Raw genomic sequence first — 54192 nt, 5'->3', positions numbered from 1 at the left:
GACGGGCCGTTCCGCTGGCATTTCATCGAGCACCATCTCGCGCACGAGGCCAGCGCGTTTCTCGCGGCGCCCTACGAGCACTGCGCGGTGATGACGATGGACGGCCGCGGCGAACGCGCGACGACGAGCTACGGCGTGTTCGACGGCCAGTCGTACCGGCGGCTCGGCCAGGTCAACCTGCCGCATTCGCTCGGCCTGCTGTACGAGCGCGTGACGCGCTACCTCGGGTTCCTGCATTCGTCCGACGAGTACAAGGTGATGGCGCTCGCGTCGTACGGCAAGCCGGTGTTCGCCGACGACATGCGCAAGCTGGTGCGCTACCACGGCGAAGGCCGCTACGAGACCGTCGACGGCGACCTCGCCGCGCTGTTCGGCCCGCCGCGTGAACGCGGCGGCCCGATCGAGCCGCATCACTGCGACATCGCGCACGCGCTGCAGTGCGTGCTGGAGGAGACGGCGCTGCAGGCGGTCGACTGGCTCGCGGCCGAGACCGGCGAGCAGCAGCTCGCGATGGCGGGCGGCGTCGCGCTGAACTGCGTGATGAACGCGAAGATCCGCGATCGCGGCCCGTTCGACGACGTGTGGGTGCAGCCCGCCGCCGGCGATGCGGGCACCGCGCTCGGCGCCGCGCTATGGACCGACTTCCGGATGCGCGGCATGCGCGGCGACTGGCGGATGGACCACGCGTATCTCGGGCCGTCGTATGACGACGACGCGATCGAGGCGTTCCTGAAGGAGGCGCAGCTGCCGTACCGGCGGCTCGCGGACGTCGCCGCGCAGACGGCCGCGCTGCTCGCGGCGAACCGCGTGATCGGCTGGTTCCAGGGCCGCATGGAGTTCGGGCCGCGCGCGCTCGGCGCCCGTTCGATCCTCGCGTCGCCGATCGATCCGGACATGCAGCGCAAGCTGAACCGCATCAAGGATCGCGAGGACTTCCGGCCGGTCGCGCCGGTCGTGCTCGAAAGCCGTGCGCATCACTGGTTCAACGGCGGCAAGCGCACGCCGCTGCGCGCGCCGTTCATGCTGTTCGTGTACGACGTCGCGCCCGGCGGCGAAGCGACGATTCCCGCGGTGCGCCACATCGACGGCACCGCGCGCGTGCAGACCGTCAACGAAAGCCAGCATCCGCTGCTGCATGCGCTGCTGTCCGAGTTCGACGCGCTGACCGGCGTGCCGGTGCTCGTCAACACGTCGTTCAACACGCGCGGCGAGCCGATCGTCTGTACGCCGCGCGACGCGCTCGAATGCTTCTGGACGTCGCCGCTCGACGCGCTCGTGATCGGCTCGTTCCTGCTGGAGAAACCACGATGAACATGCGCGACACGCAATTGCCGCCCGTGGTGTCGGTCGTCGTGCCGACCTACCGGCGGCCCGATCTGCTCGAACGCTGCCTCGACGCGCTGTGCGCGCAGGTATTCGATCCGACGACGTACGAGATCGTGATCGTCGACGACGATCCGGCCGGCAGCGCGCGCCCCGTCATCGACGCGTGCCGTTTGCGCATGGCCGACGTGCCCGCGATCCGCTACATGACCGCGCCGGACACGCAGGGGCCGGCCGGCGCGCGCAACATCGGCTGGCGCAGCGCGCGCGGCGCGCTGATCGCGTTCACCGACGACGACACCATTCCCGATCCGACCTGGCTGCGCCACGGCGCGGCCGCGCTGCTCGCCGAGCCGTCGGCGGTCGCGGCGGCGGGGCGCATCGACGTGCCGCTGCGGCCGCGTCCGACCGACTACGAGCGTGACGCGGCCGGTCTCGCGGATGCGGAGTTCGCGACCGCGAACTGCTTCGTGCGGCGCACGGCGCTCGAGCGTATCGGCGGCTTCGACGAGCGCTTCACGCGCGCGTGGCGCGAGGATGCCGACCTGATGTTCGCGCTGCGCGAGCATGCGGGGCCGATCGTCGGCGTCGATGCCGCGCGGATCGTGCATCCGGTGCGCCCCGCGCACTGGGGTGCGAGCATCGGGCAGCAGTCGAAGGTGTATTTCGACGCGCTGCTGTACAAGAAGCACCGCGCGACCTATCGGCGCCATATCCGCTCGATGCCGCCGTGGAACTACTACGCCGCGGTGCTGTTCGCGATCGGCGCGATCGGTTGTTTCGCCGCCGGCTGGCACGCGCCGGGCATCGCGTGCGCGGCCGCATGGGCCGTGATCACCGCCGCTTTCTGCGCGAAGCGGCTGCGCGGCACGCGGCTCACGCCGTCGCATGTCGCCGAGATGATCGTCACGTCGATCGTGATTCCGCCCGTGTCGTTGTACTGGCGCATGCGCGGTGCGCTTCACTTCCGGGTGCTGTTCCTATGATGCTCGATTCCGCTTCGTCGTCCGGTCCGATGCGCATTGCGGTGTTCCGCGCGCTGCAACTCGGCGACATGCTGTGCGCGGTACCGGCGCTGCGCGCGCTGCGCCACGGCGAACCGCATGCGCGCATCACGCTGATCGGGTTGCCGTGGGCGCGCGAGTTCGCGTCGCGCTTTTCCGACTACATCGACAACTTCATCGCGTTTCCCGGCGCGCCGGGCCTCGGCGAACAGCCGGACGCCGATCCGGCCGCGCGCGAGGCGTTCATCGCCGAATGCCGGGCGCGCGACTTCGATCTCGCGATCCAGCTGCACGGCAGCGGCGTGCGGAGCAACGCCATCGTCGCGTCGCTCGGCGCGACGCGCACGGCCGGCTTCGTGCCGCCCGACGGCGGCACGGCCACGCTCGACTGCTCGGTCGTGTGGCGCGACGGCGAGCCGGAAGTCACGCGCTACCTGGCGCTGACACGCCAGCTCGGCTATTCGGACTGGGGCGACTACCTGGAATTTCCGCTCGGCGGCCTCGACTACGCGCTGTGGCATGTGCTGTGCGACGAGCACGCGCTCGATGCGGGGCGCTACGTGATCGTCCACCCCGGCGCGCGGATGGCGTCGCGGCGCTGGCCGGTCGAGCGCTTCGCGAGCGTCGCGCGGTGGCTCGCCGACGACGGCTGGCAGATCGTGCTGACCGGCACGCGCGCGGAACTCGCGCTGGCCAACGCGTTCGCCGCGCATCTCGGGCGGCCGTGCGTGAACCTGTGCGGGCGCACGCCGCTCGGCGCGCTGGCCGCGCTGATCGGCCGCGCGCGGCTTCTGTTGTGCAACGACACGGGCGTGTCGCATGTCGCGGCGGCGTTCGGCACGCCGAGCGTCGTCGTCGCATGCGGCAGCGACACGGCCCGCTGGGCGCCGCTCGACGCCGAACGTCATCGCGTGCTCGCGAACTACCCGGCCTGCCGGCCGTGCATGTTCGACACCTGCCCATACGGACACGAGTGCGCGACCGCGATCGATGTCGACGACGTGATCGATCGGGCGAGCGCGTTGCTCGCGGAGGAGAGACGTCATGTCACGTAAGCGGTTGCGCGTGCTGACCTGGCACGTGCATGGCAACTATTTGTACTACCTGTCGCAGGCGCCGCACGATTTCTACATCGTGACGAAGCCGAGGCATCCGCCCGGCTATGCGGGGCGGGTCGGACACCTGCCGTGGGGTGAAAACGTTCTTGAGGTGCCGGCCGAATGCGTGCGCGACACCGAATTCGATTGCGTGCTGTACCAGCATCACAGCCATTACGAGCACGACCGGTTGCAGCTGCTCAGCGAAGCGCAGCGTGCGCTGCCGGCGCTGTTCGTCGAACACGATCCGCCGCGCGAGCATCCGACCGACATGCTGCATCCGGTGCAGGATCCGAACGTGTTGCTGGTGCACGTGACGCCGTTCAATGCACTGATGTGGGACAGCGGCGTCACGCCGACGCGCGTGATCGAGCACGGCGTGCTGATGCCCGACGGCGTCGAGTATCGCGGCACGCTGCCGAAGGGCGTGACGGTCGTGAATAACCTCGCGCGGCGCGGGCGGCGGCTCGGCGCGGACCTGTTCGAGGTGGTGCGTCTGAGCGTGCCGCTCGATCTCGTGGGGATGGGGTCGGCCGCGCTCGGCGGCATCGGCGAAGTGCCGAACCCGGCGCTGCCGCAGTTCCTGTCGCACTACCGGTTCTTCTTCAACCCGATCCGCTACACGAGCCTCGGGCTTGCGGTGATCGAGGCGATGATGATCGGGCTGCCGATCGTCGCGCTGGCGACGACCGAGATGGGGCAGCTCGTGCGCAGCGGCTACAACGGCGTGGCCGATACGCGGCCGCGCGTGCTGATCGACGCGATGCGCATGCTGATCCGCGATCCGGAACTCGCGCGCGAGTGGGGCGCGGCGGCGAAGCGCGATGCATGCGAGCGATTCGGGATCGAGCGGTTCGTGCGCGAGTGGGACAGCGTGTTGCGCGAGGTCGCGTCATAGGCGACGCGAGCGCCGAAGCGCGACGCTTACTGATTCGATGTGCTCGGCGGCGTGGCCGCGCTCGCGGTGCCGGCGGAACCGGCAGTGCCGCCGACGCTGCCTGCACCGCCGGCACCCGGAGTCGGCGCCGCCGTGCCGGCCGTCGCGTTGCGCTCGTGTTCGGGCAGCAGCGCGAGGCGGTTGTACAGCGTCTTCAGGCTGATGCCGAGCGCCTTCGCGGTGCGCGGCTTGTCGCCGTTGAAATGGCGCAGCGACGCGACGATGAACCGCTGCTGCGTATGCGCGAGCGTCGTGCCGATATGCAGTGTCATCGCGTTGTGACGCACTTCCTCGCGCGGCGGCTGCCGGCGCGGCAGCTGCAGCTCGATCTGTTCGTCCGCAAGGATGAACGCGCGTTCGAGCGCGTTGCGCAACTCGCGCACGTTGCCGGGCCACGTGTACGCGCGCAGCGCCTTCATCGCCTGCATCGACAAACGTTTGCGGGTGCGGTGCCGGGCGTTCAGCCGCTCGACGATCTGCAGCGCGATGTCGCCGACGTCGTCCTCGCGCTGACGCAGCGCGGGCACATGCAGCGCGATCGTCGCGATCCGGTAGAACAGGTCTTCGCGCAGCCGGCCGCTGCGCACGGCTTCGACCGGATCGTGATGGGTGGCCGCGACGATCCGCACGTCGAGCGGGATCGGTTCGTGGCCGCCGACGCGCACGATCGTGTTCGACTCGAGCGTGCGCAGCAGTTTCACCTGAAGTTCCGCCGGCATTTCCGCGATTTCGTCGAGAAACAGCGTGCCGCCGCGTGCGGCTTCGAACATGCCCACATGTTGTGCCACGGCCCCGGTGAAACTGCCTTTTTCGTGACCGAACAAGTGTGACTCCGCGATGTCTTTCGGGATCGCACCACAATTGACGGGCACGAACGGCGCACGCCGGCGCGGGCTCATGTCGTGAATGAGCCGCGCGACGATGTCCTTGCCGGCGCCGCTTTCGCCAACCACCAGCACACTGACGCGCGTCGCGGCGACGCGCGATATTTTCAGCAGCAAATCCTGGATCGTTCGCGAACGGCCGAACAGTCGCGTGCCGTCATCGTCGGATTTCGACATGAGTGTGATCGCATTGGGAAATTTTGACCGAAATCGCTACGGCAAGATGAAAAAATGACGGGGCACACGTCGCTTTTCACCCGGAAAGCATACCGTCTGTAGCGAGGCGCCAGATTGAATCTCGCAATGCGTTCGCCGCGTGCGGATAGATTTATTCGATGAACGGCGCATGCGTAACATGCTTCTTCTATACTGCTAAACACCCGTCAAACACAGGTTTGTCAGGGCAGGGCAGCGTGTCTGCCCGTTCGTGTGCCGTGTGAAATGCGTCGCCAGTGCCCGGTGTCGCACCCTCGCACCGCATGCCCGCCGCGGTTTCGGCCGATATGTGCGCCGGGCCGCATCACCAGGAGCTTCGATGCCTCATGTGCTGATCGTCGAAGACGATGCCGATACGCGAACGATGCTCGCGACGATGGCGCAAGCGCAGCAGCTTGTGTGCGACACGGCCGCGACGCTCGAGGAAGCGCGCACGCTCGTCTCGACGAATACCCCCGATCTCGTGCTGTGCGATCTCGTGCTGCCGGACGGCAACGGAATGGATCTGTTCGACGCATTGCCCAAGCGCGGGCATTGCGAAATGGTGCTGACCACCGGTCACGCGAGCCTCGAAACCGCGATCGATGCATTGCGGCGCGGCGCGACCGACTACCTGGTGAAGCCGCTCAACATGCAGCGGCTGAACAGCATCTTCGCGCGCGTGCCGCGCACCACGGCATTGCATGAGGAAATCGCCGAGCTGCGCTCCGAACTGCAGCGCCTCGGCCGCTTCGGCCGGATGCTCGGCAGCTCGCCCGCGATGCAGGCCGTCTACGATGCGATCGGCCGCGTCGCGCGCACCGAGGCATCGGTGCTGCTCACCGGCGAATCCGGCACCGGCAAGGAGCTCGCCGCGCAGACGGTCCACGACCTGAGCCTGCGCCGCCGCGGCCCGTTCCTCGCGGTGAACTGCGGCGCGATCGCGGCGAACCTCGTCGAAAGCGAGATGTTCGGCCACGACCGCGGCAGCTTCACCGGTGCGGAGCGGCAACACAAGGGCTTCTTCGAACGTGCGGACGGCGGCACGCTGTTCCTCGACGAAATCACCGAGATGCCGGTCGAATCGCAGGTCAAGCTGTTGCGCGTGCTCGAAACCGGGCGGCTGACGCGGCTCGGCTCGACCCGCGAGATCGACGTCGACGTGCGCATCGTCGCGGCGACCAACCGCGATCCGGAAGGCGCGATGGCGGACGGCAAACTGCGGCCCGACCTCTATCACCGGATCAACGTGTTCCCGATTCCGCTGCCGTCGCTGCGCGAGCGCGGCGACGACATCCCGATGCTCGCCGACGCATTCCTGCAGCGCTACAACGAGGAAAGCGGCCGCAGCCTGCGCTTCGCGCCGGCCGCGCGCGACGCGCTGAAGGCGTACGCATGGCCCGGCAACGTGCGCGAGCTGCGCAACTTCGTGCAGCGCGCGAGCATCTTCAGCGACACCGACGTGATCGACTCGCTGCCGCCGCCGATCATGGAGGAGCTGTCGAATATGGTCGACTCGCATGAAGATCGTGTGACGGTGCCGTTCGGCACGCCGCTCGAGGAAGTCGACCGCAAGTTGATCCTCGGCACGATCGCGCAATGCGGCGGCGTGAAGGCGCAGGCGGCCGAGGTGCTCGACGTCAGCCTGAAAACGATTTACAACCGGCTTGCCCAACTCGAAGACGAAGCGGAAAAACCGGACTCCTGATGCCGCGCGCGTGGGTTACGCGCTCATGCGTGCGGGTCCGCGGCGTGCCGCGTATCGCCGTCAAGCTGGCGGCGCATGCGCTCGACGTGCGGCGGCAGCGTCCGTCGCTCGCGCGGGATCCACGACAGGCCCGCGAACGTGCGGATGACCGAGCGTTCGTCACGCAGGCGCGGCAGCATCCGCACGGTGTGCGCGAGCGCGGCGCCGGCCGGCCATCGAAGCCACGCGGTCCACACCGCATTGCGGTGGGACGCACTCACGCGCGTCTGCGCGTCGCGCTGCATCGAAGGGTAATGATGAACCGTCAGGTGCGGTGCATAGACCAGCCATGCGCCCGCGCGATACAGGTCGAGCGCGAGCAGCGCTTCCTCGCCACCGAGAAAATAGCGCGGGTGATAGCCGCTCGCATGCAGGAACGCGTCGCGCCGGAACGCGCTCGCGCCGGCCAGCAGCCCGAGGATCGGGCGGCCCGGCAACGCGACGCTCGCCGCGAGCGGGCTGTCGGCCATCCGCCTGCAGGTCGGATCCTCGTGCTCGTCCGGACCGACCAGCACGCGTGCGGTGACGGCCGCGACGTGCGGATACGCATCGAGCAGGTTCGCGGCTGCCGCGAGCGAGCCGGGCGCCCACCACGTGTCGTCGTCGCAGAACGCGACGTGGCGCGTGCGCGCGACGGCCACGCCGAGATTGCGGCCGGCCGCGCCCAGGTTGCCCGGCGCATGCACCAGTGTCGCGTGCGCAAAGCGGTCGCGCACGAGCGCGGCGGTGGCATCGTCCGCGCCGTTGTCGACGACGACGATCGCCGGCCGGTCGGGCAGGCCCGAGAGCCGCGCGAGCGTGCGGGCGAGTTCGTCCGCGCGCCGGTACGTGAGCACCACGGCGGTCACGCGGGTCTCGCGCGGCGGCAGCGCAACCCGCGCGGGCGTTACGCGGACGTGTCGCATTCGAGCCGCCAGTACGTTTCGGGTTCACGGAGAGCGGCGCGCATATGAGGCTCGAACAGCGCAATCTGGCTCGGATACGCGGTCCACGGCCTCGGCCTTTGCCACCGAGCCGTCCGCGTCGTTCGCGCCGTCCATGCGATCCGTGCCATCCCTGCGATCACCGGCCGGCGTGCCGACCGGATGACCGATCCAGCCGCGCTCGCGCCACGCGATCACGCGCCGGACCATCAGCCCGTCGATCCGCCGATACGGCACATCCTCGTAGAAGCGCCACACGCGCGAGGTGCCGCCCGCCCGGTCGTTGTCGCGCAGCAGCGCCAGCGCGGCTTGCTGCACCTGCAGGTGATCGCGATGGAACAGGCCGGCCGGCGCGAGCACGCCGCAGCCCGGGTGCGCGTCGATCGTGTCGGCCAGCCGCGCGGCGATCGCCGTCGATGCGGCCGGCGTGCCGTACTGATCGTCGAGGAAATCGAGCCAGACGGGCCGCGCGTCGAGCCGCGCGAGTGCACGCCGGTCTTCGTCGCGGCGCGTGCGCACCGCCTCGTCGGCGGTGCGAAAGCCCGCGCGGCGATCCCACGGCGGCGCGGCGGACCCGTGCGCGGGAATCCCGGCGAACACCGTGACGACGACCGAGCCGGGCGCCTGCGCGAGCAAGCGCCCGCAACTAAGACGGCATCGTCGAGATGCGGAGAGATGACGAGCCAGCGGGTCGGGGCGGTCATGGCGTGGCAGTCTCCGTGGTTGGCGTGACGTGCGTGACGTGCGTAATGGACCAGGCCGGCAGTGCCGGTCGGCAATCGAGCGGACGAGCATGCGGCATGCCCGTTCGTGCATCCCTGGCGGGCGGTTGCCCGCGCTGCGGCAGGAGCGTGTTCGATGAGTGAAATGGCACGGCCGAAAGCCGGAAATTACGCAACCGCCGCGATGCTGGTCGCGATCGCGACCGTGCTGCATGCGCTCGCGATCCGCTTCGGCGGCGTGAATTTGCCGCTGGTCCTGTACTACCCGGTGCTCGCGCTCGCCGCGTGGGCGACGTCGTTCCTGTTCGGGATCGCGTCGACCGTGGTCAGCGGCTTGCTGGTCTGGACGCTGTTTCTGTCCGACCCGGACGCCTATACCGGCCCGCTGTCCGAGCGGCTCGTGCGGCTCGGCGCCTTCGTGCTGATCGGCGCGCTCGTCTGTGCGGTCGCGACGATGCTGCGCCACGCACGGGTCACGAACGCGGCGTCGCGCCGGCGCGACGCCGTCGCGCGGCGGCAGCTCGACGCCGTGTTGCAGGCGCTGCCGTACGGCGTGATCGCGACCGATACCCAGGGGCACGTGACTTACCTGAATGCGATCGCGGCCGAGCTGGCGGGCTGCCGCGCGGACGATGCGGCGGGCCGGCCCGTGCGTGACGTGCTGCGCGTGTTCGATCGCGACGGCCGGCGCGTGCAGACGACCCCGCTCGGCCGCGCACTCGGCGGCTCGCACGCGACGTCCGACCGTCACTGGCTGCACGGGGCGGACGGCGGCGCGCCGATGCCGATCGTCGAGGTCGCGTCGCCGATCGGCGATGCGGACGGCAACCGCGACGGCGCGGTGCTGCTGCTGCGCGATGTCGGCGCGGAGCGCGCGCTTGCCGATGCGTCGCGCCTGCAGCGCGCGGTGGTCGAGGCGTCGCCGGACGCGCTCGTCGGGATCGACGGCCAGAGCCGGATCGTCAGCTGGAACCCGGCCGCGCAACGGCTCTTCGGGTACGACGAAGCCGAGGCGCGCGGGCGTCCGCTCGAAACGCTGATCGCGATGCGCTGGCTGCGCCGCAATCCGCTCGCCGAATCGTTCGACGCGATGCGCGAAGCGGTCGGCCCGCTCGAGCTGCCGTGCGTGCGGCGCGACGGCCGGCGGTTTCGCGCGACGGCATCGGCGTGCCCGGTGCGCGGCGAAGCACGCGGCTGCGTCGCGCTGTCGCTGTCGCTGCGCGAGAGCGGTGCGCAGCGCCGCCGCGACCAGGCCGATACCTCGAACCGCCTGAAGGACGAACTGCTCGCGACCGTGTCGCACGAACTGCGCACGCCGCTGAACGTGATCTATGGCTGGGTCGAGGTGCTGCGCCGTTCGCGCGACGACGCGCTGCAGCAGCAGGCGATCGACGCGATCGACCGCAGCGCGCGCTCGCTCACGCGGATGGTTGGCGACATTCTCGACGCGTCGTCGCTCGCCACCGGCAAGCTGCAGCTCGACGCGATGCCGGTCGAGGTCGTGCGGCTGTTCTCCGATGCGACCGCGTCGTTCCAGACGGCCGCGTCGGCGGCCGGCACCACGCTCGAATTCGACTGCGCCGCGCAGGCCTGCGTGGTGTCGGGCGACGCCGAGCGGTTGCGGCAGATGCTGTCGAATCTCGTGTCGAACGCGCTGAAATTCACGCCGGGCGGCGGGGCCGTGACGGTCACGCTGGCGCGCGACGACACGCATGCGGTGCTGACGGTCGCCGATACCGGGCAAGGCATCCCGCCCGAGTTCATCCCGCACGTGTTCGATATGTTCCGCCGCGCGGACGGTTCGCCCGCGTCGTCGCGGCGCGGGCTCGGGCTCGGCCTGTCGATCGTGCGCCACATCGCCGAACTGCATGGCGGCAAGGTGCGGGTCGAAAGCGCCGGCCGCAATCGCGGCGCGACCTTCACGGTCACGCTGCCGGCCGGCTGGCAACCGATGGGCGCGATGGCGTGGAGCATCGCGCAGGCCGACGACCGGCGCGCTCCGCCGAGGCTCGACACGCAGCGCATCCTGATCGTCGACGACGACGCGACCACCCGAGCGAGCCTCACCGCCGCGCTGACCACCTGCGGCGCGGCCGTCGCGATCGCGGCGTCGGGCCGCGAAGCGCTCGCGGTCGTCGCCGACCTGCAGCCCACCGTCGTGCTGTCCGATCTCGCGATGCCCGACGGCGACGGCTTCTGGCTGCTCGACGCGCTGCGGCGCGGCGGCGCGAACGGCGCCGCGCCGCCGGACTTGCGCGTGCTGGCCGTGACCGCGCACGCGGGCCTCGCCGACGAGCGCCGCGTGCTCGAAGCGGGCTTCGACGGCTACCTGTGCAAGCCGGTCGACGTGCGCGAGCTGGCGCACAGGATCGCGCGCATGACGCAGCGCGACGGCTGACGCGCGCTGCGGGCCGGCCGGCGCACGCGGTGGTGCCGGCCGGTTACTTCGCGGCTGCCGGCCGGTTGCGCGTGCTGATCTGCGCGAGCATGTGCGACGCGATCTGCGTGCTGCGCACGAGATCGCCCGGCGTATGGTGCACGGCCTGCCGATGGATGAAATACCGCGCGGTATGCGCGAGCCCGCTCGCGAGCGGCGTCGTCGCGCGCCAGCCGAGGCGCCGGTGCGCGACGTCGAGGTCGGGCCGCCGCTGGCGCGGATCGTCGGCCGGCAGCGGACAGAACTCGATCGCGACCGGCGTGCCGACGATCCGCACGACTTCGCGCGCGATGTCGATCATCGCGATCTCGTCGTCGCTGCCGAGGTTCACCGGCTCGCATGCATCGCCCGCATCGCCCGGTTCGTCCATCAGCCGGATCAGCGCGTCGACCATGTCGTCGACATAGCAGAACGAGCGCGTCTGCCTGCCGTCGCCGTAGACGGTCAGCGGCTCGCCGGCCAGTGCCTGCGTGATGAAGTTCGAGATCACGCGGCCATCCGCCGGATGCATGCGCGGCCCGTACGTATTGAAGATCCGCGCGATCCGCACGTCGACGCCGTACTGGCGGTGATAGTCCATGAACAGCGTTTCCGCGCAGCGCTTGCCTTCGTCGTAGCACGCGCGCATGCCGATCGGGTTCACGCGGCCGCAGTAGTGCTCGTCCTGCGGATGCACGTCGGGGTCGCCGTACACCTCGCTCGTCGATGCCTGCAGGATGCGCGCCTTCACGCGTTTCGCGAGGCCGAGCAGGTTGATCGCGCCGTGCATGCTGGTCTTGGTGGTCTGCACCGGGTCGCGCTGGTAGTGCACGGGCGACGCGGGACACGCGAGGTTGTAGATTTCGTCGACCTCGACGTACAGCGGAAACGTCACGTCGTGCCGCATCAGCTCGAAGTTGGGCGCGTCGAACAGATGCGCGATGTTGTCCTTCGCCCCCGTGTAGAAATTGTCGACGCACAGCACGTCGTGCCCGGCCGTCACGAGGCGTTCGCACAGATGCGAACCGAGAAACCCGGCGCCGCCGGTGACGAGGATGCGTTTGCGGTCATGGCCCTTCATCATGCGTTCTCCTTGCGGTGCGCGAGTACGCCCGGCGTGGTCGCGACGGGCGTGCGGCGGTTGCCGGCCGCCGTGCGCGAGCGCGGCGAGCCGCGCGAGTTCCGGGTCGCGTGACGGGTCCGGTGTCGGGTGGCTGCCGCCGACGATATAGAGCCGGGTCGGCCGCGCCGGATCGCGCGGCATCCGCGCGAGCGCGTCGATCACCGTGTCGATGCCCTTGCGCGGCACGAGACGGCCGAGCTGCAGCACCACGAACGCATCCTGCGGCCAGCCGAGCCGCGCGCGCGCATCGACGCGCGGCACCGGCCGGAATTCGCGCGCGTCGAACCCGCACGGCACGCATCTCGATGCGCGCGGCGTCGGCGTGGTAGTGCGTTTTCAGGTCGAGCGCGTCTTGCGGGCATTCCGCGATCAGCCGGTCCGAGCGGCGCGCGAGCGTGTCCTCGATCGCGAAGCGCTCGTCCGGGAAGCCGTCGGCCGCGCCCTGATGCAGCCGGCGCACGCGGCCGAGCGCATGGAACGTCGTGACGAGCGGAATGCCGAGGCGCTGCTTCACGCGCAGCCCGGCGTCGCCCGACATGAAGAAGTTCGCGTGCATCACGTCGACCGGGTCGGGCTCGCACCGCATGCGCGCGATCATGTGATCGGCGAATGCCCGCATGTACGGCAGCAGCCGTTCCTTCGGTACCTCGACAGGCGGCCCGGCCGGCACGTGGATCACGCGCATGCGCGGGCCGATCTGCACGGTATCGGGCAGGTGCGGATTGTCGCAGCGCGTGTAGACGTCGACGTCGAGGCCGCGCTCGGCCAGTTGCTTCGCGACGTTCGCGACGTAGATGTTCTGGCCGCCCGCATCCACGCCGCCGATCACCCCCAGCGGCGACGCATGTTCACTGATCAACGCGATTCTCTGCATGGTGTTGCTCCCGAGGTCGGGGCCGCGCCGATGGGCCCCTGTTGAGTCCCGGTTCGGCAAGCGTCATACCCGGTGCGTTGCGGGGAAGGCACCCCGCCGGTGCGCCGAAAAAATTACAACGCGTTGGATGAAAGGGCGTCTGATCGGCGGACCGCACGCACACGCGGCGTGCCGCCCGCGGCACGCGGCTTGCGCCACCGGGTTACCTGCCGGTCATGCCGGTTCCACGAAAGGAGGTCACGATGAAGGTATTCCCGCTGCAAGCCCGCGCACCGCGATTCCGCCACCATCGCGCCCCGCGTCTCGGGATGGCGATCGCGATCGCCGCGGCCGCCGCCTGCACGGTGGTCGCGCCGAACGTGTTCGCCGCAGGCGACGACGGCACGGCATCGTCATCGTCATCCATGTCGTTGTCGTCGACGCATTCGAGCACCGGCACGAAGATCCGCGACGCGACCATCACGACCAAGGCCAAGGCCGAACTGGTCGGCACGAGCGGCCTGTCGGCCGGCGATATCCACGTGAAGACGCGCCACGGCATCGTGATGCTCACCGGCAGCGTGCCGGACGAACAGCAGCGCACGCAGGCCGTCGGCGTCGTCAGGCAGATCGACGGCGTGCAGGACGTGCGTGACCAGTTGACCATCCGCCCGAAATAACCGCGGCCTCGCGAAAGGAGCCAGTGATGAACTGCATGCTCAAACCGGTCGGCGAGCAGACGATCGTGATCACGGGCGCCACGAGCGGCATCGGCCTCGTCACCGCGCGCAAGGCGGCACGGCGCGGCGCGAAGCTGGTGCTGTTCGCGCGCAACGAGGACGCGCTGAACACGCTGTGCGACGAAATCCGCCAGCACGGCGGCCTTGCGGTGCTGGTGGCCGGCGACGTCGGCAATCTCGAGGATCTGCAGCGCGCGGCCGCGGCGGCGGCCGATACCTATGGTGGCTTCGACACGTGGGTCAACAACGCGGGCGTGTCGATCTTCGGCACGGCGGCCGCGGTGCCGCTCGAGGATCAGCGCCGGCTGTTCGACACCAACTACTGGGGCGTCGTGCACGGCTCGCTCGTCGCATCGGATCATTTCCGGCGCAAGGGCGATTTCCACGGCGGCGCGATCATCAACATGGGCAGCGAAGCGTCCGATGCGCCGGTGCCGCTGCAAAGCGCTTACGTGGCATCGAAGCATGCGGTGAAGGGCTTCACCGATTCGCTGCGGCTCGAACTGGAGTCGGACCATTTGCCCGTGTCCGTCACGCTGATCAAGCCGGCCGCGATCGACACGATGTTCGTGATGCACGCGAAGAACTACATGAACGTCGAGGCGAAGCTGCCGCCGCCGATCTACGACCCCGACCTCGTCGCCGACGCGATCCTGTTCGCGGCCGCGCATCCGCGCCGCACGCTGTTCGTCGGCGGCGCCGCGAAGCTCGCGTCGGCCGGCGCGTATCACGCGCCGCGGCTGTTCGATCGCGTCGCGGCCACGCTGTTCTCGCGCGGCCAGCGCACGGTGCGCCCCGCGCGGCCGCGCGACGACAACGCGCTGTACGAGTCGCGCCACGCGCTGCACGAGCGCGAAGGCATGGACGGGCCGGTGCTGCGCGGTTGCGCGTACAACGCGGTGGTGCAGCGGCCGAAGGTCGCGGGCGCGGTCGCGCTGGGCGCGGCGGCGCTGGTCGTGGCCGCACTGGCGCGGGCGCGCCGCCCGTCCGCCTGAGCATGCGCATTTTCGTTGTTCGATCGAAGGAGGTTTTTTATGTCATCCCGACAACATACGGGCCACGAATACAGCCACTCGCGCGCGAACGAAGGCGAGCGGATCCAGCAGGACCACGACAAGGGCGGCCACCAGACGGGGCACGGCAAGGCGCCAAGCCCGGTCGACGTGCAGAAGGCGCTGAAGGGGATGGACTATCCGGCCAGCAAGTCGGAGGTCGTCCAGTGCGCGGAGCGCGCGCATGCCGATCCGGGCGTGCTCGACATGCTCCGGCAGATTCCCGATCGCGAATACGCCACGCCGGCCTCGGTATCGAAGGAACTCGGGCGGCTGATGTGAGCGCCGCCGTCGCGTCGCGCCGCACGCGCCACCGCGTGCGCGGCGCGTCACCGTCACGAGGAGCATGAGCATGGCGATGATCGTCGCAGGCCGCTTCACGACGTTCGATGAAGCGGAAGGTGGGGCGCGCCACCTTTACGAGCGCGCGTTCGGCCCGGATGACGTGTCGATCTTTTTCCTCAACCCGGGCGGCCAGCACGCGCGCTTTCCGATCGGCGGCGACGTGTATGCCGACACCGCGGCGAAGCCGGGCGGCCGTGGCGCGATGGTCGGCGCGCTGCGCGGGCTGCTGATCGGCGTGATCGTCGGGCTGGTGGTCTATGCGCTCGGCTTGCGCTACTGGTTCGTGCCGGCCGCCGGCGCGCTGGCGGGCGCGTATCTCGGCGCATTCGGCGGCGCGCTCGGCCGGATGCGCGGCGAGCAGGCCGAGGGCAAGGGCACGCTGGCGCACAGCGAATCCGGCGTGATCCTGGCCGCGCGCGTGACGGCGACGACCGCGGCCACCGCGGAAGACGTGCTGCGCGCGACCGGCGCGGAATCGATCGAGCGCGTCGAAGGCGACTGGCAGGACGGCGAATGGCGCGACTTCGATCCGGTGCGCCGGCCGGACGGCACCACGCAGGGCCGCCCGCGCTGAGCATGCCCGCTAAGCACGCCCGCCGGGCACGCCGTTTCTGCACGGGCTTGCAACGCCGTGCGCGGCCCGGCCCGCGTCGACGCATGCCAGCCGGTGCGCTGTGCGCGGCATGCCGCTTGCGCGGCATCGCCGGCACCCGCTCAAGGAGGAACCCATGACCACCGCGAAGACCCCGCCGCCCCAGAAGCAGACGCATCAGCCAGGCAGCGAGCGGGCCATGCATCCGAAGCCGCGCGACGAAGCGGCCGATTACGTCGGCAGCGGCAAGCTGGCCGGCAAGGTCGCGCTTGTGACGGGCGGCGACAGCGGGATCGGCCGCGCGGTCGCGATCGGTTTCGCGAAGGAAGGCGCGGACGTCGCGATCGTCTACCTGAACGAATCGGACGATGCCGCGCAGACGAAGCGGCTGATCGAGCAGGCCGGCCGGCGCTGCGAAGCCATCGCATGCGACGTCGGCGACCGCCGGCAGGCGCGCGATGCGGTCGCGCGCACGGTCGAGCGGCTCGGCCGGCTCGACGTGCTGGTCAACAACGCGGGCGAACAGCATCCGCAACCCGGCATCGAGGACGTGACCGAACCCCAGCTCGAGCGCACGTTCCGCACCAACCTGTACGGGATGTTTTTCTGCACGCAGGCCGCGCTGCCGCACATGAAGCACGGCGGGCGCATCGTCAATACCGCGTCGGTGACCGCGTATCACGGCAGCCCGAAACTGCCCGACTACTCGGCGACCAAGGGCGCGATCGTCGCGCTCACCCGTTCGCTGTCGATCGAGCTGGCCGAGCGCGACATCCGCGTGAACGCCGTCGCGCCGGGGCCGATCTGGACGCCGCTGATCCCGTCCACCTTCACCGCCGAACAGGTGTCGACGTTCGGCGCGAACGTGCCGCTCAAGCGGCCGGGGCAGCCGGACGAGCTGATCGGTTGCTACGTGCTGCTCGCGTCCGACGGCGCGAGCTACATGACCGGACAGACCCTGCATCCGAACGGCGGCTCGATCGTTGGCGGCTGACCGCCCCATCCACCGAAGGAGAACGCGCATGAAACAACCCAACTGGACGCTCGCGGCGCTCGCCGCGGGCGTACTCGCGGTGTCGGGCGGCGCGCTGGCCCAGATGCCGAGCGAGCCGCCCGCATCGAATTCGCACGTGCCCGGCGGCGTGATCAACCCGTCGTCGGGCGCCGCCATGGGCGACCCGGGCATCGCGAAGGCGCCGCAGAGCGGCGACGCGGAATTCATCGACAAGGCCGCGCTGGCCGGCAAGGCCGAAGTGCAGGCGAGCCAGCTCGCGCTGAAGCAGGCGCAGTCGGCGGAGGTGCGCGCATTCGCGCGACGCATGGTGGCCGACCACGGCAAGGCGAACGAGACGCTCACCCAGCTCGCCGCGCGCAAGGGCATGAAGCCGCAGGTCGACCAGATCTCGGACCCGGACGTCGAGGCGCTGCGCGGCAAGCGCGGTCGCGACTTCGACACCGCGTATGTCGCGGCGGTCGGCCCGGACGCGCACAAGCAGGCGGTCGCGCTGTTCGAAGGCGAAGCGCGCGACGGCAAGGATCCGCAGTTGCGCGCGTTCGCGCAATCCACGCTGCCGACGCTCAGGCATCACCTGAGCATGGCGGAGGCGCTCCAGCGCAAGGTGGGCGCGCGGTAACGCGCGCCCGGTTCAACCCCAGGGCCGCGTGCGGCCCGCTTTTTTTGGAGAGGCAGTCATGGCCCAACGGCAATCGAAGCACGAAGGCATCCTCGAACTGCTCTGCCAGGCTTACGAGACCGAGCTTGGCGGCGCGAAGATCTACGAAGCCGCGATCCAGTGCGCGACCGACGAGGACTTGCACAAGGAATGGGAGAAGTACCACCGCGAAACGATGCATCACCAGGAAGTCCTGCGCCAGGTATTCGACACGCTCGGCCTCGATCCGAACGCGCAGTCGCCGGGGCGCGCGGCGGTCGCGGCGACCGGCAAGTCGCTCGTCCAGGTGATCGAGCAGGCGAAGAAGCAGGCTGACCCGGCCGTCGCGCAGGTCGTCGCGGCCGAATGCGTGGTGCTCGCCGAGACCAAGGATCACCTGAACTGGGAGCTGATCGGCTATGCCGCGGACCAGTTGCCGGCCGGCGACGCGGCGAAGGCGCTGAAGGCCGCGCACGACGAGGTCGAGGCCGACGAGGACCATCACCTCTATCACACCCGCGGCTGGGCGCGCGAGATGTGGATCGAGTCGATGGGCTTCAAGGCCGTGCTGCCGCCGCCGGAGGAAGTGAAGAAGGTCGAGTCGGCCGCCGATGCGGCGCGTGCCGAACGCTCGCGCGGCAAGATGATGTAACGGCATCGGGCTGGCAGCCGGGCCGCTTGCGCGGCTGCCCGGCTGCCGTTTGCTTGCCCCGGCTGGCTGCTTGACTTCGCCGGCGTTTTCCCGTTCGCCTTTCCTCGTGCGCCTTTCCTTTTGCTTTCCGCCCGGTTACGCACGCAACCAGTCTTCCGTCTCTTCGGGTCAAGTCAGCAGATCCACGGCCATCACGACCACCGACGCCACCATCAGCGCGACCGCCAGCCACCCGAAGATCTTCGACGCGAGACCGCTGCCGGGTTGCCCTGCCGCTTCGCGGCGCTGCGACAGCAGCATCACCAGCACGAGCATCGGCACCGCGGCGACGCCGTTGAGCACCGCGCTCCAGTACAGCGCCTTGATCGGATTGATCGGGCCGAAGCAGATCGCGATGCCGACGATCACGCACAGCGCCAGCACCGCATAGAAGGCGGGCGCGCGCCGCACCGGTTCGTTCAGCCCTTCGCGGAACCGCCAGGCTTCCGCGCAGCCATACGCGGCGCTGCCCGCGAACGCGGGGATCGCCAGCAGCCCGCAGCCGACGATGCCGAACGCGAACACGAGAAACGCCGCTTCGCCGGCGATCGGCCGCAGCGCTTCGGCGGCCTGCGCGGTCGAGCCGATGTCGTGCTTGCCGTGCGTGAAGAACACGGCCGCGCCGATCACCATGATGCAGAACGACACCGCGTTGGTGACGATCATTCCGGTCCACGTATCGAACGTGACGCGCCGCTCGGTCTCGCGACGCGCACCCGGTGCGCATGACGTGTCGCCGTTGCGCCGCTCGGCCTGGGTTTCCTCGACCTCGAGCGCGGCCTGCCACACGAACAGGTAGGGGCTCAGCGTCGTGCCGAGCACGGCGACCGCCGTCGTCGCATAGTCGTGCGTGAGCGCGATGTGCGGCAGCACGATCGCCTGCAGCAGCGTGCGCCAGTCGACGTGGACGAAGCCGAGTTCGATCACGTACGCGAGCAGGCCGAGCGTCATCCATTTGAGCCAGCGCGTGTAGCGCGCGTAGGACAGCAGCACCTGTAGCGCGAGCGATCCGATGCCGTACACGGGCGCATACCAGTAGCTTCGGCCGCCGACGACGAGTGCCGTCGCGTCGCCCATCGCGGCGAGATCCGCGCCGACGTTCACGACGTTGACGATCGCGACCATCACGATCAGCGCCTTCGCGAGCCGGTCGGAGAAATGCTCGCGGATGCCGGCGACGAGGCCTTCGCGATTCGTGCGCCCGACGAACGCCGACGCAAGCTGCACGACCACCATCATCGGCAGCGTGACGACGATCATCCACAGCATGTTGAAGCCGAACTGGCTGCCGGCCTGCGCATAGACGGCGACGTTGCTCGGGTCCGCGTCCGACGCGCCCGCGAGCAGGCCCGGGCCGAGCCGGCGATACCACGGCTGCGCGGCCGGCGCGGCGGCGGTGTCGCGCGTTGCGTCGTCGCTGCGCAAGTCGCTCATTCGGCGTCTCCGTTCGCGCCGTTCGCGAGCCGCTGCGCGGTGCGCAATGCATCGACGAGCGTCCGGTACGCGCGCTCGCGCGCATCGGCGCCGCGCGTGCGCAACACATATGACGGGTGATAGGTCGCGACGACGAGACAGCCTTCGGGCGTGCGTACCGGCCGGCGCGTGCGCTCCAGCGTTGCGTCGTTGTCGCGCAGTATCGCGCGCAGCGCCGTCGCACCGAGCGCGACGATCACGCGCGGCGCGAGCGTATCGAGCTCTCGCTCGAGCCAGTAGCGGCACGCGGCGACCTCGCGTTGCGCGGGCGTCTTGTGCAGCCGCCGCTTGCCGCGCGGTTCCCATTTGAAGTGCTTGACCGCGTTGGTCAGGTAGACGCTCGCACGCTCCAGGCCGGCTTCGTCGAGCGCGCGGTCGAGTATGCGGCCCGCCGCGCCGACGAACGGGATGCCCGCGCGGTCTTCCTGGTCGCCCGGCTGCTCGCCGACCAGCATGATGCGTGCGCCGGCGGGCCCCGCGCCAGGAACCGGCTGGGTCGCGTGTTCCCACAATCCGCAGCGGCGGCACGCGTCGAGCGTGGCCGGCGTGTCGCCGTCGGTCGCGGCGGCAGCGGTTGGCTTCGCGTTCGCGTGGCGCGTCATGGCATGGCTCCGGTGCGGGCCGGCGTCGGGTGCGCGGCGCCGCGCGTACAACGGCGCGCCGCGCGCGGATCGAAGGCCGTGTCGGGTCGGAACATCGGCGGTGGGGGCATCAACGGCTCCGGGATCGAGACCATTGCATGCAGCAACCGGCATGCCGGATGCCGGCGGCTCGGGCGCGCAGTTTGCGACGGGGCCGCGTCGCGTGCTGGTCGTCGACGACTATCGCGACGCGGCCTTGAACAATGCCCGCAGCAACAGGGAGCAGGCCACGGTGTTCAAGGAGCAGCCCGACGTGTTGTGCGGCAAGCTGGAGGCGGTCGAGCCCGTGACCTCCATGGTCAATACGACATTCTCGAAAATCAGCGCGAAACTGGCGGTTCGCGCGCAACTGGCCGCCCAGGACGACGTTCCGCCGAACCGGACGTAGCCCGTATCGAGCGGCATCGCGCGCGTTCTCGATCGTGATCGATGCGTTGCGGTATCGGGCGTAGCGGGATGTCGGAGACGGGCATCTCCCGGCTAGGTGTGCCCGCCCGGATCGTGCACAATACGCGGCATCCGAGATGGGGAGGCATGGCCCGTGGGAATCAACTTCGATTTGACCGACTTGCAGGCGTTTCGCGCGGTGGTGGAGCTGGGCAGCTTCCGGAAGGCCGCGGAGTCGATCAGCATTTCGCAACCCGCGTTGAGTCGCCGGATCGACAAGCTGGAGGACGCGCTCGGCGTGCGCCTGTTCGAGCGCACCACGCGCAGCGTCACGCTGACCACCGTCGGGCGCGTATTCGCGCCGAGTGCCGAGCAACTGCTGGACGATCTCGACGCCGCGCTGCTCGGCATCCGCGACGTGTCGTCGAGCCGCCTCGGTCATGTGACGATCGCGTGCGTGCCGTCGGTCGCCTATTATTTTTTGCCCAACGTGATCGCGAGCTATCATCGCCGTTTTCCGCGCATCAGGGTCAAGCTGCTCGATGCGAGCGCGAACGAGGTGCTCGGCGCCGTGATCAGCGGCGAGGCCGATTTCGGCGTGAGCTTCATGGGCAGCCAGGAGCCCGAGATCGACTTCAAGCTGCTGCTGCAGGAGCGCTTCGTTGCCGCGTGCCGGCGCGACCATCCGCTCGCGCGCAAGAAGCGCGTGACCTGGAGCGAGCTTTACGAGTACGAGTATGTGTCGGTGGGCAAGACGTCCGGCAACCGCCTGTTGCTCGACCAGGCGCTGACGACCGTCGCGCCGCGTGTGCCGAGCGTGTGCGAGACGCGTCACGTGACGACCCTGCTCGGGTTGGTCGAGGCGGGCCTTGGTGTCGCCGCGGTGCCGTCGATGGCGATGCCGGGGCACGACCATCCGCTGCTGACGAGCGTGCCGCTCGTCGAACCGGCCGTCAAGCGCCGGGTCGGCATCGTGAAACGGCGCGGGCGTCCGCTGACGCCGGCCGCGGAGGCGTTTCACCGCGCCATCGTCGACGCGAAGCGCGGTGGCGCCGCACGCGACGACGGATCGAAGTGACCCATGCGACCATTCCGACGAACATGACCGGAACGTCGAGGAAGACCGCATCGTGACGCTGGCAAGGCCGCTTCGTTCGCTCTACGTGCAGGTGCTGCTGGCGATGGTGCTCGGCGTGAGCGTCGGCCACTTCTGGCCGTCCGCGGGCGCGATGCTCAAGCCGCTCAGCGATGCATTCGTCGGTCTCGTGCGGATGATGATCGCGCCGATCGTGTTCTGCACGATCGTCTCCGGCATCACGTCGCTGACGAGCGGGAAGGCCATCGGACGCACGATCGTCCGCGCGCTGGTGCTGTTCTATCTGCTGACCGCCGCCGCGCTCGCATTCGGGCTCGTCACCGCGTTCGTGCTGCGGCCCGGCGCCGGCATGCACGTCGACGTGCACCATCTCGACTCGACCCTCCTCGCGCAGTATGTGCGGCAGGCGCAGCCGCACGGGCTCGTCGAGTTTGCGCTGAGCGTGATCCCGGACACGATGCTCGGCGCGTTCCAGAAGGGCGAGGTGCTGCCGGTACTGCTGCTGTCGCTGCTGTTCGGCTTTTCGCTGAACGCGTATCCGCAGGCCGGGCGTCCCGTGCTGGCGCTGATCGACGGGGTCGCGCAGGTCGTGTTTCGCGTGCTCGCGATGATCATGCGACTCGCCCCGCTCGGCGCCTTCGGCGCGATGGCGTTTACGGTGGGCCGCTTCGGCATCGGTTCGGTCGGCTCGCTCGCGCGGTTGATGGCGTCGTTCTACGTGGCCTGCGTGCTGTTCGTCGCGCTGGTGCTCGCGCCGCTCGCGCGGCTGCACGGCTTCGCGCTGTGGCGGCTGTTGCGCTATATGCGCGAGGAACTGCTGATCGTCCTCGCGACGTCGTCCACGGAGCCGGTATTGCCGCGGCTGATCGTCAAGCTCGAGGCGCTGGGTTGCGACAAGGGTGTCGTCGGGCTCGTGCTGCCGGCCGGCTACTCGTTCAACCTGGACGGCACCGCGATCTACATGACACTCGCGGCATTGTTCATCGCGCAGGCGTGCGACGTGCCGCTTTCCGCGCCGCAAATCGCGGCGCTGCTGGCGTTGATGCTGCTGACGTCGAAGGGGGCGGCCGGCGTATCCGGCAGCGGGCTCGTCGCGCTCGTCGCGACGCTCGCGGTGATGCCCGACTTGCCGGTGGCCGGCGTCGCGCTGCTGGTGGGCATCGATCGCTTCATGTCGGAAGCGCGTGCGCTGACCAGCATCATCAGCAATGCGTGCGCGGTGATCTTCGTGTCGACATGGGAGGGGGCCTGCGATCGGGCACGTCTCGCACGGATGCTGAGCACGGCCGGGCCCACGGGCCCGAACGGCGCCGACGATGCCGGGGCCGATGTCGTCGGAGCCGACGTCGGAGCCGATGCCGGGCGCGACGGGAAGGCGGTCTGACGCGCGCCTTCCCGCGGTTCGCGCTCAGTGTGCGGAGACGGAATCCAGTCCGGTCGATTTCACGTCCGCCTGCACGTCGGGCGATGCGAGATAGTCGAGCAGCGCCTTCGCTTCCTGCGGATGTTGCGCGCCGACGGGGATGCCGGCGGCGAAACGCGTGACGGACTGCAGCGATTCGGGAATCTTGCCGACGAAGGTCGCGCCTTTCACGGGCAGCAGTTCGCTCACCTGCTGGAAGCCGATTTCATAGTCGCCGTTCGCGACCACGGACGCGACCGGGATCCGCGGGATCATCTTCGCCTTCGCTTTCACCTGATCCTCGATGCCGAGCTTCCTGAACAATTCCCGCTCGATGTAGACGCCGCTCGCGCTGTCGGAATAGGCGATCGACCTGGCGTGAAGCAGAACCTGCTTCAGGCCGTCGGCCGTGCTGATGTCGGGCTTCGTCGCACCGTCGCGCACGACCATGCCGATGCGCGAATCGGCCAGCTCGACGCGCGATCCGGCGATCACCTTGCCTTGCCGGATCAGATCGTCGAGCGCGTAGCCGACCATGATCACCGCGTCGGCAGGTTCGCCGCGGGCGAGCCGGTTCGGAATCGCTTCGGGCGACTTGCCCATCGACGGTCCGAGCGCGGTGTCGAGCGTGTTGCCCGTGCGGGACGCGAACTGCGGGCCGAGCCGCTTGTAGGCGGCGGTGAAGCCGCCCGAGCTCATCACGTGCAGGTCGGCGGCCTGTACGTTCGCGGCGACCGCGGAGGTGGCGACGAGCGCGGTCGCGCAGAGTTTCTGGAGCAGGTTTTTCATGGTCGTGGCTGGACGGGGGATTCGAAATGAGGTGTCAGTGCGCCGGCGTCAGCGTTGCCGGCTGGCGGCGATAGAGCGCGAACGTCGCAAGCAGTGCGCACACCGCGGCGAGGCTCATCCAGTAGCCCGGTGCGGCCTTGTCGCCGGTCAGGTGAATGAGGGCGGTCGAGATCGCGGGCGTGAAGCCGCCGAACACGGCCGTCGCGAGGCTGTAGGCGAGCGAGAAGCCCGCGACGCGCACCTCCGTCGGCATCACTTCCGTCAGCGCGACGATCATCGCGCCGTTGTAGATCCCGTACATGAACGACAGCCACAGCAGCACGAGCAGCATGTTGACGAACGACGGCGCGTGAGCGAGCAGCGACAGCGCGGGATAGGCGGTCGCGATCGCGAGCACGGTCATGCCGACGAGCAGCGGCCGGCGACCGATGCGATCCGACAGCGCGCCGCCGATCGGCAGCCACACGAAGTTCGACACGCCGACGCAGAGCGTCACGAGCAGGCTGTCGGCGGTGCTCAGGTGCAGGACCGTCTTGCCGAAGGTCGGTGCATAGACCGTGATCAGGTAGAAGCTCGTGGTGGTCATCGCGACCAGCATCATGCCGGCGACCACGACGCCCCAGTTTCGCACCAGCGTGCCGAACACTTCCTTCATGCCGGGACGATGGCGGCGTGCGTTGAATTCCTCGGTTTCCTGCAGATTGCGGCGCAGCATGAAGATGAACGGCACGATCGTACAGCCGACGAAGAACGGCACGCGCCAGCCCCATGCGGCGATGGCCGAGGCGCTGAGCCAGTGATTGAGCGCGAAGCCGAGGCCTGCCGCGATGACGATCGCGACCTGCTGGCTGGCGGACTGCCAGCTCGTGTAGAAGCCCTTGCGGCCGGGCGTGGCCATCTCGGCGAGATAGACCGACACGCCGCCCAGCTCGGCGCCCGCCGAAAAGCCCTGCAGCAGGCGCCCGATCAGCACGAGGGCGGGCGCGAGCAGGCCGATCGTCGCGTAGCCCGGCACGAACGCGATCAGGATGGTGCCGCTCGCCATGATCGCCAGCGTGACGATGAGGCCCTTGCGGCGGCCGACGTCGTCGATGTACGCGCCCAGCACGACTGCGCCGAGCGGCCGCATCAGGAAGCCGGCGCCGAAGACGGCGAACGTCATCATCAGCGAAGCGAACTCGCTCGCGGCGGGAAAGAACACGGCGGCGATCTGCGTCGCGTAGAAGCCGAACAGGAAGAAGTCGAACTGCTCGAGGAAGTTGCCGGCCGTCACGCGGAATACCGCGGCGGCCTTCGAGCGTCCGGTCGGAAGGCTGGGCGAGGGGTGCATCAGGTGTCTCCAGGAAATCGGGAAATGCGCGGGGAGCGGTCGATTGTCGTTTCGAACATGTTCGCCCGGAGACGGGGAAACGTTAAGTGCGAATTTTGGAAGGATTGATGTTGGGTGGTTATCAATCGGTTCGGAAACGCGCGGATCGCAAGCGTATGGCGTGGCCGGATGGCCGCAACCGCGGGATCGTGTCCGGAGACGAAAAAAACCCCGCTCGCGCGGGGCCCGTCGGCTAACACACCGGCAAATCGAACGTGATCAATGCCGCCCGCGCGCACGCGGATCGTTCAGTTCCTCGGTCGGGTCGGTCAGCCCGAGCTCGTCGCCCGCGCTCCAGTACGGCGTGCTGCCGTAGAACTCGTGCAGCGGCTCGGCCCATTGCGGGTCGGCCATCGCCGGCCAGTGATCCTTGTCGAAGCCCGGCGCGTTCTTGATCCGCTCGGACGACACCGACAGCAGGAAACACTTGCGTTCGGTATCGAGCGTGAGCGCGCTCCACGGAATCGCGTGCAGCTTGTCGCCGATGCCGAGCAGGCCGCCGCTCGACAGCACGGCGTACGCGACACGGCCCGAGCGCACGTCGAGCATGATGTCCTTGATCTTGCCGACGTCGTCGCCATCGGTCGTGTAGACCTTGTCTCCTTCCAGCGTGTCGGCCGCCATCACGTCAGGACCGGGGCCGGCCGCGGTCGCCGCGCCCTTGCCGACGATGCGGGTTTGTCGTTGATCGGGAGTCTGCATGGTTGTCCTCCAGGCTGCATGGGGCGCGACCGTGCCCGGGATGGGCCCTGCGGGTCGCGCGGGTTGTCGCACGGGGCGAGGATCGCCCCGTCACGTCTGCTTCGGTTGCGACACGCTTTCGAGCGTGTTCGCGACGTCGTCGCGCGCGGGGCCGGCCGTGCGCGTTGCGATGTCGGCGAGCGACAGCATCCCGACGAGACGCTTGTCGTGATCGACGACGGGCAGGCGGCGCAGTTGCGCGTCGGCCATGTAGTGCTGGATCTCGTCCAGCGAATCGTCCTCGAAGCACCACTCGATCGGGCCGGACGCGACTTCGTGGATCCGCGTTTCCGGCGGCTTGCCGGCCGAGATCGCGCGCACCGCGAGGTCGCGGTCCGTGACCATGCCGATCAGCCGGTTGTTGTCGCACACGGGCAGCGCGCCGATGTCGTAGCGCTCCATCAATTGCGCGGCATGACGGATCGAATCGGTCGGCGCGATGCGCACGACGTCCTGCGACATGATTTCGTTGACGCGATGCATGAAGCTCTCCTTGCGGGTTGAAGCGGGGGCTGTCCGGGTCAGCAAGCGGCGTGCCGTTCGGGGGCGGGCGGTGGGCGGTGGCCGGCCGTGTCGTCGCGCGTCATTCGTCGCGACGCTTGGCCGGGTTCTCCCACGGGCCGTCGTCGTGCGTGCCCGGCGGCGTGTCGGGTTCGATGCGCGTGACACCGCCGGTCGCGGGCGGATCGCTCGCGGGGAACGTGTCCTCGAGCTGCTGGTCGATATGGCGCTCGGAGTGGCGCGTCCGGGGCTGGTCCTGATGTTTCAGCGGCGGCGACGGATCGTGGTGCGGCTCGTGTGCCGGTGCGTCGCGGCCGGGCCGGGTCGAATCCTTCATGGCAGGGCTCCGTGTCGTTGATGATGGGTGGCGATGACGCGCAGAACGCGCAACCGGCGTGCCTGCCTCGCGCAGGGGGCACACGACTTGCCGCCTCGATCCCTGACCGAATGACGACGACCACGCGCGGCGGCATGTGCCGCACACACACGCACATCAAGCGGGAGGCACCATGACCATTCCAAAACGACGAGCGGAGGTGCGCTATGAAGTCAACGTCTGCGGCGGCGGGTTCGATTCGGTGAAGAGTCATTTCAGCGCGTGGAAACAGGAGCCGCTGATCTACCGGCCCGATCGCCGGATGTTCGAAGGCAAGGCCGACGTGCGGCCGCTCGGCGACGAGACGTTCTGCTCGACCGAACCCGCGCGGTTCGCGCTGCAGCGTGCGTGCGAGCCGTCCGACCCGTATGCGCTGGCGGCGCCGGTGCACGACGACGGCCGCGAGCTGTGGCTCGTGATGGCTGCCTACGAAGGGTAGTGCGATGCACTTGAAAGAATTGCAGCGGGCGGTGTAGCGAAGGCACGGCGTCCCGCGCGAGCGGGCGCCTGCGCGCGCGTCGACGGGCGTCGACGCATGGCGATCGCGCGCAAACGTGACGTGCCGCGATGGCACGCGGCTTGCTGATCTTGAATGCACGGACCCCTCGCGCCGCGCAATCGATCGGGTCCCCTCCCGTGAGAGCGATCCCATCAGGACAACGCAACGATCGAATGCCCATGAACCGACACACCACTCCGTCGCTGCATCGCCCCGAGCCGCCGATGCCCGACGTCGAACCGGACCCCGAGCCGCCGCTGCCGGACGACCTGCCGCCCGGCACGCCGGAACCGTATCGCGACCCCGAGGGCGACCCGCCGGAGCCGCCGCCGCCGGAACGCGAGCCACCGACGCGTGAGCCGCCGATCCACGTGCCGCCGACGGGCATCCCGCCGGTGGCAACCACCCCCCATCCACGGAGAAACCACGATGAGCATCAGCGTGAAACCCGGCTTGCTGCGCGAAGTGGCCGAGACGCTCGGCCGCCATTTCGAGGCGCGCGCGATGCCGTTCCATGTCGAGGAGCAACCGGCCGGCGCGCTGCATTTCGGCTTTCGGGTCGACGGCCATCCGGCGTCGCTGACGGTCAGCTTCGATACCGACGCGTTCGCGGCGCTCGAGCAAACCGGTATCGAACGGCAACGCGGCGCATTGACGCGCGTCGCGGCCGAATTCGACACGATGATGGCGCGCCGCGCGCCCGGCGCGTATGCGGGCGATTTCCATTTCAACCGGCTCTGAGCCGTGCCGCCACGGCCGGCCCGATGCCGCCGAATCCACGGAGGATGCCGATGAAACCGATCCAGACGATACGCGTGGGCGCCTGTGCGTTGGCTGCCGCGTGCGCGCTGGGCGCATGTACGCAACCGCAGGCCACCTACGGCACGCGTGGCGCGCCGCCGGCGCCGCCGGACGGTCATGGCGCGTCGCCCACCACGACGATGCCGGACGCGAATACGCGCTACGACACGCGCCCTTCGCCGCACAACACGATGCCGGCGGGCGCGGCCGGCGGCGAGGCGCCCGACGTGCCGCCGCCGGGGCCGAACGGCGTGCAGGGTGACCAGCCGGTGCCGGGCACGCCGCCGCCGATGCAGTACTGACCCGACGGAACCCGCGGCGCGCGGCCCGCGCGCCGCGGCGTCGCAGCACGCCGGACGAACGCGATGCGTGCGCCGGCGTCGAGCGAATTGTGTGCCCCCTAACTTTCCGGCACTTGTAAAAAAGCGGCTCCGACGGCCCTCGATGACGGGGTACGAATCCGCGAGCGCCCCGACGGACGGGGCTTTGCCGTCCTGGCATGGAAGCTGCATGAATTCCTGCATACGAATTCCGCACACGGTCAGGAGGGTATCGATGTCTGTCACGCTTGCGCTCCAGATGCGACAGCATCTGGCACTTACGCCGAGGCTCCAGCAGTCGCTTCGCCTGCTGCAGCTGTCTTCGCTCGAATTCCAGCAGGAATTGCGGCAGGCGCTCGACTCGAATCCGTTTCTCGAAGAGGGTCAGGGCGACGACGAAGCCGCCGCGGACTCCCCCGAACCCACCGCCGAAGCCGCGCCGGCCGAGCCTCCGCCGGCGCCCGACGACGTGCGTCCACCGGACGGCGACGTGTCATACACGGCGGCGCCCGCGCCGCGCGGCGCGGGCCGTCAGGGCGACGACGCGGGCGACCTGTCGCCCGGCGAATGGATGGCGGCCGAGCCGTCGCTGCACCAGGCGCTGCACGACGCGCTGCGGCTCTATCCGCTGAACCGGCGCGACCGCGAGGCCGCGCGCATCGTGATCGACGCGCTCGACGAGGACGGCTACCTGCGCCAGGAACTCGCCGAGCTGCTGGTCGCGGCCGATCCGGCGCTGCTGTTGTCCGAGCAGGATCTCGCGGTCGCGCTGCGGCTCGTGCAGATGCTCGACCGTCCGGGCATCGCCGCGCGCTCGCTGTCCGAATGCCTGGTGCTGCAGCTCGATGCGATTCCGGCCGGCACGCCGGCGCTCGCGGAAGCGAAGGTGATCGCGCGCGACCATCTCGAACGGCTCGCACGCCGCGAGACGGCGGAAATCCAGCGGCGCGTCGGCTGCAACCAGCCGACCATGCAGGCCGCCTGCGCGCTGGTGCGCGGGCTCGATCCGCGCCCGGGCAACCATTACGGCAGCACGCGCGGCGACTACGTGGTGCCCGACGTGATCGTGCGCCAGGTGCGCGACGAATGGATCGTGACGATCAATCCGGCCGTGTTGCCGCGCGCACGGCTGCACGAACGCTATGCAACGCTGTTCGCGCAATCGAGCGGCGAGCGCGATTCGCCGCTCGGCCAGCAGCTGCAGGAAGCCCGCTGGCTGATCCGCAACGTGCAGAAGCGTTTCGACACGATCCAGCGCGTCGGCGAATGCATCGTCGCGCGGCAGCGCGATTTCTTCCGCTACGGCGAGATCGCGATGAAGCCGCTCGTGCTGCGCGACATCGCCGAGGAACTCGACCTGCACGAATCGACCGTATCGCGCGCGACGGGCAACAAGTACATGGCCACGCCGCACGGCACGTTCGAATTCAAGCACTTCTTCCCGCGCAAACTCGAGGCGGCCGGCAAGGGCGTGTGTTCCGCATCCGCCGCGAAGGTGCTGATCCGCGACATGATCGCGGGCGAGCGCCACACCGATCCGCTGTCCGACGTCGCGCTCGCGCAGAACCTTGCGGGCCGCGGCATCCTTCTTGCGCGTCGTACGGTGACCAAGTATCGCCAGGGGATGAAGATTCCACCGGCCGAACTGCGCCGGCGCGACGCCGCATGACGATACCGTTCGAACCGCGCGCGGCCAGCGAGCCGCGCTCGCCGCGCGCGCCACCGAAAGGAGGAAAGCCATGCCAGCCAAATCCAAGGCGCAGCAGCGCGCCGCGGGGGCCGCCCTGTCGGCCAAGCGCGGCGACACCAAGATGAAGGACCTGAAGCCGCCGTCGAAGTCGATGGCCAAGTCGATGAGCGAGAAGGCGCTCGAGAAAATGGCTTCGACGCCGACTCGCGGCAAACCCGAGCACAAGCACGATTCTTGACCGGCGGCGACGCGCGCCAACGGTTGCCGTTCTTCAGGACTCCAGGAGGTATGCATGCTTCGATACGCCATCATCTTCTTCATCATCGCGATCATCGCCGCCGTGTTCGGCTTCGGCGGCATCGCGGCCGGCGCGGCCGAAATCGCGAAGATCCTGTTCTACATCTTCGTCGTGATCTTCCTGATCACGCTGCTGCTGGGTGTCGTGCGTCGATGACGACCCTGCACGATCGTTCGCAGCGCATCGCGGAGCTCGAAAGTGCGCTCGCGAACGGCTTTCCGTCGGAGTCGACGGTCGTCGCGGATGCCGACGACGCGTCCGGCTGGCTCACGATCCACGTGTCATGGGTGCGGGTGCCGGCCGACGACAGTGCGCGCGCGTGGCGCTGCGCGGTCGACCTGCGGTTCGATCCCGACGTGCTCGCGCGCTACGGCGCGCTCGACGCGGCCGACCGGCTGCGCGTGCGCACCCAGCTGTGCGACCGTGCCCGGCGCGCGGTGGACGAGCAGAAGCCGACCATCGACGATGCCGCGATCGAGTGCAACGTCGAACTCGACGTGACGCACGCCGAATTCGAACGCGCGTTGCGCGCGCCCTGACGCCGACTCCGCAGGCTGCGGCCTGAAGCCCGCAGCGACACCGCGGCCGGGCCGCCGCGGCCCGCGCCGCGCGGCGTGTCCGTTCCCGATGCCGGCCCGCGGGCGCGCACGCAGCAAAGGAGGACACGCATGGCACCGCGGATGATATGGAAAGGCGCGATCAGCTTCGGGCTCGTTCACGTGCCCGTGCAGCTGTTCCCCGCGACGCGCACGGTGAAGCCGTCGTTCCGGATGCTCGACAAGCGCTCGATGGATCCGATCGGCTATCGGCAGATCAACAAGCGCACCGGCAAGGACGTCACGCGCGAGGACATCGTGCGCGGCTACGAGTACGAGAAGGAGCGCTACGTCGTGCTGTCCGACGACGAGATTCGCGCGGCGAATCCCGAATCGACGCAGACGGTCGACATCCTGACCTTCGTCGACGAGGACGCCGTGTCGTTCCTCTATCTCGACACGCCGTACTACCTCGTGCCGGACCGCAAGGGCGAGAAGGTCTATGCGCTGTTGCGCGATGCGCTGAAGGACAGCGGCAAGATCGGCATCGCGCTGGTCGTGATGCGTGACCGCCAGCATCTCGGCGCGCTGATCCCCGTCGGGCCGGTGCTCGCGCTCGATACGTTGCGTTGGCAGGAGGAGTTGCGGCCGCTCGACGAACTGTCGGTGCCGGCCGACGACGCGAATCGCGCGGGCGTGAGCGCGCGCGAGCTCGGGATGGCGAAGAAGCTGATCGACGACATGGCCGGAAAGTGGACGCCCGACGAGTATCACGATACGTTCCGCGACGACATCCTCGAACTGGTCGAGCGCAAGGTGCGCGCGGGCAAGATCGAGGAGATCGAGGACCGTTCGGCGCAGACGGGCCGCGCGGCGACCAACGTCGTCGATCTGACCGAGCTGCTGAAGCGCAGCCTGAAGGGCGGCGGCGGGGCGCGTGCCGCCGATCTGCGCCGCGCGGAAGGGGAGGGCGCGGAGACGGATTCGGATGCGTCGTCGTCATCGGCGTCGCGCGGCGGCGCGCGTCGCAAGACGGCGTCGAAAGCGGCCGGGAAGGGGGCGGCCTCGACAACCCCGTCGGCGAAACGGCCGGCCGCGAAACGCGCCGCGGCGGGCGGGCGTGTGGCGAAGAAACCCGCCGCCGCGCGCCGCAAGCACGCCGCATGATGCCGCGCGACGCGCGATGTGAGATGAGGTGACGCGATGGCCGGCAAGCTCGATCCGTATCGCCGCAAACGCCACTTCGACGCGACGCCGGAGCCCGCAGGCGCGCATGGGCGGCGGCGCGCGAAGGCCGATGCAAAGGCCGCCACGCGGTCGCGATCGGCCGCGCGCACGCGCCACCCGCTGCGCTTCGTGATCCAGGAGCACCACGCACGGCGGCTGCACTACGACTTCCGGCTCGAACTCGACGGCACGCTGAAATCATGGGCCGTGCCGAAGGGGCCGAGCGTCGATCCGTCGGTGAAGCGCCTCGCCGTGCATGTCGAGGACCATCCGCTCGAATATGCATCGTTCGAAGGCGAGATTCCGGCCGGGCATTACGGCGCGGGCTCGGTCCTCGTGTGGGACGAAGGCACGTGGACGCCCGACGGCGGGCTCGCGCAGGCGCGCGACGGCTATCGCGCGGGCAAGCTGACGTTTCGGCTCGACGGCGCGAAGCTGCACGGCGGCTGGGCGCTCGTGCGCAGCGGGCGCCAGCAGGGGCGGCAGGAGCAGTGGCTGCTGATCAAGGCGCGCGACGACGACGCGCGCAGCGCGGATGAATTCGACGTCGTCGGCGAGCGGCCGGGGAGCGTGCATGACGGGGCCGGCTCGGCGATCGAGGCGGCGCGTGCGGAATCGAACGGCGACGCGACGCGTGCGCGCGGTTCGCCGCGAGGCCGGGGCGGCAGGGCCGGCGAACGCGACGCACGCGCCGGGCGGCACGATGGCCACGACCACGACGACGATGATCGCGAAAGCCGCCGCGCCGATCCGTCCGCGATCGAAGGCGCGGTGCGCGCGCCGCTGCCCGAGCGCGTCGTGCCGCAACTCGCGACACTCGTCGACGGTCCGCCGACGCATGGCGACTGGCGCTACGAACTGAAGTTCGACGGCTACCGGATCCTCGCGCGCCTGGCAGGCAAGGGCGCGCGGCGCCATGTGACGCTGATGACGCGTGAAGGCCGCGACTGGACCGCGAAGCTGCACGCACAGCGCGATGCGCTCGCGGCGCTCGACTTCGGCGATGCATGGTTCGACGGCGAGGCCGTGGTGCTCGGCAAGAACGGTCTCCCCGACTTCCAGGCGCTGCAGAACGCCTTCGGCGCGGGACAGTCGGACGCGATCACGCTGTTCGTGTTCGACCTGCCCTATCTCGACGGTTACGACTTGCGCGACGTCCCGCTTGCCGCGCGCCGCGCGTTGCTCGAACCGCTGCTCGCCGACAGCGATCCCGCGCGGCTGCGCTTTTCGCCGGATCTCGGCGACGACGTCGCGTCGCTGATCGCAAGCGCATGCGATACCGGCCTCGAAGGGCTGATCGGCAAGCGCGCCGGGTCGCGCTACCGGGCCGGTCGGTCGCAGGCGTGGATCAAGCTCAAATGCCGGCGCCGGCAGGAGTTCGTGATCGGCGGCTACACCGAGCCGTCGGGCAGCCGCCACGGCTTCGGTGCGCTGCTGCTCGGCGTGCACGAACCGGCACCGGACGGCAAGCGGCGGCGCGCGCCCGCGCCCGCGCCGTTACGCTATGTCGGCCGCGTCGGCACCGGCTTCGACGCGCGGATGCTCGACCGGCTGGCGCCGATCCTGCGCCGGCACGAACGCGACACGATGCCGTTCGATCCGCCGCCGCGCGAACGCTCGCGCACGCGGGTGCACTGGATCGAGCCGACGCTCGTCGCCGAATGCGAATTCGCGGAATGGACCGGCGACGGCATCGTGCGTCAGGCCGCGTTCATCGCGTTGCGCGAGGACAAGCCGGCGTCGCAGATCGTCCGCGAGGTGCCGAAGCATACGGAAACGGAGGTGACGATGGAGCAACGCGAGACCCCGCAGCACGCACCGCGCAAGCGCGCATCGCATACCGCTCACGAAACGAACGATCGCAAGCAGCACGCGCGTTCGCGCGCAGCCACCGATACCGCAGGCGACGCGTCCGGCCCCGACACGCTCGGCCGCGTGCGCATCACCCATCCCGAGCGCGTGATCGATCCGCACGGCGGCACGCGCAAGATCGATCTCGCGCGTTACTGGCAATGGGTTGCGCCGTGGCTGTTGCCGGACCTGAAGGGCCGGCCCGTGTCGCTCGTGCGCGCGCCCGGCGACATCGCGGGCGAGCTGTTCTTCCAGAAGCATGCGGAGCGCCGCGAGATTCCGTTCGTCACGCAACACGACGGGCTCGATCCGGGCCACGGTCCGTTGCTGTCGCTCGACACGGTCGACGCGCTGCTCGGCGCCGCGCAGATGGGCACGATCGAGCTGCATACGTGGAACGCGCACGCATCGAACATCGAGCGGCCGGACCGGGTCGCGTTCGACCTCGATCCCGATCCGGCGCTGCCGTGGAGCACGATGATCGAGGCCGCGCAACTCGTGCGCGGGCTGCTCGACGAACTCGGCCTCGCGTCGTTCTGCAAGACGAGCGGCGGCAAGGGGCTGCACGTGGTCGTGCCGATCACGCGGCACCTGGGCTGGGACGACGTGAAGGACTTCGCGCGCGCGGTCGCGCAGCATGTCGCCGGCGCGCTGCCGGATCGCTTCACCGCGACGATGGGGCCGAAGCATCGGCGCGGCAGGATCTTCATCGACTACCTGCGCAACGGCCGCGGCGCGAGCACGATCGCCGCGTATTCGGTGCGCGCGCGGCCCGGCATGGGCGTGTCGGTGCCGCTGCGCTGGGACGAGGTGCCCGACACGACGGGCGGCGCGCAATGGACGATCGACACGCTGCACGAACGGCTCGACCGGCTCAAGCGCGATCCGTGGGAAGGCTACGACGACACGCGCCAGCGGATCACCGCGCAGATGCGCGCGCGGCTCGGGCAGTCGTGACGCAATCAGCGCCGATGCTGCCGCCGGTGATACCAGTCCATCAGCGGCGTCGCGGACACGCCGTGCGCGATCACCGACGCCGTCACGACGGCCAGCACCGGCGCCGCGAGCGGGCGCACCGCGCTGGACGGCCCGTGTTCGAGTGCGTACAGCAGGTAGTAGAACGAACCGATCCCGCGTATCCCGAACCACGCCATCAGCTGCCGCTGCGCGGGCGTCGCGCGCGAGCCGGTGAGCGTCAGCAGCACCGCGACGGGCCGCACGGCCACGAACAGCACGACCGCGAGCGCAATCGCGCCCCACGTGACGAGCGGCGCCGACAGCGTCGTCAGCACGCTGCCGATCATCGTCATCACGAGCGCCTCGGCGATCCGCTCGAGCTCGATCGTGAAGTCGAGCACCGATTCGGCCATGAACGCGTGCACCTTCTCCGGATGCTTCTCGGTCGCGACCACGTCTTCCGAATCGATCCGGCCGATCACTTCGCGCGGCCGACGGTCGCCGCTCGCGCGATGCTCGATGCGGCGCATCGCGACGCCCGCGGCGAAGGTCGCGATGAAGCCGAACGTGTGCGCGAGCTGCGCGGCGCCGAACGACAGCACGATCAGCGCGAGCGCGAAGAAGCCTTCGAAGCCGAGCGCTTGCGCGTAGCGGGTGCGCAGCCAGCCGATCGCCTTGGTGGTCGCCGCGCCCAGCGCGCCGCCGATCGCGGCCGCGCCGACGACGCCCCACAGCGCGGCCAGCGCGAACGCGCCAGACAGTGCCGGATGCGCCGGATGCGCGTGCGGCGTGTCGGGCGCGCCGCACAGCGCGAGGCCCGCGAGCGCGAACGGCAGCGCGATCCCGTCGTTCATCCCGCCTTCGCCGGACAGCGCGAAGCGCACCAGGTCGCGGTCGCCCGGATCGTGCACCTGCACGTCATGCGCGAGCACCGGGTCGGTCGGCGCGAGGATCGCCGCGAGCAACAGCGCGGGGCCCCAGCCGAGCCCGAGCGTCAGTACCGCACAGCCGGCCAGCAGCGGGACGGTGACGATCATCGCGAGCAGCCCGAGCCGGCACGGCACGAGCCACAGCGTGTCGGACAGCGGCACGCGCAGCCGCAGCCCGATCGCGAACAGCGACACCAGCAACGCGACTTCGACGATCTCGCGCAACAGCGGCGCGTCGCGTTCGAGGTCCAGATGGAGGAGCCCGGCGCCGGACGGGCCGAGCGCGACGCCGAGCGCGAGATAGATCATCGCGGTGCTGCACGGCAGATGGCGCAGCGCCGACGTCGCGACGCCCATGCCCATCAGCACCGCGCCGATGATGAGATACCACAGCGTTTCATGCATGCGGACGAGCGGAGCAGGCCGAGACCGCGAAGGCCGGCGACGTCACGGCTTGCGGCCGAAGGCCTCGCGCAGTTTCCGCTTCGCGCGTTCGAGCGTCGCGCGGCGTGTCTTCGGCAGGTTGCGGCCTGCACGGTTCACATAGAAGTTCAGCATCGACATCGCCGACTGGAACGGCGACGCCTTGCGGCGGCGGCTGCGTTCGGCCGAGCGCTTGAGCGACGCGGCGATCTCCCCCGGATCGTCTGACTTGAAGAGGTCGGGCTCGAGGTCGAGCGCATCGCTTTTTTTCATGACGTCGGCGGACCATCGCTTGCGATGGTGCGGATCGTTGCTGCGCGCGCGGCCCGGCGGGCGCGTCGCGCGCTTGCCGTGCGGATGTGAAGCGGAAGCTGAAGGCATTGCAAGGGCTCCGTAGGGAATCGGGATCGACAGGGGTGGGCGACGCAAATTACGTGCCGCGCGCGCTATCGGCACGGGCCTTGCTGAACCGTCGGTGTGTGAATGACCACGACACCGGTTCTACGAGGGAGAACATTCCATGAAGCCAGCATTCGAATCGAAACCTGCCGCGCGCCGGATTTTCGCGTGCGCGGCCGTCGCGCTCGTCGCGGCCGCCCCGGCCGCATGGGCACAGAACTCGCAGCGTCCGGACGAGGGCACCGGCGCGCCGATCCTGTCGCCGCCGGACACGTCGGCCCAGGGCTCGGGCGGCATGTCGAACGGCAACACCGCGGCGCCGACACCCGCGACCCGCATGCAGGAGCCGCGCGGCACCGCGCATGGCCGGCCGCACGTGCGCACCAAGCCGGGCGGCCCGAGCGCCGCCGGGGCCGGCGGCAGCGGCAGCACCGGTGGTGCGGCAGGTGGTGGCGCCGGCGGCGCTGGCACCGGCACCGGTGCGACCGGCAACGGCAGCGCCGCGATGGGCGGCGTAGGCGCGGGCCAGGGCGGCACCGGCGCGGGTGCCGGCAACGGCCGCTCGCCGGGCGCGACCGGCTCGGGGGGCGGCGGTGCCGGCGGCACGGGCAGCGCGGGCTCCAGCGGTTACTGACGATCACGGTGTCGCGCCGGCGCGGCCGGTGCGGCGCGATGGCGAATGCCGGCCGTGCGGCCGGCACGCCGCCACCACGCAGGAGGACATCATGCAATCGAATTCCCGGATCTCGCTTGATGCGAATGAGCTGGACACCGACGCCGTCGATACCGGCGATCTCGACACGACCGTTCATCTCGACGTCGAGACCGGCCGGATCACGTTTCACGCAGCGTGGGCGTTCACGGCCGATCCGCCGCCCGACGCGCTGCGGTACTCGGTCGTGCTCGAGCTCGACTGCGACACGATGGAACGCTACGCGGCCCTCGACGACGGCGCGCGGATGCGCGTGCACGCGATGCTGCACGAGAGCGTGCAGGACATGCTCGACACGTTGCCCGACAGCGACGAGGAACGGACGCTGACGATCGAACTGACCGACGCGATGCTCGACGCGGCACGTCACGTGCAGTAAGGGCGGCGCGCTGCGGGTACGGCCCCGCATCCCGTGCGCTGGCGGCCACCCACCGGCGGTCGCGTTACATCCCGTTGAAATCCTTGCAGACGCCGTGCGGCGCGACGTGATGCGGGCCCCGTTGCGTCGCGCGGCGGGGCGGCTGCGCGCGCCGATCTGCGGACTTGCCGATCTGCCGATTTGCGGGTCGCGCCCCGTCGCGGCAGGTACCCGCGGCCCCTTCGTGCGGGCGCGGCACGCCGATTGCTGCGGACGGGCACGGCACGACGGGTGCCGCAACAGAACCGGGGGAGCATTCCATGACGGCCAAGCTGGACCATTGCAAGGTGGCGATACTCGCCGTCGACGGCTTCGAGGAAGCCGAGCTCGTCGAGCCGCAGCGCGCGCTGACGGCCGAGGGCGCGCGGGTCGACGTGATTTCGCAGAAGCGCGGCGAGATCCAGGGGTTGCGGCACGTCGACAAGGGCGAGCGCGTGAAGGTCGACCGCACGTTCGACGATGCGCGCGAAGGCGACTACGACGCGGTCGTGCTGCCGGGGGGCGTCGTCAACGGCGACGCGCTCCGGATGCTGCCGGCCGCGCGCGAATTCGTGACCGCGGCGGTCGGCGCGGGCAAGCCGATCGCCGCGATCTGTCACGGCGGCTGGCTGCTGGTGTCGTCCGGGCTGGTGGAGGGCCGCACGATGACGAGCTGGCCGAGCCTGCAGGACGACATCCGCAACGCGGGCGGCAAGTGGGTCGACCAGGAAGTCGTGCGCGACGGCAACCTGATCACGAGCCGCAAGCCCGACGATCTGCCGGCATTCAACGGCGCACTGGTGCAGTGTCTTGCGTCGCGCGGGGTGTGAGCGATGCCGGCCGATTCCGTCCGCCGCGTGACGCTGACCGACGCGCCGCCCGAGTTCGACGGCGCGGCGCTCCAGATGCGTTTCGTCGTCGAGGTCGACGGGAAGCCGCTGACCTGCGCGATCACGGTCGAGGCGCTCGAGGACCATTTCGGCGCGCGCTCCGCGCTCGAAGCCGACCTGCGCGATGCGTTCGAGCACGGCCGGGCGCGCATCGAGGCCGCGTGCGAGGAGGTGCTCGCCGATGGCAAGGGCGGCGTGGAGCTGCACAGCGGCTATTTCCGCGTGCGCGACAAGGCAGCCGCCAAGACCGCACGCGCGGGGCTGTTCCGTTCGCGCAAGCCGTAAGCGCGACGGCGCGGCGCGGCGCGGCGCGGATGCGGCGTCGCACCGTGCGTCGGCCGGCTCCACTGCCGCGGCGGCGCGCCCGCGCCGCTCCGTTACACGTCATTGAAAACTTTGCAGCGGCGCGTGTACGGCCCAAAGTGACACATCGCGCCGGATGCCCGCCGCACTTGGGCCGTTGTTTCCCACATACTGGCACGCTCCCTGCATATCTCCGTGTTTGAGGCGCACGATACGCGCCCGCGCCGTCGCGATGCCGCCGCCGCATCGCGTCACGCCGCCAAATAGGGAGACAACATGCTGACCGCACATGAGTTTGCCGCGTTATTCCTGGTACATCGGGCGCCGGAACAGATCCAGTCCGACCGCGAGGATATCGTCGCGCTGGTGGAACAACACCTGATCGAGATGCGTTCCGACGAATCGGGCGCGAGCCGGCTCGCGCTGACGCCGGATGGACTGTCGATCGTGCAGTGCATGCAGCGGCACGCCGGCCGCGGGTTCGGCAGTGTCGACGCGTGATGCCGCCGCGCGCGGTTCAGCGTTCAGCGCGCGATCGCCACCGACGCGTTGACCTGCACGACCGGCGTACTGCCGTCGAACGGCGGTGCGTACAGGAAGCGGTCGATCACGCCCGCTTCGAACAACAGGCAGCAAGTCGAGCCGCCGTACTGGAAATAACCGATCTCGTCGCCCTTGTCGACGCGCTGCCCCGGCACGACGTCGATCACGCACGACGACACGTCGCCCATCCCGACGAACACGGCGGCCACCGTCCCGATCCCCGGATCGTCGCTCTCGATCGCGACCACCGCGCGGGTGGCCACGGCCGTCATGTAGCCCTGCGAGTCGTTGAGCCCGGCCGGATCCGGGCCCTCGGCTTCGGCGACCGAGTAGTACGCGCCGTCGACCCGGTACGCATGCGTGACGGTGCCCCGCACCGGCGCGTGCCAGCGGTGGTAGTTGTACGCGCTCAGGTACGCCTGGTACAGGTCGCCGCCGACGAAGCGCTCGGCGAGCGGCAGCCGCGCGGGCGTGAAGATGTCGCGCAGCGAATACGGCTGACCCTTGATCCAGAACCGGTCGCGGATCTTCACGTTCGATTCGGTGTGATATGGCGCCGCCTCGCACGCGCTGACGATCACGTGCGCATCGTCCGGTGCGGCGACGGGCCGCGCGCCCGCGCGAAAGCGCCGCGTGAAGAAGTCGTTCCACGAGTCGAAGCCCCAGTGCGGCTGGTCTTCCCGGTACTGGAACTGCGACAGGCCAAGGCGCCGGCGCGCTTCGTCGCAGAACCAGCCGTCGGGCGCCGACGTGTTCAGATGCGTGCGCGAATGCGGGCCGCCGAGGAAGTCGCACCACACGTTCAGGACCTGCTTCAGGTGCGCGTTGACCGCCGCGTCGCGAAACACCGCGTGGCCCGACGGCATGCACATCGGCCAGTCGAGGAACGCGTTCAGCGGGCACACGATCAGGCTCGTCTCGCTGAACGGCGGCGTGAAGGTCGTCAGGTGATCGATCACGATCATCAGCTCGCCGATCGATGCGTAGCCGAGCGTGCGGCCGGCTTCGAGCGCCTCGTCGATCGCGCGCGCGAGGCTCATGCGCAGCACCGCGTTGTCGTCGAACAGCTGCGCGAGTGCTTGCACGGCCGGCGTGCGCAGCCGTTCGCCGGCCTGGGCACGCGCTTCCTTCGCAATTTTTTCGCGGTATGCCGCCATGTGCGATTCCTTGCCGGTCATCCATCCGCCGATGCGAGGGCGCGTGTCGGGCGGCGTGCTGCGGTCGGTCGGCATGGTCACCTCCGTGAACGATTGCGGGTCGAACGCCGGCAGCAAGACGCTTGCCCGGTGCACGGCATCGAAATTGCGGCGCGGAGGCGAACGGTTTCCTTCAATGACCCGGGAGAGGACTCATGAACGCAGCTTCGAATGTGCGACAGACGAAGGACGCGGCGCCGGCCGACGAGCGCGGCGGCGGACAACGAACCGTGGCGCCGACTCGCACGCGGGCAAGGGTGCGCGCGGCGACGTCCCGCGACCGTGCGCGGCGGGCCGAGCGGGGCGGCGGAAGCGGGCCGGTGACGACGACGAGCGGCGGCCACCAGACCGGCGAGCCGCTCTGGGAGGACGACGGCGGCGCGATGCCGCCGGAGGAATGGTCGTGACGCCGGGCGGTTATTGCTGTCCCGCCGGCCGCGCCGGCCGATAGCGATCGACGACCGCGGGATCGGCCGATTCTGCGTCGTCAAAGGCGGAAGAGACTGCGCGCCGTCGGCCGGATCGGCGTCACGGTGCGCAAAATCGATGACGAACGGCCGTTTCGCGCGGAAATCGATTACGGGCGTACAAAAGCGATGATCCGCAGGCCGTTTTGCACCAAATCGATGATGGCCACGGCAATCGAAGGCAGGATCCGATGCGCTCGCTGGTGTTGTTATTTCCACATTTCGAGTATTATCGAAAAATGGAAACAAACCAGACCATCGCCGCCCTGTCGGCCCTCGCGCACGAGTCGCGCCTCGCCGTGTTCCGCGCGCTCGTGCAGGCCGGCCCGTCGGGCATGCCGGCCGGGCAAATCGCGACGCTGCTCGACGTGCCGCCCTCGTCGCTGTCGTTTCATCTGAAGGAACTGGCCCATGCGCAACTCGTCACGAGCCGCCAGGAAGGCCGCTTCGTGTTCTATTGCGCGAACTTCGCGACGATGAACGGGCTCATCGGCTACCTCACCGAGAACTGCTGCGGCGGCAATCCGTGTTCGCCGGGTTCCGCGTGTTCGCCCGCCTGTTCCGACCAACCTTGAAAACGCATTCGCGCGCCTGCCGATGACCACCAACGTCCTGATTCTCTGCACCCACAACTCCGCGCGCAGCGTGCTCGCGGAAGGCATGCTCAACCACTGGGCCGCGAAACTCGGCCGCGACGTACGCGCCTATAGCGCCGGCAGCGCGCCGAGCGGTCGCCTCAACCCGTTCGCGCTGGACGCGCTGACGCGCGCCGGCGTCGACGTCGCCGGATACCGCAGCAAGAGCTGGGACGAATTCGTCGGCGATGGTGCGCCGGAAATGCGCATCGTCATCACGGTATGCGACAGCGCGGCGGCGGAGACGTGCCCGTACTGGCCCGGCAGTCCGGTCAACGTGCATTGGGGCTACGCGGATCCGTCGAACGCGACGGGCGGCGACGCCGGCAAGCGGCTCGCGTTCGAACTGACGCGCGAGGCGCTCGGCTACCGGATGCTGCAATTGCTGGCGCTGCCGCTCGATCGAATGAGCGATGCCGAACTCGAGGCCGCGTTGATCGGGATCTCGCAAAACTGATCCTTCACATGGCGGTTTGCCGACCCGAGCGATCGCCTCCGATTTCAAGACCGAACACGACCGTCCAATGAATACGTCCAACGTTGCCCCGCCGGGCAAGGCCGTCGCAACGCCTGCGATCAATTTCTTCGAGCGTTACCTGACCGTCTGGGTCGCGCTGTGCATTGTCGCCGGCATCGCGCTCGGCCAGCTGCTGCCCGGCCTGTTCCAGCAGATCGGCCGCATCGAGTATGCGCAGGTCAACCTGCCGGTCGGGCTGTTGATCTGGGTGATGATCATCCCGATGCTCGTGAAGGTCGACTTCGGCGCGCTGCATCAAGTGCGCCGGCATGTGAAGGGGATCGGCGTCACGCTCGTCGTCAACTGGCTCGTCAAACCGTTCTCGATGGCGTTCCTCGGCTGGCTGTTCGTGCGCCATCTGTTCGCGCCGATGCTGCCCGCGGACCAGCTCGACAGCTACGTCGCCGGCCTGATCCTGCTGGCCGCCGCGCCGTGCACGGCGATGGTGTTCGTCTGGAGCCGGCTGACGGGCGGCGATCCGCTGTTCACGCTGTCGCAGGTCGCGCTGAACGACAGCATCATGGTGATCGCATTCGCGCCGCTGGTCGGGCTGCTGCTCGGGATGTCCGCGATTACCGTGCCGTGGGCGACCTTGATCACATCAGTTGTCCTCTACATCGTGATCCCGGTGATCCTCGCGCAGATCTGGCGCAAGGTGCTGCTCGCGAAGGGGCAGGCCGCGTTCGATGCCGCAATGGCGAAGATCGGCCCGTGGTCGATCGCCGCGTTGCTCGCGACGCTCGTGCTGCTGTTCGCGTTCCAGGGCGAAGCGATCCTGAAGCAACCGCTCGTCATCGCCTTGCTCGCGGTGCCGATCCTGATCCAGGTGTTCTTCAATGCGGCACTCGCGTACTGGCTCAATCGCGCGGTGGGCGAGCAGCACGACATCGCGTGCCCGTCCGCGCTGATCGGCGCATCCAACTTCTTCGAGCTGGCCGTCGCGGCCGCGATCAGCCTGTTCGGTTTTCATTCCGGCGCCGCGTTGGCCACCGTCGTCGGCGTGCTGATCGAAGTGCCGGCGATGCTGCTGGTGGTGCGCATCGTCAACCGGTCGAAGGGCTGGTACGCGTGCGCTTGAGCAAACCTGGGAATTCATTCATTCATTCATTCATGACCGACCGACTGACCGACCTGCCGCAACTCGATCCCGAACTCTTCCGCGTGCCGGACGCCGCCGCACTGCGGCCGGCCTCGCCGTCGACGCATCCGCCGCGTTTCCTGCTGCTGTACGGATCGCTGCGCGAGCGTTCGTTCAGCCGCCTGCTGGTCGAGGAAGCCGAGCGCCTGCTCACCGCGATGGGCGCCGAGGTGTGCGTGTTCAATCCGAGCGGCCTGCCGCTGCCCGACGACGCGCCGGAGAGCCATCCGAAGGTCGTCGAGCTGCGTGAACGGGTGCTGTGGTCGGAAGGGATGGTGTGGTGCTCGCCGGAACGACACGGCGCGATGACCGGCATCATGAAATCGCAGATCGACTGGATTCCGCTGTCGGTCGGCGCGGTGCGGCCGACGCAGGGCAAGACGCTCGCGGTGATGCAGGTGAGCGGCGGCTCGCAGTCGTTCAACGCGGTGAACCAGATGCGCGTGCTGGGCCGCTGGATGCGCATGCTGACCATCCCGAACCAGTCGTCGGTGGCCAAGGCGTTCATGGAATTCGACGAAGCCGGTCGGATGAAGCCGTCGGCGTATTACGACCGGGTCGTCGACGTGATGGAGGAACTGGTCAAGTTCACGCTGCTGACGCGCGACATCGGGCCGTATCTGGTCGACCGGTACAGCGAGCGGAAGGAAAGCGCGGAGGCGTTGTCGAAGCGGGTGAATCAGCGGGGGATCTGAATCGCATCGCCAGCCGATCCGGCCGCCATGATTGGGGCGGCGCTATCGACGACCATCGGGACTTCGCGTTGATCCGGGGCGGGACACGCGTGCGCGCGTCATGACGCGGCTTGACGACCGGGCGCATCACGCACGCGCTGATTCGGCCGGGGCTGGTTTGACCTTCGTCGGCGCATGCTTTCGCGCCTGCCAGAGGTCATAGTCCAATTGCATGCCAAGCCACAGATCGGCTCGGCCCCCGCGCTCCTCACCCAGCCACTGCTCGATGCGTAGCGCCATCTCGGGCGAGATGCTCGCCCGTTCGTTGAGAACACGGGACAACTGGACGCGCGAAACGCCTCGAGCAGAATTATGACAACGGTATTGCCCATCGCAAATGCAAGCGTGAAATGCATGGAAGCGCTTGAGCAAAGTGCGAAGTGCGCCGATGCGGGTTTTCAGCGGCGGAGTGGCCGTCGGTAACCGCGCTCGAAAAAGTCCTATATGCCTGAGAAAAACTGGATTGCGGCGAGTATCGGAATTTTTTTCCTTAAAGGTTGTGAGATTTCGGTAATTTCGCGCTGTTGCGTCAGACTGCCAATTTTTTCGAGATAGACGGGCGTTCGAGGTTCACTATCGTCTTGTTCCGAAAGGCATTTATAATCTGCGCTCGGCAGAAACCCCACCTGAATACCAACGAAGGGAACGCTGCATGGGCCACACCGCACTTTATAAGACGTTGCGTCTCGGTGACGCGCAATACAATCGTCTTGTCAAACTCGACACGCCGCTCGGCATCGACTGGTTATTGCCGCTCTATGTGAAAGGAATGGCTCGGCTCGGTCGCGATTACGAATTCGTGATTGACGCGGTTTCGCCACGCGGTAGCCAGATTGAACTGAGTGCGCTGCTCGCCAAGCCGGTTACGCTCTGGATTCAGCAGACGGACGGCTCATACATGCCGATCCATGGCTACGTTCACCGATTCAGCCGGCTGGGCGCGGATGGGCCGTTGACTTTTTACAAGCTGGCGTTCTCATCCTGGCTCTATTTCCTGCGCCTGCGCCGCGACATGCGTGACTGGCAGGAGCAGAACGGCGAGCAGATTCTGACCGACGTCTTCAACGAGCATCCTCAAGCGCGTGGTGCGTTTCGCTACGAGCTTCACAAGCCGCTGCCGTCCTACTCGAATCGCGTGCAGTGGGAATACGACCTGAATTTCGTCTATCGCAGCATGGAGGAGGTCGGCGTATTTCCGTACTTCGAGCAAGCCGAAAATGGCCGATCGCACACGATGGTTCTGACGGACGACGTTTATTTTGTCCCGCAACTGAAGCAATCGGTTGTCGAGTTCGGCCCTACGGAAATCAGCGGTGAACTGAACGGGTTCGCGCAGTGGAAGGAGCAGCTTCAGATCGACAGTGCGCAACTGACGTCTCGCTCGTTCGACTACAAGCGCCCCGATCTCCCTCGGCAGGTGCAGGGCGTGACGGACGTGAACGGCGAGTTGCCGACCGATGGGGAGGTCTACGACTATCCCGGCGCGTACATGTGGTCGGACCGTGAGCAAGGTGAGCGTCTTGCGCAGATTCGGCTTGAAGAGCGCAAGTCGCGGATGAAACGTTTTCACGGCATTGGCGGCTTGCGCTGTGCGATGCCGGGGAGACGCTTCGAACTTCGCGGTCATCCGGTCCATGATGCGGGCAGTCAACCGGATCGCGAGTTTGTTCTGCTCGGTGTCGACTGGCTGATTGGCAATAACCTGCCCGGTCTGGACGAGGCGGATCAATTTCCCGACGGGCTGGCTGCGGAAGTTGCGCAAGCGAAAGCTGGCGCGACGGTTCGCCACGCAGACGGCAGTGAAGGTTTCTTTCAGGTAGTGGTTGAGGCGCAGCCACGCAACGTCCCATTCCGTAGCCCGTTCGAACACAAGAAGCCCGTGATGCAGTTGCAGAACGCGATCGTGGCCGGACCAAGCGGCGAAGAGGTGTACACCGATTCACTGAACCGGGTGAAGGTGTGGTTTCACTGGAACCGCCGCAACGGTCAGGACGAACGCGCATCGTGCTGGGTGCGCCCGACGTTCCTGGATGCGGGATCGACCCGTGGCGGGATTCAGCCACTACGCAAGGGCGACGAAGTGGTCGTCGGCTTCATGGAAGGTGACTGTGACCGGCCCGTCATCATCGCGAGAATGTACGGGGGCGCGACGCAGCCGGTATGGCACACGAACGGCTTGCTGTCCGGTCAACGCTCGCGCGAGTATGGTGGCACCGGCTACAACCAGCTCGTGATGGACGACTCGACGCAGCAGAATCGGGTCCATCTTTACTCGAGCAGCTACCAGTCCCACTTGCACCTTGGATACCTGATCCAGCAGACCGACAATACGCGCGGTGCATTCCTCGGCAGCGGTTTCGATCTCAAATCGGATGCCTACGGTGCCATTCGGGCGGGGCAGGGTTTGTTCGTGTCGACCCACCCGACAGCGACGAATCAGCCGTTGAACGTGACGGCTGCTTCCGAGCAGTTGGCCAGCGCGGAAACCGTTGTGGATTTGACGTCGCAGGCGAGCTCGGCGAACCAGGCCGAAAGCTTGCAGGAAGGGCAGGACGCACTCAAGAAGTTCACCGATGCGACGCACTATAGCGTGAGCGGCGGCGCTGGCAGCGGCGGTCGGACGGGCGGTGGCGGCACAGGCAACGCGAACGGCTTTTCAACACCGATTATGCTGATGGCGAGTCCTGCGGGCTTGGGGCTGTCGACTCAGGATTCAGCGCAACTGACGGCCAATCAGCAAGTCAATATCGTCAGCGGTAAGAGCACGCACGTGGCGGCCGGCAAATCGCTGATCGTAAGTGTGATGGAGAAGATTAGCCTGTTTGCGCAGAACGCCGGAATCAAGCTCTTTGCGTCCAAGGGCAAGGTCGAAATTCAGGCGCAGAGCGACGAAATGAAGCTCGCCGCGCTCAACGACGTAACGATCACGAGTTCGAATGGGAAAGTCGTCATTTCGGCGGAGAAGGAGATCTGGATCGGTGCAGGCGGTTCGTACATCAAGATCACACCTGATCTGATCGAGAACGGAACGAGCGGCCAGATTCTCGAAAAATGTGCGAGCTGGGACAAACCGGGCGCGTCATCGATGCGCTTGCCTTCACCGATTGCGAGCGTGCCGAAGGGGTGTGCCTGGAAGACGGCTTCGGCGTCTGCCGATAGCGCGTCGAGCGTTGTACTGGAGTGACTGGATGGAAACGTTCGAACCGGTTGACGGCGGGAACCGTGAGTCCGTCGATTCGATGGTGAGTGTCTTGCGCGCCTATTTCAGCCAGCAACGCGAGTTGCGCTGCTGCCTTGTCGTCGATCCGAGTCGGCGTGCGTTGCCTCAAAGTGCCGAAGGCGCGACTTCGTTTGATGATCAGCCTAGCGCTGTCGTCGAGATTGCGCACGAAGCCTTCCCTGATGATCATCGTCCGTACTTGATCGAATTGGACTTGTCGACGTCTGAAGGTGTGGCGTTGTTGATTGAAAGCGTTCGGCTAGCCTTCGAAGATCGACAGTCGGATGTGGTAGCAAAGGGGCTGGGCCAACGGATTGGAGGCTGGCTGGCGAGCGAGGCGTCGCTTGAGCACATCGCCGAATACTGGTCGAGCAACATACTGCAGATCGACGATCAGGGCCGCCGATGCGCATTGCGTTACTACGACGCTCGTGCGCTGAGTCTGATGTGGCCGATTCTGGCGGACGGGCAAAAGCAGGCCTTGCTCGGCCCGGTCAGGGCCTGGCATGCGTTGGACGCCTGTGGAAAGCCATGCGTCTACTCTTCGGCAACGGCGTTGCGTACGGAACTGGATCTGACCGATAGGCAGTGGCGTGACATCCACCGCCATGGCGTGATCAATCGAGCGCTCGCATTGCATATGCTGGCTATGCAGCGACAGCCTCAGTCCGACGAAATCGAGATCGCAATTGCGAGCGCGGCCCGCGCGGAGCAGCATGGACTCGTCGATCGTGATGACAAAATCGCTTTCATCGGGCATGCGCTGACATGGCATCCATATTTCGATCGTCATCCGAGCGTCGCACACGCATTGGGCCGGCGTGCGTCGGACGAGTTCTATACGGCAGCGGTCGGTGAAGTAAGCGAAGACGAAATCGAAGCGATTCGACGGGGTACGTGGTATGACGGGGCAATGACCGTTTCGTCTTCCTAGCCTTATAGAACAAACCTGATTCCCATATCGAGAGAGCGAATGGATACAGCAAACCAGTGCGCCAACTGCGAAAAGACGGGGCTGCCGATCTTACCGGTTCGGTACACGGTCGTGCCGAATATCGTGGCGGCAAAGTTGCCTGCCGGAATTGGCGGGCACGGGGTGACCGACGTCAAACTTACTGAACATCGATACGCAGTGCGCACGTTGCGTGCAGGTTGGTTGTATCTGTTCTACGTAAAGGGCGCACGAGGCAGCAACTACTGGGAAGCATACAACGTGACGGAGGACGGGCGCTTGTGGAAGCAGTCGCTTCCGTTACCGGCCGAGCCGACGACTCATCCGGCATGTGCAAAGAAAGCAATCGCGGTGCCGATGGACATCATCGCGATCGAGAGGCCGGAGAAGTGCACCGACCGGGTGTATATCGCGTTTTCGCAGCATGCGTGGCATCGCGATACATTCGACCTGTACAAGAGGGATGCAACGCTTCGCCAGCAACGGATGCAATGGATCGAGCCGTCGAAATGGATCTCGGCCGGTCACGACACGCAAGGGCACGCTGTCGTTGCAACCCGACAAGCTATCGATGATGTCATCGAATACATGCCGGGTCTCGATCCCAAGCTGTTGCAGCCACCTAGGCAGACGCTTAGTGATGAAACTGGCAAATACAAGCCGGAAGTAATGCGCCAGGAGACGACCTGTTACCCGTTGCATATTCGTCAGGCTTCTCCTGCGTCGGCCAGTGACGCATTGATCAGGGTCATGAGCGATGTCGGCCAGCTTGATAAGGGCAAGCATCATCCGCCGATGCTGTTGGCAATGTGGGACGGCATCGGTAATGTTCATGAATTGAACGGCTTCCGTAACGACGCTGGGAGCTGGTTACTGACGTACACGCGTGAGCGGGTGACTCAGATCGATGCACTCGAGTCGATCACTGCTGCGGAAGGAGCGGTACGCAACGGAGCAGTCGAGTCGAAAAGTCGTTCGCGGTCGGCGTGGACGGCTGGCTGGGAAGCGATGAAGAATAATCCGTATGCTGCTGATGGAGTTCCCGATGCTCTGGTCGTATCTCCGGAACAGCAGGCGATGTCCGACAAGAAAATTGCTGCGGCTGGTGTGATTGCTCCGGCCGAAGCAAAGCAGATCGGTGATGCTGCTTGGCCGAAGTATTACCGCAAACTCGATCCGCAGAAGCTAGGCGTGTTTCGACCCTGGTACGAGTCGGTGCAGAAGGCCTCACATCAGTTACAGGCCAATCGAACGCCGGATGTCGGCGCATGGCTGAAGGCGTCGACGTTTCTGGCCGCGCTGCACGATTATCACGAAAACGACTTCCAGGACGGAATCGCCTTCGCTGGAGTCATTGATGCAGCGTTGTGGGGCTTACCGTCGGAGGAAAAGGGCGCCAAGTTGATTGAAGATCTGATCAACAACATGGATCCAACGCAACCTTCGAGTCTGGTATGGCGGGCCTATGCGTACAACCAGCAGGATCAGAAGGCTGAGATCAAGGCGCTGCTGGAGAAAGCGACCGAGTACAAGGCACAGCCGGCGAGTGTCGGCGATCAGATCAGTCATTGGGCCGACTTCGTGTCATCGTATCTGATCAAGAATACGAAGGCCTTCCTGAAGTTTTGCGACAAGATGACGGATGTGCTAAAGCGCGGAGCAACGGCGGCATCGGGTTCGGAGTTGATCGTTAAAGGTACTCATGCCGACCAGCTCGCCGTGACGATGGGCAGTGGCCTGTTCAAATGGAGCAAAAGTGCGGAGTTGGCCGATAACGTCGGTATGTATCTGATTCGTGGCACGTTGATGATACGAGGCGGGATTGCGCAAGCGGACACGATCAGGATTATCAAGGCCGCGATGGTAGCCGAGCCGGCGATGCGCCTGGCTTTGCAGATGGGTTATCGCGAGTTGCGGCAGCAAGGTGTGCCGCCGCCCCAGGCATATGTGCGTTCCCTGCAAGCCGTAGGGTCGGATAAGCGTGTCAAGAGTTTGACGGACATGTGGGAGGAGGTCAGCAAGTCGCAAAAGGGGGCGTCGACGCAATTAAATGCCAGGTTGGCTAGTACGCTGGTGGTAATCGAGATGCTGAATTTCGGATGCTTGCTTGCCAAAGCGGATAAAAGCAGCGATGACTATGCGCTGATGGTTGCATCGGGTGTGTCGGTCGTGGGTGCGGTTTTTGCGGTTTCGGAGAAGGCACTCAAGGCTTTCTCGAGCGATGCAGCACAAACGCTGCGCAACTTGAAGACGATTACGAGTTTCTTGGGGGGAGTTTCGGCGTTGATTCAAGGGGTTGTGGATTTTCACAAGGGCTTTGATAAAGCTAAGACTAATAGTTACCGTATCGCTGCCCTTTATTTCGTCAAATCGGCGCTTGGTATCGGCACGGGCATGTCGTATCTTCTTACCGCTCTGACCTCGTCAGCACCGCTGCTGGCTCGCATCGCCGGTGGTGGGAGTCGCATTGTAATCCTGGCAAGGGGCGGTGCTGCGGGTATTACCGGCGCGACCGCAAGATTGGGATCGTTCACGACTTCCGAGGTTGCGGAGGCTGGCGGATGGCGAGCTCGGCAGCAGGCGGCAAATGTGGTCGGCAGGGCGGCAGTCGGTGCAGCGGCAGAGGAGGCAGGTATAGCAATCGGTTCGCGGGGAGCCTTGTTGCTCCTCGGTCGGGGCGTTTTGATCCTGACTGGATGGGAAGTTGCAGTGGCAGTGGTCGCTATCCAGTTTCTGATTTGGTATTTTTCAGACGATGATTTGCAGATATGGCTTGAAAAGTGTGCGTTCGGACGGAAAGCTGCGACTCTGGCTTGGGATGCGGGAAAGCAGAGCGACGAATTTGACAAGGCATTGAAGGTAATGGGTCTTTCGGTTGAATAAATGGATTAATGATGGCAGACACAGAAAAATCATCCCCTACGCAACTTTTGAAAGGACATATCCGGAATCTTCGTAGCACGAGGCAGTCCCAGGAGTTTTTGTTTACTGATGCTGATCGGACCGCGATGGGGGTAACGGCTGTTGCGGCAGGGCTAGCTGGTCTTGGTGGTGTGGCTATCGGGCTGGCTGCGTCTGCGGACGATACGGCTGAGGACGCTGATTTGCTCGAATTCGAGCTGGATGGGAAAAGCATTCGTGCTTGGGTATGGGTATCCGTGTTCAAAGAAGGTGATGAAGTCGAGGTTGTCGCAGAGCAATTTGGCCAGATATGGCATGCATTTGGCATCAGACGGGTCGGCGACCGAATCGTGGCATTACATCCACATTGTAGTCGTGGTCGATATGCGCATTATAAGGCGACGGTGAAATGGTGGTTTTTGATATATTCGTCTTTGATGTTAATTATGGTTATTTTGGGGGCAATCACGTCCTATTTTGACCCTGTTGACAACTGGCTCGGGATTTTCTATATGTACGCCGGTGGGGGGGCTATGGTTGCAGCTATTTTTGGTGTGATCGCATTCAACATATCCAGAAAATTCATGGGATTTGTTCGTCTCGCCGAGGGAATTTTTTCTGGATTTGGCTGGAAGAACGTGAAGAATATCGATCTGCCTGCGATCACAAAAAAGAGCAAGCAGCCCGGAGAGGCGGGAGCATTAGGTGTCTTGTATTTCCGTTACTAACGTAGTTCGCTCACCCGAAGGTTGGGGCCTATTCATGATGAATCTCATTCGTGTCGGTGACGATACCGACCACGGCGGCAAGGTGATCACCGGTTCGTCGAAAATGCGCTTCGACGGTCGTTTCGTCGCGCGTAAGGGTGATGAGGTAACGTGCCCTCAACACCCGGACGTCAAACCGAATGTGATCGTTGAAGGCGATGAATCGATGACGGACGATGGCGTTCCAATTGCTCGGCATGGCCATCGCGCGACCTGTGGGTGTCACTTGATCTCGAGTCTCACCTGACAGGCATGTGCGATTCGCGGCGTTGCTCGATCCGCAAGTCGTCTGCACCTGAAAATCAGATCAGCGGAATGGACCCGGGCCGAGGTGAGCAGCGCCGAATTCCCCCCGTGTTGGTGGACATTCCGACGAGTTGAACGAAGCTTGTCGTCGGCGCGTGCACCACGAAGAAGTGATCCATGACGGTGATAAACGTGCGGAGACTGGCAGTGGCGCATGCCTGTTCATCGACTGTCTGGGCTATTTCCAGGTCCCGTGCGAATCGCGACATTGGTTTTCCCAGCAGCCGCAACTGCTTGACGCGATGGCTGAGATTCGTCAGTCAGCCCAGCAGATTCTCGTGTCTTACAGGATGACAATGCTGTGACGGAGACAGCATGAGTTTGGAGCGTGCATATGCAGTTCAGATGCTGTGAGGAACGATCAGCAGCCTGAAGTGCCGGCGTCGCCAACAGGGCTTCCTATTGAGTGAAGCACAGCATGCCTGGAGCGGCCCCACGTATCTGAGGGCACAAGAACTCTCTATCAAGTTCACCGTTCGGAACAGCACCAGACAAAGGGCGTACATTGGAAATACAACAGGTTGCTTTTGAGTCGGCGCTTGCCGCAACGGGAAATTAACGATGGACAGCAAGCAGGTTATTGCCCCCGTGCTCCTGCGTGGGGTTATCACGAAACTGACGAAGCGTCGTGCGTCCTATGAGGCGGTCTTCACGGAAGCGGACAAACAAGCAATGGAGCGCACGGCGATCGTTGCAGCGCTGGCAGGTCTGAATGATGTTGCGCTAAATTTAAGCACGTCAACGCAATTCACAGACACCGTAGGGGATCTCGTAACTTTTGAACTGAATGGTGATGAGGTCCGCGCATGGATCTGGTTGTCAGTTTTCGAAAATGGTGACGAGGTCGAGGTTGTTGCAGAGCGGGCAGGATCCGGCTGGATTGGCTATGCAGTCAGGCGCTGTAACGATGGAATCCTGTCGGTCCATCCTCATTGTGAGCGAGGGAGCAGAGCGCTGTTTAAATTTTTCCTGAAACTCTCGGTACTGTTTTGGGGGGGTGTGCGCTTGCGATGATGTTGCTTGTGACCGCAATCGTAATGCGTGACAGTTCGTTTGATCAATGGAAACTGATGGCTGAGGTGTATCTGACGGGCAGTCTAGCGCTGGAGGCGGTTGCAGTCTTCGTGGCATTTAGAATTTGGTGGAGATTTAAAAGGCAATTGCCTATGGCTAACAAGATATTTTCAACATTTGGTTGGAAAAATCCGTCCGATGTCGATTTACCTAAAGTGTCAAAAAGACTAAGGCGCCCCGATGATGCCTGGCAGATGGGAAAACTTATCTTTCGTTACAGCGAGGCCTGATTTTTAATTTGGAGATGCGGGTGGCTATAACGGAATATAAAAATGGACAGTAAGCAGGTTATCACCCCGGTGCTCCTGCGCGGGGTCATTACCGAACTGACGAAGCGCCGTGCCTCCTATGAGGCGGTTTTCACGGAAGCGGACAAGCAGGCAATGGAGCGAACCGCGGTCGTGGCGGCGCTGGCTGGCTTGAACGACATTGCACTGAA

General features: G+C 67.0%; 56 protein-coding genes and 3 pseudogenes (1 of these 59 only partly in view). 42 read left to right on the top strand and 17 right to left on the bottom strand.

What is annotated here, in order from left to right; genetic code table 11:
- The 4 genes in view from ACTJKF_RS11825 to ACTJKF_RS11810 are tightly spaced (each overlapping or abutting the next) and all read left to right on the top strand, a layout consistent with a single transcriptional unit that may run on beyond the window.
- On the top strand, nucleotides 1-1311 hold the 3' portion of the coding sequence (locus tag ACTJKF_RS11825) for a carbamoyltransferase family protein (RefSeq protein ID WP_440623722.1). It extends 435 nt beyond the left edge of the window; 1311 of the gene's 1746 nt are visible here — the last part of the coding sequence; its start codon lies off the left edge, out of view; the stop codon is at nucleotides 1309-1311.
- Nucleotides 1308-2309 carry a glycosyltransferase family 2 protein gene (locus ACTJKF_RS11820; protein WP_440623721.1) on the top strand — a complete coding sequence of 334 codons (1002 nt, stop codon included), beginning with the start codon at nucleotides 1308-1310 and terminating at the stop codon, nucleotides 2307-2309. Before ACTJKF_RS11825 ends, ACTJKF_RS11820 begins: the two co-directional genes overlap by 4 nt.
- Nucleotides 2306-3382 carry a glycosyltransferase family 9 protein gene (locus ACTJKF_RS11815; RefSeq protein ID WP_440623720.1) on the top strand — a complete coding sequence of 359 codons (1077 nt, stop codon included), beginning with the start codon at nucleotides 2306-2308 and terminating at the stop codon, nucleotides 3380-3382. Before ACTJKF_RS11820 ends, ACTJKF_RS11815 begins: the two co-directional genes overlap by 4 nt.
- Nucleotides 3372-4322, top strand: a complete 951-nt coding sequence (locus ACTJKF_RS11810) for a glycosyltransferase family 4 protein (RefSeq protein ID WP_440623719.1) — start codon at nucleotides 3372-3374, stop codon at nucleotides 4320-4322. The genes ACTJKF_RS11815 and ACTJKF_RS11810 overlap by 11 nt, the downstream gene beginning before the upstream one ends.
- 26 nt (nucleotides 4323-4348) lie before the next feature.
- On the opposite strand, the gene ACTJKF_RS11805 is transcribed toward ACTJKF_RS11810, so the two are convergent.
- Nucleotides 4349-5422: a sigma-54 interaction domain-containing protein gene (locus ACTJKF_RS11805; protein WP_440623718.1), complete on the bottom strand. Its 1074-nt coding sequence runs from the start codon at nucleotides 5420-5422 to the stop codon at nucleotides 4349-4351.
- Nucleotides 5423-5780: 358 nt separating this feature from the next.
- Here ACTJKF_RS11805 and ACTJKF_RS11800 point away from each other — a divergent pair, with 358 nt between their 5' ends.
- Nucleotides 5781-7148: a sigma-54-dependent transcriptional regulator gene (locus ACTJKF_RS11800; RefSeq protein WP_440623717.1), complete on the top strand. Its 1368-nt coding sequence runs from the start codon at nucleotides 5781-5783 to the stop codon at nucleotides 7146-7148.
- A 23-nt stretch (nucleotides 7149-7171) separates the two neighbouring features.
- Here ACTJKF_RS11800 and ACTJKF_RS11795 read toward each other — a convergent pair whose 3' ends face one another.
- Both ACTJKF_RS11795 and ACTJKF_RS11790 read right to left on the bottom strand, forming a co-directional pair.
- Nucleotides 7172-8092 (bottom strand): glycosyltransferase family 2 protein, encoded by a 921-nt coding sequence (locus ACTJKF_RS11795; RefSeq protein WP_440623716.1) that lies wholly within the window; start codon nucleotides 8090-8092, stop codon nucleotides 7172-7174.
- Nucleotides 8074-8814 (bottom strand): annotated as a pseudogene (locus tag ACTJKF_RS11790) (PIG-L deacetylase family protein). The gene ACTJKF_RS11795 and the pseudogene ACTJKF_RS11790 overlap by 19 nt, the downstream one beginning before the upstream one ends.
- Nucleotides 8815-8968: 154 nt before the next feature.
- On the opposite strand from ACTJKF_RS11790, the gene ACTJKF_RS11785 reads away from it, so the two are divergent.
- On the top strand, nucleotides 8969-11230 hold the full coding sequence (locus tag ACTJKF_RS11785; RefSeq protein ID WP_440623715.1) for an ATP-binding protein: 2262 nt from the start codon (nucleotides 8969-8971) through the stop codon (nucleotides 11228-11230).
- 43 nt (nucleotides 11231-11273) lie between these two features.
- Here ACTJKF_RS11785 and ACTJKF_RS11780 read toward each other — a convergent pair whose 3' ends face one another.
- Nucleotides 11274-12329 carry a UDP-glucuronic acid decarboxylase family protein gene (locus tag ACTJKF_RS11780; protein WP_440623769.1) on the bottom strand — a complete coding sequence of 352 codons (1056 nt, stop codon included), beginning with the start codon at nucleotides 12327-12329 and terminating at the stop codon, nucleotides 11274-11276.
- Nucleotides 12330-12401: 72 nt separating this feature from the next.
- Nucleotides 12402-13245, bottom strand: a pseudogene (locus tag ACTJKF_RS11775) (glycosyltransferase); the annotation flags it as partial.
- Between the two features lie 242 nt (nucleotides 13246-13487).
- Here ACTJKF_RS11775 and ACTJKF_RS11770 point away from each other — a divergent pair.
- The 7 genes from ACTJKF_RS11770 to ACTJKF_RS11740 all read left to right on the top strand — a co-directional run bounded on the left by ACTJKF_RS11770 (nucleotide 13488) and on the right by ACTJKF_RS11740 (nucleotide 18257).
- The gene (locus tag ACTJKF_RS11770) at nucleotides 13488-13904 is read left to right on the top strand and encodes a BON domain-containing protein (protein WP_440623714.1); all 417 of its coding nucleotides are present in this window, start codon (nucleotides 13488-13490) and stop codon (nucleotides 13902-13904) included.
- Nucleotides 13905-13930: 26 nt separating this feature from the next.
- Nucleotides 13931-14959: an SDR family oxidoreductase gene (locus ACTJKF_RS11765; protein ID WP_440623713.1), complete on the top strand. Its 1029-nt coding sequence runs from the start codon at nucleotides 13931-13933 to the stop codon at nucleotides 14957-14959.
- Between the two features lie 39 nt (nucleotides 14960-14998).
- Nucleotides 14999-15298 carry a DUF2795 domain-containing protein gene (locus ACTJKF_RS11760; protein ID WP_440623712.1) on the top strand — a complete coding sequence of 100 codons (300 nt, stop codon included), beginning with the start codon at nucleotides 14999-15001 and terminating at the stop codon, nucleotides 15296-15298.
- 70 nt (nucleotides 15299-15368) lie between these two features.
- Entirely contained in the window at nucleotides 15369-15935 is a 567-nt protein-coding gene (locus ACTJKF_RS11755) for a hypothetical protein (RefSeq protein WP_440623711.1), read from the top strand.
- 154 nt (nucleotides 15936-16089) lie between these two features.
- Nucleotides 16090-16947, top strand: coding sequence for an SDR family oxidoreductase (locus ACTJKF_RS11750; RefSeq protein ID WP_440623710.1), 858 nt, complete (start codon nucleotides 16090-16092; stop codon nucleotides 16945-16947).
- Between the two features lie 28 nt (nucleotides 16948-16975).
- Complete coding sequence (locus ACTJKF_RS11745) at nucleotides 16976-17587, top strand: DUF4142 domain-containing protein (protein WP_440623709.1); 612 nt, start codon at nucleotides 16976-16978, stop codon at nucleotides 17585-17587.
- Nucleotides 17588-17645: 58 nt separating this feature from the next.
- Nucleotides 17646-18257 carry a DUF892 family protein gene (locus ACTJKF_RS11740; RefSeq protein WP_440623708.1) on the top strand — a complete coding sequence of 204 codons (612 nt, stop codon included), beginning with the start codon at nucleotides 17646-17648 and terminating at the stop codon, nucleotides 18255-18257.
- 168 nt (nucleotides 18258-18425) lie between these two features.
- Here ACTJKF_RS11740 and ACTJKF_RS11735 read toward each other — a convergent pair whose 3' ends face one another.
- Both ACTJKF_RS11735 and ACTJKF_RS11730 read right to left on the bottom strand, forming a co-directional pair.
- Complete coding sequence (locus ACTJKF_RS11735; protein WP_440623707.1) at nucleotides 18426-19730, bottom strand: Nramp family divalent metal transporter; 1305 nt, start codon at nucleotides 19728-19730, stop codon at nucleotides 18426-18428.
- On the bottom strand, nucleotides 19727-20371 hold the full coding sequence (locus ACTJKF_RS11730) for a UdgX family uracil-DNA binding protein (RefSeq protein ID WP_440623706.1): 645 nt from the start codon (nucleotides 20369-20371) through the stop codon (nucleotides 19727-19729). The genes ACTJKF_RS11735 and ACTJKF_RS11730 overlap by 4 nt, the downstream gene beginning before the upstream one ends.
- Nucleotides 20372-20504: 133 nt before the next feature.
- Between ACTJKF_RS11730 and ACTJKF_RS11725 the strand changes: the two genes are divergently transcribed.
- The 3 genes from ACTJKF_RS11725 (at nucleotide 20505) to dctA (ending at nucleotide 23277) form a co-directional block, all read left to right on the top strand.
- Nucleotides 20505-20798 (top strand): hypothetical protein, encoded by a 294-nt coding sequence (locus ACTJKF_RS11725; protein WP_440623705.1) that lies wholly within the window; start codon nucleotides 20505-20507, stop codon nucleotides 20796-20798.
- Between the two features lie 153 nt (nucleotides 20799-20951).
- The gene (locus tag ACTJKF_RS11720) at nucleotides 20952-21875 is read left to right on the top strand and encodes a LysR family transcriptional regulator (RefSeq protein ID WP_440623704.1); all 924 of its coding nucleotides are present in this window, start codon (nucleotides 20952-20954) and stop codon (nucleotides 21873-21875) included.
- Nucleotides 21876-21927: 52 nt separating this feature from the next.
- Complete coding sequence (gene dctA / locus ACTJKF_RS11715; protein ID WP_440623703.1) at nucleotides 21928-23277, top strand: C4-dicarboxylate transporter DctA; 1350 nt, start codon at nucleotides 21928-21930, stop codon at nucleotides 23275-23277.
- Between the two features lie 24 nt (nucleotides 23278-23301).
- On the opposite strand, the gene ACTJKF_RS11710 is transcribed toward dctA, so the two are convergent.
- The 5 genes from ACTJKF_RS11710 to ACTJKF_RS11690 form a co-directional block, all read right to left on the bottom strand.
- The gene (locus ACTJKF_RS11710) at nucleotides 23302-24084 is read right to left on the bottom strand and encodes a substrate-binding domain-containing protein (RefSeq protein ID WP_440623702.1); all 783 of its coding nucleotides are present in this window, start codon (nucleotides 24082-24084) and stop codon (nucleotides 23302-23304) included.
- Between the two features lie 34 nt (nucleotides 24085-24118).
- Nucleotides 24119-25414: an MFS transporter gene (locus ACTJKF_RS11705; RefSeq protein ID WP_440623701.1), complete on the bottom strand. Its 1296-nt coding sequence runs from the start codon at nucleotides 25412-25414 to the stop codon at nucleotides 24119-24121.
- A 258-nt stretch (nucleotides 25415-25672) separates the two neighbouring features.
- Nucleotides 25673-26155, bottom strand: a complete 483-nt coding sequence (locus ACTJKF_RS11700; RefSeq protein WP_440623700.1) for a PRC-barrel domain-containing protein — start codon at nucleotides 26153-26155, stop codon at nucleotides 25673-25675.
- Nucleotides 26156-26245: 90 nt separating this feature from the next.
- Nucleotides 26246-26677, bottom strand: coding sequence for a CBS domain-containing protein (locus tag ACTJKF_RS11695; RefSeq protein ID WP_440623699.1), 432 nt, complete (start codon nucleotides 26675-26677; stop codon nucleotides 26246-26248).
- Between the two features lie 100 nt (nucleotides 26678-26777).
- A complete protein-coding gene (locus tag ACTJKF_RS11690) occupies nucleotides 26778-27032 on the bottom strand; it encodes a hypothetical protein (RefSeq protein WP_440623698.1) in 255 nt (84 codons plus the stop codon).
- 172 nt (nucleotides 27033-27204) lie between these two features.
- Here ACTJKF_RS11690 and ACTJKF_RS11685 point away from each other — a divergent pair, with 172 nt between their 5' ends.
- The 9 genes from ACTJKF_RS11685 to ligD all read left to right on the top strand — a co-directional run bounded on the left by ACTJKF_RS11685 (nucleotide 27205) and on the right by ligD (nucleotide 35250).
- On the top strand, nucleotides 27205-27510 hold the full coding sequence (locus ACTJKF_RS11685) for a hypothetical protein (protein ID WP_440623697.1): 306 nt from the start codon (nucleotides 27205-27207) through the stop codon (nucleotides 27508-27510).
- Nucleotides 27511-27999: 489 nt separating this feature from the next.
- Entirely contained in the window at nucleotides 28000-28311 is a 312-nt protein-coding gene (locus tag ACTJKF_RS11680) for a hypothetical protein (protein WP_440623696.1), read from the top strand.
- A gap of 50 nt (nucleotides 28312-28361) precedes the next feature.
- A complete protein-coding gene (locus tag ACTJKF_RS11675) occupies nucleotides 28362-28673 on the top strand; it encodes a hypothetical protein (RefSeq protein WP_440623695.1) in 312 nt (103 codons plus the stop codon).
- Nucleotides 28674-28926: 253 nt separating this feature from the next.
- Nucleotides 28927-30360 carry an RNA polymerase factor sigma-54 gene (rpoN, locus tag ACTJKF_RS11670; protein ID WP_440623694.1) on the top strand — a complete coding sequence of 478 codons (1434 nt, stop codon included), beginning with the start codon at nucleotides 28927-28929 and terminating at the stop codon, nucleotides 30358-30360.
- A 70-nt stretch (nucleotides 30361-30430) separates the two neighbouring features.
- Complete coding sequence (locus ACTJKF_RS11665) at nucleotides 30431-30619, top strand: DUF3008 family protein (protein WP_440623693.1); 189 nt, start codon at nucleotides 30431-30433, stop codon at nucleotides 30617-30619.
- A 54-nt stretch (nucleotides 30620-30673) separates the two neighbouring features.
- Nucleotides 30674-30835: a DUF1328 family protein gene (locus tag ACTJKF_RS11660; RefSeq protein WP_440623692.1), complete on the top strand. Its 162-nt coding sequence runs from the start codon at nucleotides 30674-30676 to the stop codon at nucleotides 30833-30835.
- On the top strand, nucleotides 30832-31218 hold the full coding sequence (locus tag ACTJKF_RS11655; RefSeq protein ID WP_440623691.1) for a DUF3022 domain-containing protein: 387 nt from the start codon (nucleotides 30832-30834) through the stop codon (nucleotides 31216-31218). Before ACTJKF_RS11660 ends, ACTJKF_RS11655 begins: the two co-directional genes overlap by 4 nt.
- Nucleotides 31219-31347: 129 nt before the next feature.
- Complete coding sequence (ku, locus tag ACTJKF_RS11650) at nucleotides 31348-32382, top strand: non-homologous end joining protein Ku (RefSeq protein WP_440623690.1); 1035 nt, start codon at nucleotides 31348-31350, stop codon at nucleotides 32380-32382.
- 36 nt (nucleotides 32383-32418) lie between these two features.
- The gene (gene ligD, locus ACTJKF_RS11645; protein ID WP_440623689.1) at nucleotides 32419-35250 is read left to right on the top strand and encodes a DNA ligase D; all 2832 of its coding nucleotides are present in this window, start codon (nucleotides 32419-32421) and stop codon (nucleotides 35248-35250) included.
- Nucleotides 35251-35255: 5 nt separating this feature from the next.
- Here the strand turns inward: ligD and ACTJKF_RS11640 are convergent, their stop codons facing one another.
- Both ACTJKF_RS11640 and ACTJKF_RS11635 read right to left on the bottom strand, forming a co-directional pair.
- Nucleotides 35256-36584 carry a cation:proton antiporter gene (locus tag ACTJKF_RS11640; protein ID WP_440623688.1) on the bottom strand — a complete coding sequence of 443 codons (1329 nt, stop codon included), beginning with the start codon at nucleotides 36582-36584 and terminating at the stop codon, nucleotides 35256-35258.
- Between the two features lie 42 nt (nucleotides 36585-36626).
- Complete coding sequence (locus tag ACTJKF_RS11635) at nucleotides 36627-36983, bottom strand: DUF3175 domain-containing protein (RefSeq protein ID WP_440623686.1); 357 nt, start codon at nucleotides 36981-36983, stop codon at nucleotides 36627-36629.
- A gap of 139 nt (nucleotides 36984-37122) precedes the next feature.
- Here ACTJKF_RS11635 and ACTJKF_RS11630 point away from each other — a divergent pair, with 139 nt between their 5' ends.
- The 5 genes from ACTJKF_RS11630 to ACTJKF_RS11610 all read left to right on the top strand — a co-directional run bounded on the left by ACTJKF_RS11630 (nucleotide 37123) and on the right by ACTJKF_RS11610 (nucleotide 39804).
- Nucleotides 37123-37635 (top strand): hypothetical protein, encoded by a 513-nt coding sequence (locus ACTJKF_RS11630; protein ID WP_440623685.1) that lies wholly within the window; start codon nucleotides 37123-37125, stop codon nucleotides 37633-37635.
- Between the two features lie 91 nt (nucleotides 37636-37726).
- Nucleotides 37727-38092, top strand: a complete 366-nt coding sequence (locus tag ACTJKF_RS11625; protein ID WP_440623684.1) for a hypothetical protein — start codon at nucleotides 37727-37729, stop codon at nucleotides 38090-38092.
- A 299-nt stretch (nucleotides 38093-38391) separates the two neighbouring features.
- The gene (locus ACTJKF_RS11620; protein ID WP_440623683.1) at nucleotides 38392-38940 is read left to right on the top strand and encodes a type 1 glutamine amidotransferase domain-containing protein; all 549 of its coding nucleotides are present in this window, start codon (nucleotides 38392-38394) and stop codon (nucleotides 38938-38940) included.
- Nucleotides 38941-38943: 3 nt separating this feature from the next.
- Nucleotides 38944-39285, top strand: a complete 342-nt coding sequence (locus ACTJKF_RS11615; protein ID WP_440623682.1) for a DUF1488 domain-containing protein — start codon at nucleotides 38944-38946, stop codon at nucleotides 39283-39285.
- 294 nt (nucleotides 39286-39579) lie between these two features.
- Nucleotides 39580-39804, top strand: a complete 225-nt coding sequence (locus tag ACTJKF_RS11610) for a hypothetical protein (protein WP_440623681.1) — start codon at nucleotides 39580-39582, stop codon at nucleotides 39802-39804.
- A 23-nt stretch (nucleotides 39805-39827) separates the two neighbouring features.
- Here ACTJKF_RS11610 and ACTJKF_RS11605 read toward each other — a convergent pair whose 3' ends face one another.
- Nucleotides 39828-41078, bottom strand: a complete 1251-nt coding sequence (locus tag ACTJKF_RS11605) for a phosphatidylserine decarboxylase family protein (RefSeq protein ID WP_440623680.1) — start codon at nucleotides 41076-41078, stop codon at nucleotides 39828-39830.
- A gap of 119 nt (nucleotides 41079-41197) precedes the next feature.
- Between ACTJKF_RS11605 and ACTJKF_RS11600 the strand changes: the two genes are divergently transcribed.
- The 5 genes from ACTJKF_RS11600 (at nucleotide 41198) to arsH (ending at nucleotide 44494) form a co-directional block, all read left to right on the top strand.
- Nucleotides 41198-41449 carry a hypothetical protein gene (locus ACTJKF_RS11600; RefSeq protein WP_440623679.1) on the top strand — a complete coding sequence of 84 codons (252 nt, stop codon included), beginning with the start codon at nucleotides 41198-41200 and terminating at the stop codon, nucleotides 41447-41449.
- Between the two features lie 299 nt (nucleotides 41450-41748).
- Nucleotides 41749-42084 carry an ArsR/SmtB family transcription factor gene (locus ACTJKF_RS11595; RefSeq protein ID WP_440623678.1) on the top strand — a complete coding sequence of 112 codons (336 nt, stop codon included), beginning with the start codon at nucleotides 41749-41751 and terminating at the stop codon, nucleotides 42082-42084.
- 22 nt (nucleotides 42085-42106) lie between these two features.
- A complete protein-coding gene (locus ACTJKF_RS11590; protein ID WP_440623677.1) occupies nucleotides 42107-42601 on the top strand; it encodes an arsenate reductase ArsC in 495 nt (164 codons plus the stop codon).
- Nucleotides 42602-42668: 67 nt separating this feature from the next.
- A complete protein-coding gene (arsB, locus tag ACTJKF_RS11585) occupies nucleotides 42669-43739 on the top strand; it encodes an ACR3 family arsenite efflux transporter (RefSeq protein WP_440623676.1) in 1071 nt (356 codons plus the stop codon).
- 32 nt (nucleotides 43740-43771) lie between these two features.
- Nucleotides 43772-44494, top strand: coding sequence for an arsenical resistance protein ArsH (gene arsH, locus ACTJKF_RS11580; RefSeq protein ID WP_440623675.1), 723 nt, complete (start codon nucleotides 43772-43774; stop codon nucleotides 44492-44494).
- Between the two features lie 126 nt (nucleotides 44495-44620).
- Here the strand turns inward: arsH and ACTJKF_RS11575 are convergent.
- Nucleotides 44621-44833 (bottom strand): annotated as a pseudogene (locus ACTJKF_RS11575) (HigA family addiction module antitoxin); the annotation flags it as partial.
- A 352-nt stretch (nucleotides 44834-45185) separates the two neighbouring features.
- On the opposite strand from ACTJKF_RS11575, the gene ACTJKF_RS11570 reads away from it, so the two are divergent.
- From ACTJKF_RS11570 to ACTJKF_RS11550, 5 genes are read left to right on the top strand one after another with little or no spacing between them, the layout of a single operon-like run.
- Complete coding sequence (locus ACTJKF_RS11570; RefSeq protein WP_440623674.1) at nucleotides 45186-47717, top strand: type VI secretion system Vgr family protein; 2532 nt, start codon at nucleotides 45186-45188, stop codon at nucleotides 47715-47717.
- Nucleotides 47718-47721: 4 nt separating this feature from the next.
- Nucleotides 47722-48687, top strand: coding sequence for a DUF4123 domain-containing protein (locus ACTJKF_RS11565; protein WP_440623673.1), 966 nt, complete (start codon nucleotides 47722-47724; stop codon nucleotides 48685-48687).
- A 39-nt stretch (nucleotides 48688-48726) separates the two neighbouring features.
- Complete coding sequence (locus ACTJKF_RS11560) at nucleotides 48727-51588, top strand: T6SS effector BTH_I2691 family protein (protein ID WP_440623672.1); 2862 nt, start codon at nucleotides 48727-48729, stop codon at nucleotides 51586-51588.
- A gap of 8 nt (nucleotides 51589-51596) precedes the next feature.
- The gene (locus ACTJKF_RS11555; protein WP_440623671.1) at nucleotides 51597-52334 is read left to right on the top strand and encodes a putative type VI secretion system effector; all 738 of its coding nucleotides are present in this window, start codon (nucleotides 51597-51599) and stop codon (nucleotides 52332-52334) included.
- A 34-nt stretch (nucleotides 52335-52368) separates the two neighbouring features.
- Nucleotides 52369-52620 carry a PAAR domain-containing protein gene (locus tag ACTJKF_RS11550; protein ID WP_440623670.1) on the top strand — a complete coding sequence of 84 codons (252 nt, stop codon included), beginning with the start codon at nucleotides 52369-52371 and terminating at the stop codon, nucleotides 52618-52620.
- Between the two features lie 55 nt (nucleotides 52621-52675).
- Here the strand turns inward: ACTJKF_RS11550 and ACTJKF_RS11545 are convergent, their stop codons facing one another.
- A complete protein-coding gene (locus ACTJKF_RS11545; RefSeq protein WP_440623768.1) occupies nucleotides 52676-52939 on the bottom strand; it encodes a type VI secretion system baseplate subunit TssF in 264 nt (87 codons plus the stop codon).
- 301 nt (nucleotides 52940-53240) lie between these two features.
- On the opposite strand from ACTJKF_RS11545, the gene ACTJKF_RS11540 reads away from it, so the two are divergent.
- Both ACTJKF_RS11540 and ACTJKF_RS11535 read left to right on the top strand, forming a co-directional pair.
- A complete protein-coding gene (locus tag ACTJKF_RS11540; RefSeq protein WP_440623669.1) occupies nucleotides 53241-53693 on the top strand; it encodes a putative type VI secretion system effector in 453 nt (150 codons plus the stop codon).
- An 8-nt stretch (nucleotides 53694-53701) separates the two neighbouring features.
- The gene (locus ACTJKF_RS11535; RefSeq protein WP_440623668.1) at nucleotides 53702-53983 is read left to right on the top strand and encodes a hypothetical protein; all 282 of its coding nucleotides are present in this window, start codon (nucleotides 53702-53704) and stop codon (nucleotides 53981-53983) included.
- The last annotated feature ends 209 nt before the right edge of the window (nucleotides 53984-54192 follow it).

It is taken from the genome of Burkholderia sp. 22313 (assembly GCF_052045245.1).
Classification (GTDB): Bacteria; Pseudomonadota; Gammaproteobacteria; order Burkholderiales; family Burkholderiaceae; genus Burkholderia.
The sequence above is the reverse complement of the archived record's forward strand: the minus strand, read 5'-3'. Positions and strand labels throughout refer to the sequence as shown.

Excerpts from the sequence above, each read along its gene's own strand:
- ACTJKF_RS11630 (WP_440623685.1), top strand. The coding sequence starts at position 37,123 with ATGAAGCCAGCATTCGAATCGAAACCTGCCGCGCGCCGGATTTTCGCG.
- ACTJKF_RS11665 (WP_440623693.1), top strand. The coding sequence starts at position 30,431 with ATGCCAGCCAAATCCAAGGCGCAGCAGCGCGCCGCGGGGGCCGCCCTG.
- ACTJKF_RS11735 (WP_440623707.1), bottom strand. The coding sequence starts at position 19,730 with ATGAGCGACTTGCGCAGCGACGACGCAACGCGCGACACCGCCGCCGCG.
- ACTJKF_RS11820 (WP_440623721.1), top strand. The coding sequence starts at position 1,308 with ATGAACATGCGCGACACGCAATTGCCGCCCGTGGTGTCGGTCGTCGTG.
- ACTJKF_RS11685 (WP_440623697.1), top strand. The coding sequence starts at position 27,205 with ATGACCATTCCAAAACGACGAGCGGAGGTGCGCTATGAAGTCAACGTC.
- ACTJKF_RS11810 (WP_440623719.1), top strand. The coding sequence starts at position 3,372 with ATGTCACGTAAGCGGTTGCGCGTGCTGACCTGGCACGTGCATGGCAAC.
- ACTJKF_RS11625 (WP_440623684.1), top strand. The coding sequence starts at position 37,727 with ATGCAATCGAATTCCCGGATCTCGCTTGATGCGAATGAGCTGGACACC.
- ACTJKF_RS11565 (WP_440623673.1), top strand. The coding sequence starts at position 47,722 with ATGGAAACGTTCGAACCGGTTGACGGCGGGAACCGTGAGTCCGTCGAT.
- ACTJKF_RS11760 (WP_440623712.1), top strand. The coding sequence starts at position 14,999 with ATGTCATCCCGACAACATACGGGCCACGAATACAGCCACTCGCGCGCG.
- ACTJKF_RS11800 (WP_440623717.1), top strand. The coding sequence starts at position 5,781 with ATGCCTCATGTGCTGATCGTCGAAGACGATGCCGATACGCGAACGATG.
- ACTJKF_RS11635 (WP_440623686.1), bottom strand. The coding sequence starts at position 36,983 with ATGCCTTCAGCTTCCGCTTCACATCCGCACGGCAAGCGCGCGACGCGC.
- ACTJKF_RS11570 (WP_440623674.1), top strand. The coding sequence starts at position 45,186 with ATGGGCCACACCGCACTTTATAAGACGTTGCGTCTCGGTGACGCGCAA.
- ACTJKF_RS11780 (WP_440623769.1), bottom strand. The coding sequence starts at position 12,329 with ATGAAGGGCCATGACCGCAAACGCATCCTCGTCACCGGCGGCGCCGGG.
- ACTJKF_RS11700 (WP_440623700.1), bottom strand. The coding sequence starts at position 26,155 with ATGCAGACTCCCGATCAACGACAAACCCGCATCGTCGGCAAGGGCGCG.
- rpoN (WP_440623694.1), top strand. The coding sequence starts at position 28,927 with ATGTCTGTCACGCTTGCGCTCCAGATGCGACAGCATCTGGCACTTACG.
- ACTJKF_RS11765 (WP_440623713.1), top strand. The coding sequence starts at position 13,931 with ATGAACTGCATGCTCAAACCGGTCGGCGAGCAGACGATCGTGATCACG.
- ACTJKF_RS11675 (WP_440623695.1), top strand. The coding sequence starts at position 28,362 with ATGAAACCGATCCAGACGATACGCGTGGGCGCCTGTGCGTTGGCTGCC.
- ACTJKF_RS11710 (WP_440623702.1), bottom strand. The coding sequence starts at position 24,084 with ATGAAAAACCTGCTCCAGAAACTCTGCGCGACCGCGCTCGTCGCCACC.
- ACTJKF_RS11680 (WP_440623696.1), top strand. The coding sequence starts at position 28,000 with ATGAGCATCAGCGTGAAACCCGGCTTGCTGCGCGAAGTGGCCGAGACG.
- ACTJKF_RS11785 (WP_440623715.1), top strand. The coding sequence starts at position 8,969 with ATGAGTGAAATGGCACGGCCGAAAGCCGGAAATTACGCAACCGCCGCG.
- arsH (WP_440623675.1), top strand. The coding sequence starts at position 43,772 with ATGACCGACCGACTGACCGACCTGCCGCAACTCGATCCCGAACTCTTC.
- ACTJKF_RS11640 (WP_440623688.1), bottom strand. The coding sequence starts at position 36,584 with ATGCATGAAACGCTGTGGTATCTCATCATCGGCGCGGTGCTGATGGGC.
- ACTJKF_RS11805 (WP_440623718.1), bottom strand. The coding sequence starts at position 5,422 with ATGTCGAAATCCGACGATGACGGCACGCGACTGTTCGGCCGTTCGCGA.
- ACTJKF_RS11770 (WP_440623714.1), top strand. The coding sequence starts at position 13,488 with ATGAAGGTATTCCCGCTGCAAGCCCGCGCACCGCGATTCCGCCACCAT.
- ligD (WP_440623689.1), top strand. The coding sequence starts at position 32,419 with ATGGCCGGCAAGCTCGATCCGTATCGCCGCAAACGCCACTTCGACGCG.
- ACTJKF_RS11610 (WP_440623681.1), top strand. The coding sequence starts at position 39,580 with ATGCTGACCGCACATGAGTTTGCCGCGTTATTCCTGGTACATCGGGCG.
- ACTJKF_RS11590 (WP_440623677.1), top strand. The coding sequence starts at position 42,107 with ATGACCACCAACGTCCTGATTCTCTGCACCCACAACTCCGCGCGCAGC.
- ACTJKF_RS11705 (WP_440623701.1), bottom strand. The coding sequence starts at position 25,414 with ATGCACCCCTCGCCCAGCCTTCCGACCGGACGCTCGAAGGCCGCCGCG.
- ACTJKF_RS11660 (WP_440623692.1), top strand. The coding sequence starts at position 30,674 with ATGCTTCGATACGCCATCATCTTCTTCATCATCGCGATCATCGCCGCC.
- ACTJKF_RS11540 (WP_440623669.1), top strand. The coding sequence starts at position 53,241 with ATGGACAGCAAGCAGGTTATTGCCCCCGTGCTCCTGCGTGGGGTTATC.
- arsB (WP_440623676.1), top strand. The coding sequence starts at position 42,669 with ATGAATACGTCCAACGTTGCCCCGCCGGGCAAGGCCGTCGCAACGCCT.
- ACTJKF_RS11615 (WP_440623682.1), top strand. The coding sequence starts at position 38,944 with ATGCCGGCCGATTCCGTCCGCCGCGTGACGCTGACCGACGCGCCGCCC.
- ACTJKF_RS11595 (WP_440623678.1), top strand. The coding sequence starts at position 41,749 with ATGGAAACAAACCAGACCATCGCCGCCCTGTCGGCCCTCGCGCACGAG.
- ACTJKF_RS11560 (WP_440623672.1), top strand. The coding sequence starts at position 48,727 with ATGGATACAGCAAACCAGTGCGCCAACTGCGAAAAGACGGGGCTGCCG.
- ACTJKF_RS11605 (WP_440623680.1), bottom strand. The coding sequence starts at position 41,078 with ATGCCGACCGACCGCAGCACGCCGCCCGACACGCGCCCTCGCATCGGC.
- ACTJKF_RS11740 (WP_440623708.1), top strand. The coding sequence starts at position 17,646 with ATGGCCCAACGGCAATCGAAGCACGAAGGCATCCTCGAACTGCTCTGC.
- ACTJKF_RS11620 (WP_440623683.1), top strand. The coding sequence starts at position 38,392 with ATGACGGCCAAGCTGGACCATTGCAAGGTGGCGATACTCGCCGTCGAC.
- ku (WP_440623690.1), top strand. The coding sequence starts at position 31,348 with ATGGCACCGCGGATGATATGGAAAGGCGCGATCAGCTTCGGGCTCGTT.
- ACTJKF_RS11555 (WP_440623671.1), top strand. The coding sequence starts at position 51,597 with ATGATGGCAGACACAGAAAAATCATCCCCTACGCAACTTTTGAAAGGA.
- ACTJKF_RS11690 (WP_440623698.1), bottom strand. The coding sequence starts at position 27,032 with ATGAAGGATTCGACCCGGCCCGGCCGCGACGCACCGGCACACGAGCCG.
- ACTJKF_RS11815 (WP_440623720.1), top strand. The coding sequence starts at position 2,306 with ATGATGCTCGATTCCGCTTCGTCGTCCGGTCCGATGCGCATTGCGGTG.
- ACTJKF_RS11695 (WP_440623699.1), bottom strand. The coding sequence starts at position 26,677 with ATGCATCGCGTCAACGAAATCATGTCGCAGGACGTCGTGCGCATCGCG.
- ACTJKF_RS11600 (WP_440623679.1), top strand. The coding sequence starts at position 41,198 with ATGAACGCAGCTTCGAATGTGCGACAGACGAAGGACGCGGCGCCGGCC.
- ACTJKF_RS11745 (WP_440623709.1), top strand. The coding sequence starts at position 16,976 with ATGAAACAACCCAACTGGACGCTCGCGGCGCTCGCCGCGGGCGTACTC.
- ACTJKF_RS11750 (WP_440623710.1), top strand. The coding sequence starts at position 16,090 with ATGACCACCGCGAAGACCCCGCCGCCCCAGAAGCAGACGCATCAGCCA.
- ACTJKF_RS11550 (WP_440623670.1), top strand. The coding sequence starts at position 52,369 with ATGATGAATCTCATTCGTGTCGGTGACGATACCGACCACGGCGGCAAG.
- ACTJKF_RS11655 (WP_440623691.1), top strand. The coding sequence starts at position 30,832 with ATGACGACCCTGCACGATCGTTCGCAGCGCATCGCGGAGCTCGAAAGT.
- ACTJKF_RS11795 (WP_440623716.1), bottom strand. The coding sequence starts at position 8,092 with ATGCGACACGTCCGCGTAACGCCCGCGCGGGTTGCGCTGCCGCCGCGC.
- ACTJKF_RS11730 (WP_440623706.1), bottom strand. The coding sequence starts at position 20,371 with ATGACGCGCCACGCGAACGCGAAGCCAACCGCTGCCGCCGCGACCGAC.
- ACTJKF_RS11755 (WP_440623711.1), top strand. The coding sequence starts at position 15,369 with ATGGCGATGATCGTCGCAGGCCGCTTCACGACGTTCGATGAAGCGGAA.